Origin of the sequence: Pantoea sp. RG18 (assembly GCF_025910075.1) — a bacterium.
In the GTDB taxonomy this organism is placed as follows: Bacteria; Pseudomonadota; Gammaproteobacteria; order Enterobacterales; family Enterobacteriaceae; genus Pantoea; species Pantoea agglomerans.
Map to the genome: position 1 here is coordinate 1,089,460 of NZ_JAPCIL010000002.1, position 57,068 is coordinate 1,146,527.

Consider the following 57,068-nt stretch of genomic DNA (forward strand, 5'->3'; position numbering starts at 1 on the left):
GACCAGCCTGTCTCAGCCGCAATCGGATTCGCCATCACCGCCATCAGGTAGAACGACCCGCCCCATGACAGGATCTGCACCCAGCCCAGGGTAATAATGGCGGCGATGCCGGGTTTATTGTTCTGATTCACAGGCAATCTCCTGGTTAGCAGGCGAACCGTTTTTATAACATGTTCTGTGATAAGCCAAAATGCGTGATGCCATTTTGACTGGATAGCTATGCAGGCCGCACGATTGTGAGTACAAGCCTTTCAGTATGTTGTAACTATATGGCGCTTGCATCCTCGTCAGGCTTCTGCCACATTGTGGACGTTGTAACTATGGAGGCACAACATGACGCGCTACGACTTAGTGGCTGATATGCATCAATGTGTAAATGACCTGGAACTGGCGCTGGGTGAATTGCGTCAGCAGATTGAAGCGCAGCCTCTGCTGATCGCCCGCGTCTTCAGCCTGCCGCCGGTGGTTAAAGGTCGCGAACATGAAGCGATCACCCGGATTGCCGTCGAGCAGCATCTCGGGGAGAGCGCGTTAAAGATGGCGCTTGACCACTACTGCCGCCTGTTTATGCAGCATCAGTCAGAACAGCTGAGCACCAAGGCTGCCGTGCGCTTGCCTGGCGCGCTCTGTATCGAATGCGACGCGCAGCAGGAGGCGGAGATCGGCGCACTGGTCGACGTCATCAATCAGCTGAAAGCACGGCTGGAGCAGCTGATTACGGTGGACTCTGGCCTGCCGAGTGAAGCGCGTTTTGAGTTCGTCCACCAGCATTTGCGCGGGCTGATCACCCTGAATGCCTATCGCACTATCACCCTGCTGAGCGCACCGGACAGCCTGCGTTTCGGCTGGGCCAACAAGCACATTATCAAGAATCTCAAGCGTGAAGAGGTGATCGCCCAGCTGGAAAAAAGCCTGAAGTCGGGACGTGCAAAAGCGCCGTGGTCACGTGAACAGTGGGCGGAAAAAGTGCAGGAGGAGCTGGCAAGCGTGCGCGCCCTGCCCGCCTCAGCACGGCTGAAAATCAAGCGCCCGGTGAAAGTCCAGCCGGTTGCCCGCGTCTGGCGCGCGGATGAACAAAAACAGACTCAGCTGGCCTGTCCTTCTCCGATTCTGGTTATCTGTCGCGATCGCAGCCAGGTTCCGGTTCTGGGTGAATTGCTTAACTACGATGCCGATAACATTAACCATCGTAATAAACCTGCTGCAGAACCGCTGAATCTTTTAATCCCCAGACTGCATCTGTGGGTCGATTGTCCGATATAAATAATAAAGGCCAGCATTCGCTGGCCTCTGACTCACTCAAACCTTACGAATTCATGCTGCCGACCATCTCTTCCGGACGAACCCAGGCATCAAACTCCTCTTCGGTAAGATAACCCAGCTTCAGCGCCGAGCCTTTCAGCGTCAGCCCCTCTTTGTGCGCCTTCTTGGCAATTTCTGCCGCTTTGTCATAACCAATATGGGTATTCAGCGCCGTCACCAGCATCAGCGATTCGTTAAGCAGTTGATCGATGCGCTCACGCACCGGCTCAATGCCGACCGCGCAGTGATGATTAAAGCTGTCCATGCCATCCGCCAGCAGACGAATCGATTGCAGGAAGTTATGGATTACCATCGGACGGAACACGTTAAGCTCAAAGTTACCGGATGCGCCGCCCATGTTGATCGCCACATCGTTACCCATCACCTGACAGCAGAGCATGGTCATCGCTTCGCACTGGGTCGGGTTAACTTTACCCGGCATGATGGAGCTGCCTGGCTCATTTTCCGGGATGGCGATTTCGCCGATGCCGCAGCGCGGGCCGGAAGAGAGCCAGCGCACGTCGTTCGCGATTTTCATCAGAGAGGCGGCCAGCCCTTTCAGCGCGCCATGCGCATGCACCAGCGCATCACAGGTTGCCAGCGCCTCAAATTTGTTTGGCGCAGTAACAAACGGCTGCTGCGTGAGATCGGCCAGCGCCTTCGCCACGCGCACCGCATATTCCGGATGGGTATTCAGGCCCGTACCTACTGCCGTGCCGCCCAGCGCCAGTTCCGCCACGTGCGGAATGCTCTGCTCAATATGCTTCAGGTTATGCTCCAGCATCGCCACCCAGCCGGAAATCTCCTGGCCCAGAGTCAGCGGCGTGGCATCCTGCAGGTGAGTACGGCCAATCTTGACGATATCTTTGAAGGCGTCGGACTTCTGGCTTAAGGTCTTCTTCAGTACCTGAATCTGAGGGATCAGCTGTTCGCGCAAGGCTATAACGGCGGCAACGTGCATCGCCGTCGGGAAGACATCGTTGGAACTCTGGCTCTTGTTCACATCGTCGTTGGGATGAACCAACCGCGCCATTCCGCGCTCGCCGCCAAGGATTTCACTGGCGCGGTTCGCCAGCACTTCATTCATGTTCATATTGGTCTGGGTGCCGGAACCGGTCTGCCAGATCGCCAGCGGGAATTCATCCGCATGCTTGTCAGCCAGCACCTCATCGGCCGCGCTGACAATCGCCTCGGCGCGGTCAGCGGGCAGCAGTCCCAGATCGCGGTTAACGCTGGCCGCGGCGCGCTTGGTCAATGCCAGTGCATGCACCAGCGCGGTCGGCATTTTTTCGGTTGAGATGCGGAAGTGCTCCAGTGAGCGCTGTGTCTGCGCGCCCCACAGTTTGTCTGCCGGTACGTCGATGGGGCCCATTGAATCTTTCTCAATGCGATTGGCTGCCATGAATACGTCTCCTTCATCTGGTTTTTAAAAGAATGACCGCCCGGTACGTCATTACGATCGACTGCCGGGCGGTCAGGATAGTAATACACAATAATTTAACATTATCAGAGCTTAGCGTCCTTTTGCGCTGGAGATGTATTTTTACCGGCAGTTTCTGCTTTAATACTGGCAATAATTTCCCGTGATAAAGGGTTATACAATGCAAAAAATGAACAATACGCTGCAAAACTACGCATGGGGCAGCAAAACTGCGTTGACTGAGCTTTACGGAATCGCCAATCCACAGGGACTGCCGATGGCGGAACTCTGGATGGGCGCACATCCGAAAAGCCCCTCCACCGTGATTGACCAGGGCAGCGAGCGTTCGCTGCGTGACGTGATTGATGCCGCGCCTGCCGCCATGCTGGGCGAAGCGGTGGCGCAGCGTTTTGGTGAACTGCCCTTCCTGTTCAAAGTGTTGTCTGCCGATCAGCCGCTGTCGATTCAGGTCCATCCCAGCAAACGCGCGGCCGAAGTGGGCTTTGCCCGTGAGAATGCGGCGGGTATTCCGCTGACAGCTGCTGAGCGTAATTATAAAGATGCCAACCACAAGCCGGAGCTGGTCTACGCGCTGACGCCCTTCCAGGCGATGAATGGCTTTCGCACCCTGACGGAGATGGTCTCACTGCTGGAGCCGGTTGCGGGCGCACATCCACAGATAGCCCATTTTCTGCAGCATCCCGATCAGGATACGCTGGCCGCGCTCTTCTCTACCCTGCTGTCACTGGAGGGTGAGGCGAAATCGCTGGCGCTGGGCATCCTGAAATCCGCGGTTGATGCACAACAGGGTGAGCCGTGGCAGACCATTCGCATGATTGCGGCAGAGTATCCTGACGACAGCGGCCTGTTTTCGCCGCTGCTGCTGAACGTAATCACGCTGCAACCGGGCGAGGCGATGTTCCTCTACGCGGAGACCCCGCACGCTTATCTGAAAGGCGTGGCGCTGGAGGTGATGGCAAACTCTGATAACGTGTTGCGGGCCGGTTTAACCCCGAAATATATCGATATCGCGGAGCTGATGGCGAACCTGAAGTTTGAAGAGAAGCCAGCCAGCACCCTGCTGACCGAACCAGAGCAACAGGGCAACGCGCTGCGCTTCCCGATTCCGGTGGAGGATTTTGCCTTTGCCATTCATACCCTGAACGCAGAGCCACAGCCGCTGGCGCAGCAGAGCGCCGCACTGCTTTTCTGCATCGAAGGCCAGACGGTGATCGCCAAAGGCGAGCAGCAGGTGACGCTGAAACCAGGTGAATCCTGCTTCATTGCCGCCAGCGAATCCCCCGTAACGGTCGCAGGCACGGGCCGACTGGCGCGGGTATTTAACGACTTAGGGTGAAGCGGCTGACGGAGTGCCTGTTAACTGCTATTATTTCAACCTATTAGCTTTTAAACGCCTGCGGGCGTTTTTCTTCAGTCGCTGGGGTAAACCTGCGGCATAAGCGGACTCAAGGATAAGGACGAATCAGCAATGAAAAAGACCAATGTTGCCGTAGGTGTCATCATCGCACTGGGCGTAGTCTGGACTGGCGCGGCATGGTTCACCGGCAAGCAGATTGAAAGCCACAGGGATGAGCTGGTGCAGAACGCCAATGCCCAGCTGAATGCTTATGCCCCGAACAGCCGACTGAAGATCAGCTATCAGGACTATCAGCGCGGCGTGTTCAGCAGCAAAGTGAATCTGGTAATTCAGGCCAACTCGCAGACGGAAGATAATCCTCTGCTTAAACCAGGCCAGAGTATCATCCTGAACGAAACCATCGATCATGGCCCTTTCCCGTTTGCTCAGCTGAAGCATTTCAATCTGATCCCGAGCATGGCGTCGGTTCATACCGAACTGGCTAACACCGATGCGGTGAAAAAGCTGTTTGAGCTGACCGGCAACAAGTCACTGATTAATGCCGATACCCGTATCGGCTACAGCGGTGCCACCGATACGGCGCTGCGCGTTCTGCCGGTTGATTATCAGAATGCGCAAAGCGGCGAGCGTCTTGCTACCAATGGTGGCACCTTCAACGTCAGCGCGGATAACAAAGGCGACAAAGTGTCGCTGGACAGTGACGTTGATAGCCTCGCGCTGACCAGTAAAAATGAGATGGGCCAGCCGGTGCTGTTCACCATTAATGGTCTGAAGCTGAGCGGTAACACCCATCTCAGCCCGGAAGGTGTGCGCATTGGCGACCAGTCAGTGGATATTGAGAAGGTCAATGCCAGCATCAATGGTCAGGACGCCCTGACGCTGCACAAAATGAAAGGCACCTCCTCTTTCGATAACAGCGCCGGTAAGATTGGCGGCAATATCGACTACAAAGTTGAAGGCATTCAGCTGCAGAAGCAGGATTTTGGTCAGGCAGCGCTGAAGATGAAACTGTCACAATTTGATGCGCAGGCGGTAAAAGCCTTCTCCGATCGTTACAACGCGCAGATGCAGGAACTGCTGAGCCAGCCTGGCGTCGCGGAAGATCCTATCCGCTACCAGGCGGGTGTGCATCAGATTCTGATGAGCAACCTGCCGATGCTGCTGAAGGGCTCACCTGCGATCAGTATCGCCCCGCTGAGCTGGAAAAATGATAAAGGTGAAAGTACCTTTAACCTGAACGCTAATTTCAACGATCCCTCTGCGGTGACCGGCGAAGCCCAGACACTCAGCGCCATGGTTGATCGGGTACTGAAGAGTCTGGACAGCAAGCTGGTCATCAATATGCCAATGGCGACCGAAACCATGCATAAAGTGGGACTGGCTGAAGGATATCAGGCCGATGACGCACAGAAGCTGGCAGATCAACAGGTGAAAGGACTGGCGGCGATGGGTCAGATGTTCCGCCTGACCCAGCAGCAGGATAACAATATCGTCACCAGCCTGCAGTATACCAACGGTCAGGTGAACATGAACGGCGACAAAATGACGCTGGAGCAGTTCCTCTCCCGCTATATGCTGGGTATGCCGACCAGCGAGGGGATGCCGCAGTAATTCTCTACTCTTCCTTTAAAGGCGACCTCTCCGGGTCGCCTTTTTTATGCCGAGCCGCGAATAACCAGCTGCGGCGGCATAATCACGTTCTGCCGGGCGGCATCGGGTTGCGCTATCCGTTGCAGGATACGCTCAGCTGCCACACGGCCAATCTCCCGGGCTGAACTGGTGACAAACGTCAGCGGCGGATCGGTCAGTTCCGCCTGCGGTTCATCGCCAAAGCCCATCAGAGCCAGCTGCTGATCGTAATAGCTGTCGACTGCACCCCGCGCGAATGTTCGCCCGGTGCGCAACAGCCCAAAATAGCATCCCAGCGCGGTAGTGGCGTTATAGGCCAGCACGGCAGTCAGCCGCGGATGGTGCTGAAACAGCTGTACCGCCGCGTCAGCCGCCTCTTTTTGCGTGTTACCGCATTCAATAATCCACTCAGGCCGGAACGGCAGCCCATATTGCAGCAGGGTGGCGCAGTAGCCGCCAAGACGTTCTGCCCGGGTCAGTGATGCGCTATGGCCGCCCAGCCAGGCAATGCGCTGATGCCCCTGACGAATCAGGTATTCTGTGGCCAGACGCGCAGCCTGAGCATTATCGGGGCGGATAGCGTCCACCTCCTCCAGGCTACTGGCGCGCGCGGCACAGACTAAGGCCATATTCACCTCTCTGGCCCGCGTCACGATCTGGCTGGCCTTATCGGCACCGCCTCCCAGCACTACGCCATCCACTCCCTGAGCGACCAGTGACTCAAAGCAGTGATGCAGATGCTGTCCCTGGGCGCCGCTCTGCGTCAGGAACAGCAATTTGCCCTGCTTCTCCAGCGCTTCACTCAGACCTGCCGTCATTTCGGCATAAAATGGCTGGCTGAGATCGCGGACGATCAAGCCAATCACGCCACTCTCACCCCCGCGCAGCATGGTTGCCGAACGGTTGCGCACGAAACCGAGTTGCTCAATGGCCTCGTTCACGCGCGCCATGGTGGCCGCAGAGATCCGTCCTTTGCCGGATAACACCAGCGATACCGTGGTCACCGACACGCCCGCCGCCGCCGCAACATCATTGATGGTGATTTTACTCATCAGATTACTCAACTGAACTACAGCATTAGAAAACAAGGTAAAACGTTACACCTTATGACGTCAGAATTATATCGTCCATGACCTGAAGAGTGTGATTCAGCGCGCATAAGATTCAGGTAAAACGTTTTATCATCCCGCCACTTCACTCAGTGGTCCGTTTATCCAGGAGCGTTCATGTCACCCTCTCACCAAAAAATGTCCGTCTGGGAATTTTTCCAGAGTCTGGGCAAAACCTTTATGCTGCCGGTTGCCCTGCTTTCCTTCTGCGGCATCATGCTCGGGATTGGCAGTTCGCTGAGCAGTCGTGATGTCCTGACCCTGTTACCTGTGCTGGATCACCCCTGGCTGCAATATCTGTTTCTCTGGATGGCCAAACTGGGATCGTTCGCCTTTAGCTATCTGCCGGTGATGTTCGCCATTGCGATTCCGCTGGGTATGGCGCGCGAGAACAAGGGCGTGGCAGCGTTTGCCGGCTTTGTGGGGTATGCCGTGCTAAACCTCAGCATCAACTTCTGGCTCAACATCCACGGCATTCTGCCAACCACCGATGCCGCCGTGCTGAAAGCTAACAACGTTCAGCCGATCCTGGGGATCCCGTCGATCGATACCGGCATTCTTGGCGCGGTCATTGTGGGTATTGTGGTGTTCTGGCTGCATGAGCGCTTTCATAACATCCGACTGCCCGATGCGCTGGCTTTCTTTGGCGGCACCCGGTTTGTGCCGATTATCACCACGCTGGTGATTGGTTTACTGGGACTGGTCGTCCCGCTGATCTGGCCTTTTTTCGCGCGGGGTATCACCGGATTAGGCTGGATGATTAACAGCGCGGGTGATTTTGGCCCGATGATCTTTGGTACCGGCGAACGTCTGCTGCTGCCGTTTGGCCTGCAGCATATTCTGGTCGCCATCATGCGCTTTACCGATGCAGGCGGCACACTGGATGTGTGTGGCAAGAGCGTGAGTGGTGCCTTAACCATTTTCCAGGCGCAGCTCGCCTGCCCGGAAACCCACGGTTTTGCTGAAAGCGCGACCCGCTTCCTGTCACAGGGTAAAATGCCTGCCTTCCTGGGTGGTCTGCCAGGTGCTGCCCTGGCCATCTATCACTGCGCTCGCCCGGAGAATCGTCATAAGATCAAAGGCCTGTTGATCTCCGGTGTGGTGGCCTGCGTGGTCGGCGGCACCACCGAACCTATCGAATTCCTGTTTCTGTTTGTCGCCCCGTTCCTCTATCTGATCCACGCCCTGCTGACCGGCGTTGGCTTCAGCATCATGGCGATACTGGGCGTCACTATCGGCAATACAGACGGCAATATCATCGACTTTGTGGTGTTTGGTGTGCTGCACGGGCTGTCGACCAAATGGTACTGGGTACCCGTTGTCGCAGCGATATGGTTTGTCGGTTACTACCTGATTTTCCGTTTCGCCATTCTGCACTTCAATATCAAAACACCGGGCCGCGAAGTGGAAAGTGCCAGTGCGGTTGCGCAGCAGGTCAGCAATGCCGGTAAAGGCAAATCTGTCTATAACTCACCGGCTATTCTGGCGGCACTTGGCGGCGTGGAGAATATTACCTCGCTGGATAATTGTCTGACGCGTCTGCGTCTGACCCTGGCGGATATGAGTAAAGTAGATGATGCGGCGCTGAAAGCCAACGGCGCGATAGGTGTGGTCCATCTTAATCAGACCAGTCTGCAGGTGGTTATCGGTCCACAGGTGCAGTCGGTGAAAGATGAACTGTCACACCTGATGAATGTCACTGCCTGATGTGCCGGAGCCGATAATGTTTAACTTTGACGAAGTCATCGATCGCCGCGGCAGCTGGTCGACCCAGTGGGATTTCGTGGCTGACCGCTTTGGCGTCCCCGATCTGCTGCCATTTACCATTTCGGATATGGACTTCAGAACTGCGCCAGCGGTTCAGCAGGCGCTGGCGCAGCGCGTAGCACACGGCGTGTTGGGTTACAGTCGCTGGCAGCATGACGATTTTCTTTCCGCCTGCTGCCACTGGATGTCCAGCCGTTTCGGCTACCAGCCCGATGCTGACACGCTGGTTTATGGACCCTCGGTGATCTATATGGTGCCGCAGATGCTGCGCCGCTGGAGCTACCCGGATGATGAAGTGGTACTCCACACCCCCGCCTACGATGCTTTTTATAAAACGGTACGCGGCAATCAGCGACAGGTGCTGGAGATGCCGCTGCAGCGGGATAACGGTAGCTGGCGATGTGATATGGCCGCGCTGGAGACGCGCCTGGCGCGCCCGCGCTGCAAAATCCTGTTGCTCTGCAGCCCGCACAATCCCACCGGCAAAGTGTGGACAGCAGCTGAGCTGCAACAGATGGCGGCGCTCTGCGATCGTCACGGCGTGCGGGTGATCAGCGATGAAATCCATATGGATATGATAGTGGGTAATCAGCCCCATACTCCGTGGGCCAGCGTGGCGCGCAGTGACTGGGCGCTGTTTACCTCGGCGTCGAAAAGCTTCAACGTGCCGGGCCTGACCGGTGCGTGGGGAATCATCCCGGATGTGGCAGACAGAGCCGCCTGGTTTCAGGCGCTGAAAAATGCTGACGGCCTTTCGTCGCCGGCCGTGCTGGCCGTCACGGCACACGTTGCCGCCTACCGTCAGGGCGCACCCTGGCTGGATGCGTTACGCAGCTATCTTTATAATAATTTCACACTGGTTGCCGATCGCCTTAACGCTGAGTTTCCCGCACTGAACTGGCACATTCCCGAGGCGACCTATCTCGCCTGGCTCGATATCAATCCGCTGGGCATTCCTGAAGAGGCCCTGCAACAGGCGCTGATCCAGCAACGGGTCGCAATTATGCCCGGATCGACCTACGGTGATGCAGGCAAAGGGTTTTTGCGTCTTAACGTTGGCTGTCCGCGCAGCAAAGTTGATGAGGGCGTTTCACGCCTGATTGCGGCGATCCATCAGTTGCAGGGCTGACATTAACCGGCGAGGCAACCATTGCTCGCCGGTTATGCGTAATTAAGCAGCATCCGGCGCAGCTGTTGCGCAAATAGCTGGCGCTGTTGCGCAAGATATTTTTATAATGCTCTGCACTTCACCGACAACTGAGCGAGTGCGCCATGATCGATTCTAAAATTCCTCTGACTGATATTCACCGCCACCTTGATGGCAACATCCGTGCACAAACCATTCTCGATTTAGGTCGCCAGTTTAACCTCGCCCTGCCTGCTTCCACGCTGGAGACGCTGCGTCCGCATGTGCAGGTCGGCCAGAATGAGCCTGACCTGGTGAGCTTCCTGCAGAAGCTCGACTGGGGTGTAAAAGTGCTGGGTGATCTGGATGCCTGCCGCCGGATCGCGCAGGAGAATGTCGAAGATGCCGCCCGCGCGGGCATTCACTATGCTGAACTGCGTTTTTCCCCTGGTTATATGGCGATGACCCACAACCTGCCGATTGCCGGTGTGGTTGAAGCGGTAATCGAGGGCGTGCGCGCAGGCCGTCAGCAGCACGATATCGACGTGCGTCTGATCGGTATTATGAGCCGTACCTTTGGCGAAGATGCCTGCCTCAGCGAACTGGAAGGTTTGCTTGCCCATCGCGATCACATCACCGCGGTCGATCTGGCGGGTGATGAGCTGGGCTTCCCGGGCAGCGAGTTCCTGAGCCACTTTACCCAGGCGCGCGATGCCGGTTTCCGCGTGACCGTCCATGCGGGCGAAGCGGCCGGACCCGAGAGCATCTGGCAGGCGATTCGGGAGCTGGGTGCAGAACGTATCGGTCACGGCGTGAAAGCGATTGAAGATCGCGCGCTGATGGATTTCCTGGCGGAGCACCGTATTGGTATTGAATCCTGCCTGACCTCCAATATCCAGACCAGCACCGTGCCATCACTGGCGCAGCATCCGCTGAAGACCTTCCTGGAGCATGGCATTCTGGCGACAATCAACACGGATGATCCGGCGGTTCAGGGCATTGAACTGGCGCATGAGTATCATCACGCCGCTCCGGCTGCCGGTCTGAGCGCGGCGCAGATCCGTCAGGCGCAGGAAAATGGTCTGACGATTGCGTTCCTTAGCGAAGCAGAGAAAGCGGCTCTTCGCGCACGGGTGCAGTAATCCTGAAGCGTAGCGACAAAAACGGGCCCGGATATCCGGCCCGTTTTTATGGTAACGAGGTATAGATCTTTTCGCTGTGGGACCGAGCCTGCGCAGAGACTACGGTCAGATCGGAAAGACGCAAAAGCCGTCATCCGTGACACGCTCGTCCCACGCAATTACGCACCTCATCCCTGAGGTGCGCCCGTACCGGGCCAACGCGTTGCGTTGTTCAAAAACGCTCCCGGCGTTTTTGTCCATGGCGTGGGACGCTTTCCTCTTCTGACCCTGTTCCCTGCACGTTAAGTTAGTTAGTTGCGGCCAGAATCGTTCTGAGTGGGTTGTGGCAGCAGAGTGACGGGCCGGATATCCGGCCCGTTTCGCTTTTTTACTTATTGCGTTTTAAGCACCGACCGATTAAACGCGCTTTAGCGACATCGTCTGGCGTTTCTCGGCGGATTGCAGACCTAACTCGATCAGCTCCATCACATGAATCGCCTCTTCCGCTGTCACCGGATTGTTACCACGTCCGGCAATCGCATCGCGGATGCCCGCATAGTAAGCGGGATAGTTGCCTGGCTGGGTCAGCTGGGTCGTTTCGGTCAGGGAATCTCCGTCAACCAGCGTCAGAGTGCCATCACGCATGTCATAGCCCCAGTCTTCCTGCGGCGGGAAGTCACCTGACTTCAGGCGATCTTCCTGCGGATCAAGACCATATTTGACGTAACTGCCGCGCGTGCCGTGGACGGTATAACGGGCAGATTCTGCCGCTACCAGCATGCTGGCGTGCAGCACAACACGGCGCTGCGGATAAGTCAGCGTCGCGTGGAAGTAGTCGGTGGTCTGCGCGCCCGGACGCATCTCGGCCAGATCAACCGTGATAGCGACCGGCGGGCCAAACAGCTGCAGCGCCTGGTCCAGCAGATGCGGCCCCAGGTCATACCAGATTCCGCTGCCTGCGCCTTTCATTTCACGCCAGCGATTACGCACTTCCAGACGGAAGCGGTCAAAGTGCGATTCGAAGTAGCGCACTTCACCCAGCGTACCGGCCTCAATCAGCGATTTCAGCGTCAGGAAGTCACTGTCCCAGCGGCGGTTGTGGAACACCGACAGCAGCAGCCCTTTGGCTTTCGCCAGCGCATCCAGTTCACGTGCCTGTGACAACGTCACGGTGAACGGCTTATCGACTACCACATGTTTACCGGCGTTCAGCGCTGCTTTTGCCAGCGGGAAGTGCGTGTCGTTGGGGGTAGGAATAACGATCAGTTGCAGCGTCGGGTCGTCCAGCAGCGCCTGAGGGTCGGCCACTACCTTAACGGCGGGCCAGTCGGCGTGGACTTTGCTGGCGTCGCTACTGGAAATGGCTGCCAGCTCGACGTCCGGCGTCCCCGCAATCAGCGGGGCGTGAAACGTTTTACTGGCAAAACCGTAGCCGATCAGACCAACACGTAATTTATCGCTCATTTGGATTCCTCTCAGAGCCTGATTGACCAGACTCTTAGTTGATAACCTGATTGATTTAAGACTATTAACCAAATGACGACAAGCCGGAATTCCCCGAAAAAACTAAGAGATAGCACTTCGCGCCAGCGGCCAGGCGGTCTGAGCGGCCAGGCTGTCGTGCGCATCCTGATTACGGCGGCGGAAGTCGCTGGGACTGACGCCGACCCGCTTGCGGAACACCCGCGAGAAGTAGAGCTGATCGTCATAGCCCACTTCACGTCCTACCGAGGCGATCGGCTCCTGGGTGGTCTGCAGCAGCAGTTTCGCGCGGATTACGCGCTGATCTTCACGCCAGCGCAGCAGGTTCACGCCCATCTGCTCGCGGAACAGATGCGCCAGCCGCGACGGCGACAGACAGACGTGGCGCGCCACCTCTTCAATCTTAACCTCGCTGGCGAGATGGTTGGTGACGTACTGGCAGGCTTCAATCACGCGCGGATCGCGAATTAACTGATGGCTACGAGGATCTTCTTCAACGGCGCGCAGCAGCAGCCGTTCCAGCAGGTTCATCGCCAGCTCTTCCGCAAAGCGACGGCCCGAATTGTGGGTCTGTTCGATACTGGCAAACAGGCGGTCAAATTCGCCGCGCAGCGATTCAGGCAGCAGCAGACGTCCCACGCCCTCCTGCTCATCCTGCCAGCGCAGCCAGTCGTGCCAGTAGGCGCGCGGACGGAAATAGACCCAGCGGTGAAACCACTGCGGGCTGTCCGGCGCGCGACCATAATAGTGAGCCGTTTTCGGCTGAAACAGCAGCATTTCGCCAGGTTCGCAGTCAAATGCCCGCTCGCCGTCAAATACCCGCCCTTTACCTTTGATAGTGAGATTCAGAATGTAACCTTTCATGCCGTGCGGGCGATCGATAAAGAAATCGAGCGGGCCATCTGCGGTAATGGGCGTCAGCCCCGCCACCAGCCAGGCATTGAATGAATAGCCCGGCAACAAGGGGTTTTGCTGCTCGGCCGGTAATTCACGGTGATACATAGCGTCCTCACTCAGTCTGTTATTGTTCGGATAGCCCGCAGAGGCTTCTGCCTCTGCGGACCAACGGCTCGCTCAATCAGGCTTTTTTCTGTTTGTAACGGTCAAAAATCACCGCAGCTAACAGTATCAGACCGCGTACCACATACTGTGAGAATGGCGAGATATTCAATAAATTCATCGCATTCTCTACCGTGCCGAGGATCAGCACCCCTGCCACCACATAGGAGATTTTACCGATGCCGCCCTTCAGCGAAACGCCACCCAGCACGCAGGCAGAAATCACCACCAGCTCATAGCCGATGGAGGTCATTGGCTGGCCGCTGGTCATACGTGACGCCAGGATGATGCCCGCCGCCGCTGAAACCAGACCGGAGAGGATAAAGATGATGATGCGGGTGCGCACCACCGGCACACCGGCCAGACGTGCTGCTTCTTCATTGCCGCCAATTGCCAGGGTGTTACGGCCAAAGGTGGTTTTGTTGAGCAGGAAGCCGAAGATCAGCATCGTAGCCAGGGTCAGCCAGATGGGCGCAGGCACGCCAAGCCAGTTGGCAAAGCCCAGTTCGAAGAAGCGCTCATCTTCGATACCGACCGCTTTACCGTCAGAGAAGATATAGGCCAGGCCGCGCACAATCTGCATGGTCGCCAGCGTGGTAATCAGCGCATTGATCTTGAGGCGGGCAATCACAAAGCCGTTGATAAAGCCGGTGATCATACCGAGTACCAGGCCGGCACCCACGCCAATCCACAGGCTTTCGGTCATGTTAATCACCACGGCGGTAACCACACCCGCACAGGCGATGACGGAAGCGACCGACAGGTCAAAATCACCGGAGGCCAGACAGAACAGCATGCCGCAGGCGACCATGCCGGACATCGACATCGCCAGCCCTAAGCCTTTCATATTGATAAACGAGCCGAAGTTCGGCACAAAGATCGCACAGACAATAAACAGCAATGCAAATACCACCAGCATGCCGAAGTTGTCCCAGATGCGACCTAACTGCAGGCCGCCGCGTGAAGCGGGCTGCGGCGTATTTGAGGTCGTGGATGAAGCCATGATGATCTCCTGTCAGGCCACGGCGGCCGCTTGAGTGGTTTTGGGCATCGCCAGGCTCAGCGTCTGCTGCTCCGTGGCGTCGTCGTGTAGCAGTTCACCGGCAATGGCACCTTCGCGCATCACCACGATGCGATCGGCCAGGCCCATCACTTCCGGTAAATCGCTGGAGGCGAACAGCACCGCAATGCCCCGGTTCGCCAGCTGATAAATCAGGTTATAGATTTCATGTTTGGCACCGACATCGATACCGCGCGTGGGCTCATCCAGCAGGATCACCTTCATATCCTCTGACAGCCAGCGTCCCAGAATCGCCTTCTGCTGGTTGCCGCCGGAAAGGTTCATGATCAGCTGATCGGCGCTGGGCGTTTTGATGTTCAGCGAGCGGATATGGCTGTCGGCATTTTTATTTTCCCAGCCGTTTTTAATCAGGCAGCCCGCAGTAAGGTTATGACGACGGGCGCTGATGTTGATGTTGTCGCGCACCGAATGCACCGGAATAATGCCCTCGGCTTTGCGATCTTCCGGGCAGAGCATGATGCCCGCACGGATGGCATCGATCGGCTCCCGCAGCGGCAGCGGTTTGCCGTCCAGAATCACCTGACCGCCGCGCAGACGCGTGCCGCCAAACAGCCCTTTCAGCAGTTCACTGCGACCGGCACCGACCAGGCCAAACAGGCCGACGATTTCACCGGCATGGACTTTCAGCGAAATCGGCGTCCGCACGCCCTTCGCTTCGACCTTGTCCAGCTCCAGCCGCACCGCGCCTTTGGCACGCGGTGAATAGCCATAGATATCACCAAGGTTTCGTCCCACCATCGCCTGCACCAGATCGTCGTGATGGGTGTTAGCCATATCGGTAAACGTCCGCACGTAGCGGCCATCTTTAAAGACGGTGATGGCATCGCTGAGGGCGAAGATCTCCTCCATGCGGTGTGAAACGTAGAGCACCACCCGGCCCTCCTCACGGAGCTGACGGATGACGCGGAACAGGTTGTCGATTTCACGCGCCGACAGGGAGCTGGTTGGCTCATCAAAGGCGATAATACGCGCGTTACGCGCCAGCGCTTTGGCAATCTCCACCATCTGCCACTGCCCCAGCGACAGATATTTCAGCGGCATATCGGGATCGATATCCATGCCGAGATTTTTCAGTTGCAGGCCCGCCTCAAAACGCATCAGCTTACGGTTGACCAGCCCATGTTTGTGCGGGATCTGACCGAGATAGATGTTCTCTGCCACGCTCATTTCCGGCACCAGATGCAGTTCCTGGTAAATAATGGCGACGCCCGCGTCCAGCGCATCGGTGGTGCGCTGAAAGCTCATCGGCTGGCCTTTAATACGAATCTCACCGCCGCTCGGCTGATAACTGCCGCTGAGTATTTTTAACAGCGTCGATTTGCCTGCGCCGTTCTCGCCCATCAGAGCATGGACTTCACCGCCACGGCAGTCGAAGGAGATATCCTGCAACGCTTTGACGCCAGGGAAGGTTTTACTGATGCCATGAAACGACAGAAATGCTGAATCAGTGTTCATGTTTTTCCTCACTCTTTCGCGCCACCGGCCGGTTATGGCGGGCGGCGCGAAATTGGCTATTAAGGATGCCAGGCGACAAACTGCCTGGCAGGCTCAGGGTTACATCAGTCCTTTTTTCGCCAGTTCAGTTTTGAAGTTGTCACGGGTGATCAGCACCACATCGGTAACTTCGGTGAATTTCGGTGGCTCTTCACCTTTGCTGACCCAGTTGTAGAGCATCTGGCTGCTTTTGTAGCCGTGGATATCCGGGCTTGGCAGCAGCGATCCGTAGAAGCCGGTTGCCTTCTCTTTCGACAGTTCACTGATGGCATCCACGCCGTTGATGCCGATACCGATGACGTCAGCGGCTTTAAAGCCCTGACCTTCGGTCGCACGCACGCCGCCCAGCACGGTGTTGTCGTTCATGCCGACAATCAGCCAGTGTTTGACTTCAGGATGCTGAACCAGCAGAGAGTTACCGGCGTCAAACGCGCCAGGGATGTCGTTAGATTTGGTGGGGACTTGGTAGATCTGCGCTGCCGGGAAGCCAGCGGCTTTGATGGCGTCCATGGAGCCGCCGGTACGACGACGAGCGGTGTCGAGTTCGTTGGCGGTAATCGCCATCACGCCGGTGGTTTTCACATCCCAGCCGCGTTTCTGCATCTCTTTATAGAGTTCCTGACCCTGACGCTCACCAATTTTGGTCGCGGCCATCATCACCAGCGGCACGGTATCCATTGGTTTGCCTTTGGCGGTGACGAACTGGTCATCGACCGCGATGACTTTCAGACCGTAGCCACGCGCTTTTGCCATGATGGCAGAGCCGAGTTTCGGATCGGGCGTACAGATAACAAAACCTTTCGCGCCGTTAGCCGCCAGGCTGTCGATGGCATTCAGGGTTTTTTCACCATCCGGCACGGCAATTTTAATGACATCAAAGCCAAGATCTTTGCCCGCTTTGTCGGCGAATTTCCATTCAGTCTGGAACCAGGGTTCTTCTGGTTGCTTGACTAAGAATCCCAGCTTCATGGTCTCGGCGATAGCGGATTGTGACATAACCGCTGCCAGGCCGATGGCCGCGAACGCTTTAGTGAATTTATGCATGATGCTCTCCGGTACCAGGTTATTTTTCGCTGCTAATAACGAATCGGTGTAAACGCTACCAGTTTGTTTTGTTTTGTGGGTACAGCCATAAATCAGTGCGTTAGGCTGGCATGTGCTGACAGACTGTCCAGACGCTGGGCTAGTTTTAGCGGTATTAGCGAAGAAAAATGTAGAGCGGTATCACATCTTAAAATCACGACAAAATGATCCATATATTCAGCAAATTTAACCGGACCTTAACTTTTGCAATGGATCACAAAATCACTGCCGATGACAGAAAAGTGCATATTGTCAGCCAGCGATGACTAACTGATTTGGCGCGCCGAACCCAGGATACAGGAGTTAACTAACTACAGGAGATTCCGATGCGTGCTGGAGCCATCACCCTTGGGCTGGACTTTGGTAGTGATTCGGTGCGTGCGCTGGCCGTGGATTGTCATAGCGGCAAAGAGCTGCAGAGTGCGGTGTTCAGCTATCCGCGCTGGCAACAGGGCTTATACAGCGATCCGCACACTAACCGTTTTCGTCACCATCCACAGGATTACATCGACGCCATGGAGCAGGCGCTGCTCGGCGTGCTGAATGCACTGAGTGAAGATCAGCGCAACGCCGTGGTCGGCATTGGTGTTGACAGCACCGGTTCGACCCCTGCCCCTATTGACCGCGACGGCAACGTGCTGGCGCTGCGTCCGGAGTTCGCCGACAACCCCAACGCGATGTTTGTGTTGTGGAAAGATCACACCGCTATAGAAGAAGCAGAAGAGATTAATCAGCTGTGCCACAGCGGCCGCTTCCAGGATTACAGCCGCTATATTGGCGGAATTTACTCCTCTGAGTGGTTCTGGGCGAAGATTCTGCACGTGTCGCGTGAAGATGCGGCCGTGCGTGACGCCGCTGTCTCCTGGGTCGAGCTGTGCGACTGGGTGCCAGCCCTGTTAAGCGGCACCACCGCACCTGACAAATTGCGTCGGGGGCGCTGTGCGGCCGGGCACAAGGCGCTGTGGCACGGCGACTGGAACGGCCTGCCCGATGTGGATTTTCTCAATGCGCTGGACCCGCTGTTAACGCAACAGCTCGACTCTCCCCTGTTTACCGATACCTGGACCGCTGATCTGCCTGTCGGCACGCTTAGCCCTGAATGGGCGCAGCGTCTTGGCCTGACGCAAACCGTGACGCTTTCGGGTGGCGCATTTGACTGCCATATGGGCGCGGTCGGTGGCGGTGCCAAACCCTATACCCTGGTGAAAGTGATCGGCACCTCGACCTGCGACATCCTGATTGCGGATAGTGAAAAGGTCGGCGATCGCGACATCAAAGGCATCTGTGGTCAGGTCGATGGCAGCGTAATGCCAGGCGCTATCGGGCTGGAGGCGGGTCAGTCTGCCTTTGGTGATATCTACGCCTGGTTCAGCCGTTTACTGGGCTGGCCGCTGCAGCTGGCGGCGCAGCAGCATCCGGAGCTGAAGCCTCAGCTGGCTGAGATGCAAAAGAGTCTGATTAAAGATCTGACCGAGGCCTGGGCCGCAAACCCGCAGCTCGACCATCTGCCGGTGGTGCTGGACTGGTTTAACGGTCGCCGCACGCCAAATGCTAATCAGCGGCTGAAAGGGGTGATTACCGACCTCAATCTGGGCACCGATGCCCCCGCCCTGTTTGGTGGTCTGGTCGCCGCCACCGCATTTGGTGCACGCGCAATTATGGAGTGCTTCGAGCAACAGCAGATCCCGGTCGAGAGCATTCTGACCCTGGGCGGCATCGCGCGGAAATCCCCGGCGATTATGCAGGCCTGCTGCGATGTGATGAACCGCCCACTGGATATCGTCGCTTCTGACGAGTGCTGTGCGCTGGGTGCGGCTATTTTCGCCGCCGTCGCCGCCGGTGTGCATGCCAGCGTTCCCGACGCCCAGCAGGTGATGGCCAGCCCGATTGCCGTGACGCTGCAGCCCGATCCGGCGCGCGTCGCACGCTATCAACAACTTTATCAACGCTATCAACAATGGTGCGTGGCGGCTGAACCGCAATACGCCGCACGCCCCGCTTCCGCTAAGAGCCTATCTCAGCAGGCGTAATGTTGCAGGCAGTCTGGACACGGACAGCGCGGAACAATCCGTAGTACACGGAGTACGTGAGGATGACTCGCTACGCTCGCCCTTTCAGGGCCGCCCTGACGGGCGTTCAGGTTGCTAAAGCAGCCTGTGTGAGCACTGCCCAGGTTCAGACTAACAAATAAAATAGCCTATTGAGGTAGGCTCAAAGTAAAGGAGTGATTTTATGGAACAGTCAAACAGCTACAGCGTGTGGTTTGTCATCGGCACGCAGCACCTCTACGGGGCGGAGACGTTACGCCAGGTTGAACAGAATGCACGTCAGGTGGTAGAGGGTTTAAATCAGGCCGGTTTACCGCTGCGTCTGGAGCTGAAACCGCTGGTTAAGTCACCGGATGAAGCGCTGGCTCTGTGTCGCGACGCCAATTATGACAAGGAGTGCGTCGGTATCATTACCTGGCTGCACACCTTCTCCCCGGCCAAAATGTGGATCGGTGGTCTGAGCGTGCTGAATAAGCCGCTGCTGCAATTCCATACCCAGTTCAATGCGGAGATTCCGTGGGACAGCATGGACATGGACTTTATGAACCTGAACCAGACCGCACACGGCGGCCGCGAGTTCGGTTTCATCGGCGCCCGTATGGGCCTGCAGCACAGCGTGGTGACCGGTCACTGGCAGGATAGCGCCAGCCAGCAGCGCCTCGGCAACTGGATGCGTGCAGCACTGACAAAACAGGCCAGTCAGCAGCTGAAAGTTGCGCGTTTTGGCGACAACATGCGTGAAGTGGCCGTGACCGAAGGCGATAAAGTCGCCGCGCAGATTCAGTTCGGTTATTCGGTGAATGGCTGGGGCGTCGGCGATCTGGTTGAGGTGATCAATGGCGTCAGCGATGGCGACGTGAATGCGCTGGTCGAAGAATATGAAAGCCTTTATCGCTTTACCGATGTTGCCGCTTCCGGCGGCGAAAAGCGTCAGAACGTGCTGGATGCCGCGCGCATCGAGCTGGGTCTGAAGCGTTTCCTGGAAGCAGAAGGCTGCCACGCTTTCACCACCAACTTCCAGACGCTGCATGGCATGACGCAGTTGCCAGGTCTGGCGGTTCAGCGTCTGATGGGTCAGGGCTATGGCTTCGCAGGTGAAGGTGACTGGAAGACCGCTGCGCTGCTGCGCATTTTCAAAGTGCTGGCAGGCGATCGCAAAGGTGGCACCTCCTTTATGGAGGATTACACCTATCACTTCTCACCCGGTAACGATCTGGTTCTCGGCTCGCATATGCTGGAGGTCTGCCCGTCGATTGCCATTGAAGAGAAGCCATTGATCGATGTGCAGTTCCTGGGCATTGGTGATAAAGCCGATCCGGCGCGCATGATTTTCTCAACGCCAGCGGGTCGCGCGATTAACGCCAGCGTAATTGATATGGGTGATCGTTTCCGTCTGCTGGTTAACGTGGTGGATGCTATCGAACAGCCGAAACCGCTGCCGAAGTTGCCGGTTGCGCGCGCACTGTGGAAAGCCCAGCCGTCACTGGCAACGGCATCCGAAGCGTGGATTCTGGGCGGCGGCGCGCACCATACGGTGTTCAGCCAGGCGCTGACGCTGGATGATATGTATCTGTACGGTGAGATGAACGATATCGAAGTGCTGGTGATTGATGAGCACACGCGTTTACCTGCGTTTAAAGACGCACTGCGCTGGAACGAAGCGTATTACCGTTTGAAACGTTAATAACTAAAGGGCGCTGTTCAATTTTTTAATTAACAGCGCTCTTAAGTAAGTTAATGAAACGGCCGACGCAGGATTATGCGGCATCAGTTTTTGATAAATACTGTGCTATTCAGTCGGGAATGACGGGCGTTCCGTAATTTTGATAGTTCAGCGCATGTTTTTAAAGCCATGATCAAGCCCAACCGGGAAGGAAAGGTATGCCTGAAAAGCAAAGCGTCCGCGCCAGGGATGGCGCGGCCGATCCGCATGGATGCGGGAATCCTTTGCGATCAGGCATATCTTTCCTGACCTTTCTCATCAGCCAACAGCAATTTGTATTAATCCACCATCAATAGAAATATCCACTGTCCTGCTTCTTAAAGCGATGCATTAGCCCAACCGGGAAGGAATGGTATGCCTGAAGAGCAAAGCGTCCGCGCCAGGGATGGCGCGGCCGATCCGCATGGATGCGGGAATCCTTTGCGATCAGGCATACCTTTCCTGACCTTTCTCATCAGCCAACAGCAATTTGTATTAATCCACCATCAATAGAAATATCCACTGTCCTGCTTCTTGAAGCGATGCATTAGCCCAACCGGGAAGGAATGGTATGCCTGAAGAGCAAAGCGTCCGCGCCAGGGATGGCGCGTCCGATCCGCATGGATGCGGGAATCCTTTGCGATCAGGCATACCTTTCCTGACCTCTCTCATCAGCCAACAGCAATTTGTATTAATCCGCCATCAATAGAAATATCCACTGTCCTGCTTCTTAAAGCGATGCATCAGCCCAACCGGGAAGGAATGGTATGCCTGAAGAGCAAAGCGTCCGCGCCAGGGATGGCGCGGCCGATCCGCATGGATGCGGGAATCCTTTGCGATCAGGCATACCTTTCCTGACCTTGCACCTAAATCCAATAGCGATTGTTTTTACTGTCATACAAAAGAGAACCTAAGTCTTTGCTATAACTTAACCCTTTCATGAACTTGCACTTTCCCCCACCAGCCTGTATTGCTTGTAGCCTGACAAAACAAAGGTCGCCAGCGCCATGCACATTGCCGAGCTAAACCAACATCCCGGCTTCGCCGGACAAACCGCACAACTGTTGCACACTGAATGGTCACATCTTCCTGCATGGTCTCACCCGCCTGCCATCCTTGAGCGTTTAAAACAGCGCAATCAGAAACCTTCGGCAGAATTTACTCTTATTGCCACACCGGATGGCGAAACGGTGGTCGCGACCTGTAGCGTCATTCGCTATGAACTGGATGACATTCCGGCACGAGAATTCTGGATTGGTGAGGTGGTGACGGACAAGGCATTCCGGGGTCAGGGCGTGGCAAAAGCGTTAATACAGCAGGCGATTGCGCGAGCCAGACAACAGCAGATGGGTGAACTGTGGCTCTATACACCCGATCAACAGGCGTACTATCAGCGTTCAGGATGGCAGGCAGTGGAACAGCGGCAAATAGCGGGTGAAGAAGTCACGGTAATGGTGCTGCCTCTGGCGCAGTAAAAGGCGGCTCCTGCGAGCCGCCATTGACCGGAGTACTGAAGAACTCAGGAAGGTAATCGCTTAACGGGCGCGTTCTGCTGACGATCCCAGATGACCGTCAGTAACCGCTGCAGGGCGATAAACGCAAACAGCAGAATTCCGATGGCGATCTTGGTCCACCAGGAACTCAGCGTACCGTCGAAGTTAATCCAGGTCTGAATCAGCCCCTGAATCAACACACCGAACAGCGTGCCCAAAACTGTACCGACACCACCCGACAGCAGCGTGCCGCCAATCACCACCGACGCGATCGCATCCAGCTCCACACCCAGCCCTGCCAGCGCATAACCTGCCGAGGTATAAATCGAGAACACGATCCCGGCCAGCGTCGCCAGCGTGGTGGAAAGCATATAAATCTTAATGGTGGTCGCACGGGTCGAAACGCCCATCAGCTGGGCGGATGTCATATTGCCACCGATGGCGTAAACCCGGTTACCAAAACGCGTGCGGTGCGCCAGAATAATCCCGCCAGACACCACCACCAGCATAATCACCGCCAGCAGGCTGAGACGCCCACCGCCCGGCACTTTCCACGCCAGACTGGAAAGCATGCTGTAGAACGGATGATCGATAGGAATTGAGTTCTCCGACACCAGATAACTGCATCCGCGCAGGAAAAACATCCCCGCCAGCGTAATGATAAATGCCGGAATCTTCAGCGCATCGATCAGCCAGCCCATCATGGCGCCGAACAGCGCGCCCAGCGACAGAATCAGCGCAAAGGCCAGCAAGGGATCGATATGAAAATCACCGATCGCCCGGGCAAGAAACACGCCGGTAAAGGCGATCACGGCACCCACAGACAGATCGATACCGCCCGATAAAATCACGAAGGTCATGCCGACGGCGATAATCCCAAGGAAAGCATTATCGGTCAGAATATTGCAGATTACCCGGGTGGAGGCAAAGCCCGGAAACTGACTCAGACAAAACAGGTAACCCGCCACAAACACCAGCAAGGTGATCATCAGCGGAAGATGACGTTTAATCATGTCGGGCGTCTCCGTTTCAACATCGCAATAAACCGTGGTGACTGCAGCAACAGCACGCACATCACCACCACCGCTTTCACCACCTGATTCAGCTCAGGCGGGAAGCCGGAGAGCAAAATCCCGGTATTCATCGACTGAATAATCAGCGCGCCGATCAGCGACAACACCAGATTAAAACGGCCACCCATCAGCGACGCACCGCCAATCACCACGGCGAGAATCGCATCCAGCTCCAGCCATAATCCGGCGTTATTGGCATCCGCACCGCGTATATCCGCCGCGACGATCAGCCCCGCAACAGCGGCACAAACGCCACTTATGGCGTAGGTTGACATCACCACCAGCCAGCCTGTCACACCCGCGTTACGGGCCGCGCGCAGATTAATCCCAACAGCTTCGATAAACAGACCCAGCGCGGTTTTGCGCGTCAGCAACCAGACCGCCAGCGCTACCACCAGTGTGATCCAGACCGGGACCGGCAACATCCACAGCGAGCCGTTACCAAACCAGCCAAGACTGTCACTGTCGAACGTCACAATCTGCCCCTGCGTAATCAGCTGAGCGATTCCGCGCCCGGCGACCATCAGAATCAGCGTGGCAACAAATGGCTGAATACGCAGCAGCGCCACCAGCACGCCATTCCATACGCCACAGGCTAAACCGGTTCCCAGCGTGCAGAGAATAATAAACGGCACACCGTGTCCGGCTACGGTCAATGTCGCAGCCGTCGCGCCTGCTATCGCCATCACCGCACCCACGGAAAGATCGATGCCGCCGGTGGCGATCACCAGCGTCATCCCGATCGCCAGCAGGGCAACCGGTGCCGCACGGTTAAGAATATCGATCGGACTGCCGAACAGACGCCCATCCTGCAGATGCACGGCAAAAAAGTTATTGGCCACCAGACTGTCAATCAACAGCACCAACAGCAGCGCGGCGATTTGCGGCATCCCTGGCGGGAGTTTCAGCTTACGACGTGGCGTTTTTTCAGATGTCATAGGGGACTCAAGCATGTTTTACCCCTCCGTCCGCGATAGCATTGACGATCGACGCTACCGAAAGCTGCTCCAGCGGAATTTCTGCCACCTGCTTCAGATCGCGCATAATCAACACCCGATCGGCATAACCGACCAGCTCTTCGAGTTCAGAGGAGATCACCAGCAGCGCCAGACCATCGGCGCACAGGGATTCAATTAAACGGATAATCTCGGCGTGCGCGCCCACATCAATGCCGCGCGTCGGTTCGTCGAGGATTAAAAACTGCGGTTTGGTCACCAGCCAGCGCGACAGCAGCACCTTCTGCTGGTTGCCGCCCGATAACAGCTCCACAGGCTGCTCTGCATGCGGCGTACGAATACCCAGACTCTTGATAAAACGATCGGCAATCGCCTGCTGCTCACGCTTCTTAATTGGCCGTAGCCAGCCGCGCTGCGCCTGCAACGCCAGAATAATATTTTCACGAACCGAGGCCGCGCCGATAATCCCGTCAGTCTTACGATCTTCCGGGCAAAAACCCATGCCCAGCTGCGAGGCTTTCGCCGGATTAGTAATGCGCTGCACCTTGCCTTTGATCTTCGCTGTTCCTCGGTCGGCACGACGAATACCAAACAACACCTCGGCGGTTTCGGTGCGGCCCGAACCCAGCAGCCCCGCCAGTCCCACTACTTCGCCTGGACGAACTTCCAGGTTAAAGGGCTCGATGGTGCCTTTCCTGCCGTAATCCTCAAACGACACCACCGGCTGATTGCTGCGCAGCGTGCTGCCCTGCCGCTGCAGCGCCGTCTCCAGCAGTTCGCGACCCAGCATCAGCTTAATCAGCTCAATCTGCGGCAGCGTGGCGGTATCGCGGGTGGCGATAAACTGCCCGTTACGCAGCACGGTAATCCGGTCAGTAATGCGGTACACCTGGTCGAGAAAGTGCGTCACAAAAATCAGGCTCATCCCTTTGGCTTTTAACTGCGCCATCAGGGTAAACAGCATCTCAACCTCGCTGGCATCCAGACTGGCTGTCGGCTCATCCAGGATCAAAACCTGGGCGGAAAGATCGACCGCGCGGCAGATGGCGATAATCTGCTGCATCGCCACCGAGTAGTGGCCCAGCGGACGTGTCACATCGAGGGAAAAACCATAATTCCGCATCAGCGCATCGGCCTCCCGCACCATCCGGCGACGGTCGATCATGCCAAAGCGGCGCGGTTCGCGGCCAATATAGAGGTTATCTGCCACCGACATGTTCGGCAGCATATTTACTTCCTGATAAACGGTGCCGATGCCCATCTCCTGCGCCTGCGCCGTATTATGCGGCGTAATCGGCTCACCATTCAGGGTGATAGTCCCTGCATCACGGCTGTAAACACCGGTCAGCACTTTAATCAGGGTGGATTTGCCGGCACCGTTCTCCCCCAGCAGCGCCATGATCTCCCCTTTACGGATATCAAAGGAAACATTATTCAGCGCTTTGACGCCGGGAAAACCTTTGCTGACGCCGCTGATGGATAACAGCGGTGTTTCATTTTGCGTGGTCATTCTGCTCACTCCGCCTCACGTCATGAAAAACCGCCCCGTAGGGCGGTCTGCGGCTGGTCTGCGGCTGATCGGTGAATCAGTAACCCATGCCTTTTTTGGTATCCAGCTCCTTCTGCGCGTCGGCAGGCAGGAACAGCTTAGATTCGGTCTTGATCACTTTTGGCGGCAGCGTGCCATCTTTCTTGAATTTTTCCAGCGCATCAAACGCCGGGCCAGCCATGTTTGGCGTCAGCTCCACGTTGGCGTTAGCCTCACCCGCCAGCATCGCTTTATAGATATCCGGTACACCATCAATCGAGCCGGTCAGAATATCTTTGCCCGGTTTCAGGCCAGCTTCTTTAATCGCCTGAATGGCACCGATCGCCATATCATCGTTATGCGCGTAAACCATGCAGATGTTTTTGCCGTTGTTCTCCGCCTTGATAAAGCTCTCCATCACCTCTTTACCCTTACTGCGGGTAAAGTCACCCGACTGCGAGCGGATCACTTTAATGTTTGGATGGTTGCTGATCGCTTCAGCAAAGCCTTTCTTACGATCGATTGCCACGCTGGCACCCACCGTGCCCTGCAGTTCCACCACGTTACACTGCTTGTCGCCCACGGTTTTCACCAGCCAGTCGCCAATCAGCTTGCCTTCCAGCACGTTGTCAGCCGTCACCACCGCCTGATAGAGCGATTTGTCTTTTACCACAATGGCGCGGTCCAGCAGGTAAACCGGGATTTTGGCATCTTTGGCTTCTTCCAGTACCGGCTCCCAGCCGGTCTGCACCACCGGTGCGATGAAGATGGCATCAACGCCCTGAGCGATGAACGAACGTACCGCCTTGATCTGATTCTCTTGTTTCTGCTGTCCGTCGGCGATTTTCAGGGTGATTCCGCGTTTTTTGGCTTCGCTTTTCGCTACGTTGGTTTCCGCCGAACGCCAGCCAGATTCCGAACCTACCTGCGAGAAGCCGACCGTCATATCTGCAGCGAGTACCGGGCCGGTTAACGCGGCGCTGACCAGCGTGGTCAGAAGTAAACGTTTCCACATAGTTTTTAATCCTCTGAAAGGCGTTTGCTGTTTAGGGTAGAGAGCCTGCTTAGACTGGACTAAAAAAGCGTGCATAATGGCGACATACTTCACAAAACAGAGCAATTTAAAGGGGTTACGTGTAGTCACACGGTTTGACTGACGAGGGAGTTATGGATAAAACGGCTGAGTAGAAAAAATCTGCTCGTTAAATAATTGTAATAAACAGAATCGCTTATGCTTACTGCCACTGGAAACGATTACAGCCAGGCGTACAAAACGGGTTATCCGGCCTGCGATGAACAAAAAATGGGATTTGTGATAGTCCGCACAGTAGATCGCTGCCCTGAGTCAGGCGCGAAACGTTTCTCTGGCACTAAGTGCAGAATGGTTAATTTTTTTGGGCTAAAAGGGTGAGAAAGAAGCCACTAATGCATTGTCAGCGTTGAATAAGAAAAAAAATAATATTTAACCTCTGCTTTTAAACGCTTTATGCCGGCTCTGTCCGTAATTAGTTAGTGAGGTGTTTAAGTTAGAGACGCTGAGTTGCTGGCTCAGACAATAGTAAAAAAGCCAGATATGGAGTTTTAGTGACTAATAAGGTGCTTTTATCTGATTTTCGCCTTTTTTAAGCCGCATGATCTGGACAGCATAAGCTTGCCCCCTATACTGAGCACTCCTTTGTTACTTCTATCTGTTATGGCAATGATGACTGCGCACGATTACCTGCTTAAATTCCGCAAAGTAAATAATTCAGACAGTCTGGAAAAGCTTTTCGATCATCTTAATTACTCCCTGACGAATGATCTGGAAATCATCAATATGTACCGGGCTGCCGATCACCGACGTGCTGAACTGGTCTCTGGCGGACGGTTATATGATCTCGGCTGTGTCCCTAAAACGGTGTGGCGCTACGTGGTCTGATTTCCGGCTGATTTATCGCGGTTTATCCCGCTGATCTTGTCCGGATGGGCGTGCCCCTCTGGACATGTTATTCTGCTGCGCTTCGACTCCCCGAGACAGGAATAACCACGATGAATGAACAGGTTGCTGCGCCGCGTATTGGTGGCTGGCTTTTGCTGCCGCTGGCCTGGCTGATAATGACCCTGTTAACCACCGTTCTGGTGCTGGCGATGTATCTGACACCACTGTTTAATCCGGAATGGCGTGTGGCGCTATTTTCTCACGGCAGCACACTCTTCTCTTACTGGGCTATTTCCCTGCTCACCGCCGTGGCGGTCTGGGCTTATAGTCTCTGGATCAGCTGGCTGTTCTTTAAGCGCTCCCGCCGCCTGCCGCGTCACTACCTGCTCTGGCTGCTGATTACTGTGCTGCTGGCGCTGAAAACCTTTGCCTTTACGCCGGTTACCGATAGCCGTGCCCTCCAGACATTACTGCTGTCACTGCTGGCCGCTGCGGTGTTTGCGCCCTACTTCAAACGCTCAAAACGGGTAAAAACGACCTTTATCGCGCCATAACGCTGTGAGTTATGTCAGGAATTTAATTCTGAGTGCGGTCTGCCGCTCAGCGGATGGCGCAGGTGTTGAGATACGCCGCGCTATCAATGATAATAAGCCGCTTTCTGGCTCCCAGGCGAAAAAATGACCGATTATCTGCTTCTCTTTGTTGGCACCGTGCTGGTGAATAACTTCGTATTAGTGAAGTTTCTCGGCCTGTGTCCTTTTATGGGCGTTTCCAAAAAACTGGAAACGGCGATTGGCATGGGCCTCGCCACGACATTCGTCATTACCCTGGCCTCGATCTGCGCCTGGCTGGTCAACCATCTGATCCTGCTGCCGCTGGATCTGGTCTATCTGCGTACCATGGCCTATATCCTGGTGATCGCCGTCGTGGTGCAGTTCACCGAAATGGTGGTGCGTAAAACCAGCCCGTCGCTCTATCGTCTGCTGGGTATCTTTCTGCCGCTGATCACCACCAACTGTGCGGTGCTGGGCGTGCCTCTGCTGAGCGTCAATCTTAACCACACCTTTATGCAGGCCGCGCTGTATGGTTTCAGTGCCTCTATCGGCTTCTCGCTGGTGATGGTGCTGTTCGCCGGTATGCGCGAGCGGCTGGTGCTGGCCAATGTTCCTGCCCCATTTAAAGGCAACTCCATCGCCCTGATTACCGCGGGCCTGATGGCGCTGGCGTTTATGGGCTTCAGCGGTCTGGTGAAATTCTGATGACCGCGATCTGGATTGCTGTTGCCGTATTAAGTGCGCTGAGCCTGGTGTTCGGCGCGCTGCTGGGTTACGCCTCGCGCCGCTTTGAGGTCGAAGAAGATCCTATCGTTGAGCAGATTGATGCCATTCTGCCGCAGAGCCAGTGCGGTCAGTGTGGCTATCCGGGCTGTCGCCCCTATGCGGATGCGGTCGGTAACAATGGTGAAGCGATCAATAAATGCGCGCCAGGTGGTGAGCAGACCATGCTCAAGCTGGCAGCCCTGCTTAACGTTGAACCGCAGCCGATTGATGGCGATGAAACGGCGAAAGAGCCGGTGCGGACCGTGGCGTTTATTGATGAAGCCAACTGCATTGGCTGCACCAAATGTATTCAGGCTTGTCCGGTGGATGCGATTGTCGGGGCAACCCGCGCCATGCACACCGTGCTGAGCGATGTCTGCACCGGCTGCGATCTCTGTGTCGCGCCCTGCCCGACTGACTGTATTGAAATGCGTCCGGTTGCCACCACGCCAGCTAACTGGAAGTGGGATTTAAATACCATTCCTGTACGGGTGATCCCGGTAGAAACTCATGCTTAATCTGTTTAACTTCCTGAAAAAAGAGAAGGTCTGGGATTTTCAGGGTGGTATTCATCCGCCAGAAATGAAAACCCAGTCCAACGGCACGCCGCTCTCCGAACTGCCGTTGCCGCACCGTTTTATTATCCCGCTGAAACAGCATATCGGACATGAAGGTGAGATCTGCGTTGCGCCTGGCGACAAAGTGCTGCGTGGTCAGCCTCTGACATTTGGCACTGGCCGCATGCTGCCAGTCCATGCGCCCACCTCCGGCGTGATTGAAGATATCGGTCAGCATATGACCGCGCACCCTTCAGGTCTCTCTGAGCTTTGCATTTTCCTGACGCCAGATGGCGACGACCGCTGGATGCCGCTGGATCCGCTGCCTGACTACCGGCAGCATCCGCGCGCCGACATTGTTCAGCGTATTCACGACGCTGGCATCGCCGGTCTCGGCGGCGCGGGTTTTCCCACCGCCACCAAACTGAAGGGCGGCCTGCGCGGGGTTAAAACCCTGATTATTAACGCGGCGGAGTGTGAGCCTTATATCACCGCTGACGATCGTCTGATGCAGGACTACGCTGCCGAAGTCCTGGAAGGCAGCCGTATTCTCGCCTGGGTGTTACAGGCTGAACAGGTGCTGATTGGCATTGAAGATAACAAGCCTGAAGCCATTGCCGCACTGAAGCAGGCGCTGGGTAGCGAGCGCGATCTGCACATCCGGGTCATCCCGACCAAATATCCCTCCGGCGGTGCCAAGCAGCTGACCCGCATCCTGACCGGGAAGGAAGTGCCGCACGGCGGGCGTTCCTCCGATATCGGCGTGCTGATGCAGAACGTCGGCACCGCCTGGGCGGTTAAGCGGGCCATTATTAATGGTGAACCGATCACCGAACGCGTTGTGACGCTGACCGGCGAGGCGATCGCCCAGCCGCGTAACGTCTGGAGTCGTCTCGGCACCCCGATCAGCCATCTGTTGCACCATGTCGGGTTCACGCCTGCGCCGCGTCAGATGGTGATCATGGGCGGTCCGCTGATGGGCTTTACTCTGCCATCGCTGGATGTGCCGGTGGTGAAGATCACCAACTGTATTCTGGCTCCATCTGCCAGTGAAATGGGCAACAACGACGAAGAGCAGTCCTGCATTCGCTGTTCAGCCTGTGCCGATGCCTGTCCGGCCAAACTGCTGCCGCAGCAGCTTTACTGGTACAGCCAGGGCGGCGATCACGATAAAGCGCGCGCTCACCATATTGATGACTGCATCGAATGTGGTGCCTGCGCCTATGTCTGCCCGAGCAATATTCCGCTGGTGCAATATTACCGTCAGGAAAAAGCGGAACTGCGCGCCATCGATCTGGAAGCGAAACGCACGCTGGAAGCCAAAGCACGCTTCGAAGCCCGTCAGGCGCGACTGGAGCGTGAAAAGCAGGCTCGTGAAGCGCGTCATGAAGAGGCGAAACAACGCGTTGCCCGCACCGATACCAGCGAACTGGCTGCGGCCAAAGCGCGGGTGAAAGCCCGCCAGACGGCCGAACCGGATGAGGCAACGCTTGAAGCCCAGCGTGAAGCCCGCCATGCGCAGGCGCGTCTGCGTCAGGCCGAGGCGCAGGCTGAAACCCAGCCGGTGACGCGTCAGACCGTCGATCCGCGTAAAGCGGCGGTTGAAGCGGCTATTGCCCGGGCGAAAGCGAAGAAAACAGTGCCGGTTGAGGCGGCGGATAACCAGGCTGAGGCCAGTGTCGATCCGCGTAAATCGGCAGTAGAAGCCGCCATTGCCCGCGCCAAAGCGAAGAAAGCCGCTCAGGCTGAAGGCACCGAGGCACCGCAGGCCGCAACCGACAGCGCTGCAGAAGCCGTGCCAGACGCCGCCGCTGAGACCGATCCGCGTAAAGCCGCGGTTCAGGCTGCCATTGCCCGCGCCAAAGCGAAGAAAGCCGCACAGGCTGAAGGCGCCGAGGCACCGCAGGCCGCAACCGACAAAACTGCAGAAGCCGCGACAGACGCCGCCGCTGAGACCGATCCGCGTAAAGCCGCGGTTCAGGCCGCCATCGCCCGTGCCAAAGCGAAGAAAGCCGCACAGGCTGAAGGCGCCGAGGCACCAAAGGCCGCAGGCGACAAAACTGCAGAAGCCGCGACAGACGCCGCCGCTGAGACCGATCCGCGTAAAGCCGCGGTTCAGGCCGCTATCGCCCGCGCCAAAGCGAAGAAAGCCGCACAGGCTGAAAACGCCGAGGCACCACAGGCCGCAACCGACACCGTTGCAGAAGCCGCGCCGGACGCCGCCGCTGAGACCGATCCGCGTAAAGCCGCGGTTCAGGCCGCTATCGCCCGTGCCAAAGCGAAGAAAGCCGCACAGGCGGAAAGTGAGGCGGATGCCGCTTCACGTGATGCCGCAGCACTGGCCACCGCCGCGCATTTTGCGGTGGATAAAGCGGAGCAGGCCCAGGAGCAGGCAAACAACGCCAATGCAGAACCTGAACAGGCACCTGAACTGAATCAACCCGATGATGCGCGCAAGGCCGCTATTGCTGCCGCCATCGCCCGTGCCAAAGCGCGTAAAGCGCAGTCGTCTACGACGCTTGAGGATTAAATGGCTTTTCGTATCGCAAGTTCTCCTTACACCCATAATCGCCGCAGCACCGGCAATATCATGCTGCTGGTGGTGCTGGCCGCGGTGCCAGGTTTTGCTGCACAGTGTTATTTCTTTGGCTACGGCACCTTTTTACAGGTCTTACTGGCGACGCTGACCGCCTGGCTGACAGAGGCAGCGATTCTGCGACTGCGCAAAGCGCCCGTTGCCAGCACCCTCGCGGATAACTCGGCGCTGCTGACCGCCGTCCTGATCGGTATCAGCCTGCCGCCGCTGGCGCCGTGGTGGCTGGTGGTGATCGGTACCCTGTTTGCTGTCGTCATTGCGAAACAACTCTATGGCGGACTGGGCCAGAACCCGTTTAACCCGGCGATGGTCGGCTATGTGGTCCTGCTCATCTCCTTCCCGGTGCAGATGACCAGCTGGTTGCCGCCCGATACGCTTCAGGCGATCAAACCCGGGCTGATGGACAGCCTGAGCATGGTGTTCCGGGGCCACACGCTGGCGGGTGAAACCATGCAGCAGCTACAGATGGGTGTTGATGGCATCAGCCAGGCGACGCCGCTTGATACGTTTAAAACTGGTTTACGCGCGGGTCACAGTGCTGAACATCTGCTGGCGCAGCCGATTTACAACGGCGTGCTGGCGGGCCTCGGCTGGCAGTGGGTTAACGTGGGTTATCTGGCCGGCGGCCTGTTCCTGTTGTGGAAAAATGCTATCCGCTGGCATGTCCCTGCCGCCATGCTGCTGTCACTGGCCTTCTGCGCGACGCTGGGCTGGTTCTTCTCACCAGAATCGCTGAACAGCCCGCTGATTCATCTTTTCTCCGGTGCCACCATGCTGGGTGCGTTCTTCATTGCCACCGATCCGGTGACCGCTTCAACCACCAACCGTGGCCGCCTGGTGTATGGCGCGCTGATTGGACTGCTGGTCTGGCTGATCCGCAGCTTTGGCGGTTATCCCGATGGCGTAGCGTTTGCTGTGCTGCTGGCGAACATCTGTGTGCCGCTCATCGATTACTACACCCAGCCGCGCGTTTACGGCCATCAGAAGGATTAAGCGATGCTGGAGACGATTCGCAAAAATGGGGTAACGCTGGCGATTTTTGCCGCGATCACCACCGCCGCCACGGCAGTGGTAAATACCGTAACCAGGCCGACGGTGGAACATCAGACCCTGTTGCAGCAGAAAAACCTGCTGGACCAGGTGGTGCCTGTTGAGCTTTATGACAACAACATCCAGCAGGACTGTTACGTTGTCACGGATGCAGCGCTGGGCAACAGTGCGCCGCACCATCTCTTCCTGGCGCGTAAAGGTGGGCAGCCGGTCGCGGCTGCGCTGGAGACGACTGCACCTGACGGCTATTCTGGTGCGATACAGATGCTGGTCGGTGCTGATTTCCAGGGTAAAGTATTGGGCGTGCGGGTGATTGAACACCACGAAACGCCCGGTCTGGGGGATAAGATCGAACTGCGTATCTCTGACTGGATCAACAGCTTTAATGGCAAAGTGGTTCATGGTCCGGCGGATAAAGCTTTTGCGGTTAAGAAAGATGGCGGTGAATTCGATCAGTTCACCGGTGCCACCATTACCCCACGCGCGGTGGTCAATGCAACCAAACGCACCGCGCTGTTAATGAAAACGCTTCCGGAGAGACTCTCTTCGTTACCGGTATGTGGAGACGCAAATGAGTGAAGCTAAAAGCCTGCTGGTCGGTGGATTATGGAAGAACAACTCAGCGCTGGTGCAGCTGCTGGGCCTCTGTCCGCTGCTGGCGGTCACGGCAACCGCCACCAACGCGCTGGGTTTAGGTCTGGCGACCACGCTGGTGCTGACCCTGACCAACAGTTTTATTTCCGCCTCGCGCCGCTGGGTGCCATCGGAAATCCGTATCCCGATTTATGTGATGATCATCGCCTCGGTGGTGAGCTGCGTACAGATGCTGATCAACGCCTATGCCTATGGTCTTTATCAGTCGCTTGGGATTTTTATCCCGCTGATCGTGACCAACTGCATCGTGGTTGGCCGTGCTGAAGCCGTCGCCTCTAAAAGCAGCATCCCGCTTGCCGCGCTGGATGGCTTCGCCATCGGCATGGGCGCGACCTGCGCCATGGTGGTGCTGGGATCGCTGCGCGAAATTATCGGCAGTGGCACGCTGTTTAACGGTGCCGACCAGCTGCTCGGTCCCTGGGCGAAGTCGCTGCGTATCGAAGTGGTCCATTTCGACTCGCCAATGCTGCTGGCGATGCTGCCGCCAGGCGCCTTTATCGGCCTGGGCATGATGCTGGCCGGAAAATATCTGATCGATCAGAAGATGAAACAGCGGGCAGCACTGCGTGCTCAGGCGGCCGAAACCGCGCCGCCTCAGGACGCTGTCGGGAAACCGGTGTGAATCAGACCAAACGCACCGAAATTCTCCGTCGGCTGCAGCAGAATAATCCGCATCCGACCACCGAACTCAACTTCAGCACGCCGTTTGAGTTGCTGATCGCGGTGCTGCTCTCGGCGCAGGCGACCGATGTCAGCGTGAACAAAGCCACCGCAAAGCTCTATCCGGTGGCCAATACGCCTGCCGCGATGCTGGCGCTGGGTGTGGATGGCGTGAAGGAATACATTAAAACCATCGGCCTGTTTAACAGCAAAGCGGAAAATGTGATTAAAACCTGCCGCATTCTGCTTGAGCAGCACAACGGCGAAGTGCCGGAAGATCGTGCGGCACTGGAAGCCCTGCCCGGTGTCGGCCGTAAAACCGCCAATGTGGTGCTCAACACCGCCTTTGGCTGGCCGACGATAGCCGTCGATACCCATATTTTTCGCGTCAGCAACCGGACGAAATTTGCGCCGGGTAAGAATGTGGAAGAGGTGGAGCAGAAGCTGCTGAAGGTGGTTCCGGCGGCGTATAAGGTTGATTGCCATCACTGGCTGATTCTGCACGGTCGCTACACCTGCGTAGCGCGTAAACCCCGCTGTGGCTCCTGCCTGATTGAAGATCTCTGCGAGTATCCCGACAAAGTCGAGTGATTGCACTGATGAAAGACCCGCTGCGGCGGGTTTTTTATTATCCGGCGATCACTTCTGCTAACGCGTCTCCTGCCCGATCCCCCTTTTCGCTGCTCTCCCTGTTCGTACGAATAACAGTACAGTTTGTCGGGTTGTTACATTGATGTTGATGATGGAGAATCGCCGCCCCTGACGATAAGAAAATGTTATGACACAGTGAGTAAAGTAATGAACAAAAGCGCTTCTGCCGGAAGCCATCCTCTGCGCCTGTTTCTGGCGCGCCTCTGGCCACATCCGCTGGCAGTGAGTAAAAAGCATGTGGTGATCGCCGGACTGGGTGCCGGTATCGGCTTGATCCTGACCAGCCTGCTGAGCCACTGGGTGCTGGGCGAACTGAACCTGTGGTTTGTCGCGCCGGTCGGTGCCTCGGCGGTTTTACTCTTTGGTCTGCCCGCCAGTCCGCTGGCTCAGCCGTGGGCAATCGTCGGCGGCAACAGCCTGTCAGCGCTGGCGGGCGTTACCGTCAGCCAGCTGATCCCTGATCCTGCCCTTGCCTGCGGCGTCGCAGCCTGTGTGGCGATCCTGTTAATGTTCCAGCTGCGCTGTCTGCATCCGCCCGGCGGTGCCGTTGCGCTGACCGCTATTCTGGGCGGCCCTTCGGTGCAGCAGCTTGGATATCACTTTGTCCTGACGCCGATCCTGCTCAATTCACTGACCCTCGCCCTGCTGGCTCTGCTGTTTAATAATCTGGCCGGTCGTCGCTATCCGCATCCGCTGGCCCCGGAAGAAGTTAAACCCGATCCGGTAGCCATGCCGGTGCCGCTGACGCGCGCCGATCTGCATCAGGCTTTGCAGGACGGTGAACTGCTGGATATTGACGAGGATGATTTGCAGGCGCTGCTGCTGCGTGCTGAAGAGATTGCCCAGCGCCGTCAGTTCAGTGGCTGAAACCTGTCTGCCCGCACTGGCACATCTTTCACTGTCGGCGCGACTTCTGGCATTCAGGTCTCCCCTGAACCCTGGTCCTGAGAAGTTGATCGCTGCCACAGTTTTACTCTGCCGCTTCGCCCACGCCACTCCGTAACATATTGATAACACAACCGTCCAGGCCGTACGCCCATCGGCTCCTGGGCGGATGCCCATAGAGCTGGCCTTTTCAGCGCCCTACACTTTGCTCTTCTTTACGTTTCTCATGAGGAAGACCGATGGATAGCGCCTTGTCCCCGCAGCACGATGAGCTGATCGCCTCCGCCATCAAAAAGTTCTTCACCCATATCATCCCGATGCTGGTGGTGATGCTGATTATTAACCAGATCGACCGCGCCAATATTGGCTTTATCAAAGCGGAGTTGCGAACCGATGCCGGGATCAGCGCGGCGGCCTTTGGGCTGGGCGCGGGCCTCTTTTTTATCGGCTATGCGCTGTTTGAGGTGCCGAGCAACCTGATGATGAAGCGCTTCGGCGCCCGCGTCTGGCTGACGCGCATCATGATAACCTGGGGACTGGTGGTGGTCCTGACCGGTTTCGTCACCTCACCGATCCAGTTTTACCTGCTGCGTTTTTTACTTGGCGTAGCGGAAGCAGGCTTCTTTCCTGGCGTGCTGTTCTATTTCCGTCAGTGGGTGCCCAATGCCTGGCGCGGCCGTGCCACCGCGATGGTGCTGAGTGCCACCGCTGGCGCCTTTCTCTTCTCCGGCCCCATCACCGGCGCGATCCTGATGATGCACAATTTCCTGGGGATTGCAGGCTGGAAGTGGGTGATGTTTCTCGAAGGCGGTGCGTCGGTGCTGGTCGGCATTCTCGCCGCCTGGGTGCTGGTGTCACGACCTGGCGAGGCGCGCTGGCTGAGTGCCGCGGAGAAACAGGCGCTGGTGCAGCAGCTGCAGAATGAAGAGGCGCAGCGTGACGAGCTTAACCGCGAGCCAGGCAAAATGTCGCTGCTACGTAATCGCAGCCTGCTGTTCTTCTGCGCGATCTTTTTCACTATGACCATGACCGGCTATACGCTGGTGTTCTGGCTGCCGCAGATTATTCAGCGCATTCAGGGCTTCAGCAGTTTTGGCATCGGCATTCTCACCGCCGTGCCCTGGCTGTGCGCCATTATTGCCATTAATCTGCTGAGCCGCTTTTCAGACCGCCACCGCGACAAACTCGATAAAGCGCTGGGTGTCGCCATGCTGGTCGCGGCCTGCGGCACATTTATGGCCACGCTGGGTTCCCCGTGGTTTGGCTTCCTGGCGATGATCGTGGCCTGTATCGGCTCGAAAGTCAGTGCGACCTTTTTCTGGCCGATGCCACAGGGAGAACTGCCCGCCTCGATTGTCGCGCCCGGCATTGCGCTGGTGAATTCCGTTGGCAACCTTGGCGGCTTCTTCGCACCGACGGTGTTTGGCTATCTGGAGATGAAGACCGGCTCCACTACCGGCGGTCTCTATGCCCTGACCAGCGTCTCGTTGCTGACCGGACTGTGGCTGCTGCTGCGCCGCAAGCCATCCCCGCCTTCCCTCGATCCTATGGAGAATCAACATGTCAGACAGTCCAGTCATTAAAACAATGCGGGTAGTGCCGGTCGCCGGATATGACAGCATGCTGCTGAACATTGGCGGCGCACACAACTGCTACTTTACCCGTATCCTGGTGATCCTGACTGACTCGGCTGGCCGTACCGGCGTCGGCGAAAGTCCCTGTCACGCTTCAACGCTGGCGTTGCTTGAGCGCTTTCGTCCGCAGATTGAGGGCAGCGAACTCCTGCGGCTGAATGCCACCATCGCCACGCTGTTTGCCAGCGACGCGCGACACCAGCAGACCGCGCATACCGACGACATTCATATTCCGCAGATGAACCCGGAGAAGTTTTACAACGCCACCGCGGCGATTGAAGCGGCGCTGCTTGATCTGCTGGGTCAGCACCTGAATCTGCCGGTGGCCGAGTTACTTGCCAGCGGCAAGCAGCGCGATCGGGTGCCGGTCCTCGGCTATCTGTTCTATATCGCCGACCGTAACCTGACCAGCATGAACTATCAGGCGGGCCACGCGGGTGGTGATGCCTGGCTGCAACTGCGTCATGAGAAAGCGATGGACGCGGAAGGCGTGGTGCGGCTGGCGGAGGCGGCAGCGGAGCGCTATGGCTTCCGCGATTTCAAACTCAAGGGCGGTGTACATCACGGCGAAGTGGAAGTGGAGACGGTCAATGCCCTGCTGGCGCGCTTCCCGCAGGCGCGGGTAACGGTTGATCCCAACGCCAGCTGGTCGCTGGATGAGGCCATTTATTATGGCAAACAGCTGGCGGGCCGCATTCCCTATCTGGAAGATCCCTGCGGCGCGGAGCATGGCTATTCCGGCCGGGAAACGCTGGCAGAATTCAGGCGGGCCACCGGCGTTCCGGTTGCCACGAATATGATCGCCAATGACTGGCGACAGTTGCAGCATGCGCTGCAGCTGAATGCCATCGACATCCCCCTGGCCGACCCACACTTCTGGACGATGCGTAACGCACACACCGTGGCGCAGCTCTGCCATGAGTGGGGCCTGACCACCGGCTGCCACTCAAACAACCACTTTGACGTGTCGCTGGCGATGGTGGCGCATCTGGGGGCAGCCGCACCCGGTGATCGCCTGACCGCCTTTGATACCCACTGGATCTGGCAGGATGGGCAGCAGCTGACGCAGCATGCGCCGCAGATTCGGGATGGCTATCTGGAACTGCCAGAGGGGCCAGGGCTGGGGATTACCCTGAATATGGAACGGGTTGAAGCGGCACATGCACTCTACAACTCGCTACCGGATAAAAACCGAAACGATGCGCTGGGCATGCAGTTTCTGATCGATAACTGGTCCTTTAACGCAAAACGCCCGGCCATGCTGCGCTGACGAGCATCGCCCTGTGACAGTGTCACAGGGCGATCGCGTTTAGCGTTGCGCCAGCGCCGCCTGCATCCAGGCAATCACCAGCGGAGAATCTTTGTCCTGCAGGGCGGCGCGTTCCGACTGAAACAGCGTGGCGACATAGAATGGGTGATCCGGTAGCTCGACGCCACGCACATCGCCCGCGTTGTCCCAGGCAGTAATGCGCAGCGTATTATCGCCCAGCGCTGCACTGAATTCCGGGTTAACACCAAAGTTACAGTGATAACCTTCATCACTCTCCAGCGCGCCATAGGCTCTGGCAATGCGTGACCCGGGTCCGAACCTCACCGCGCCGCGCTGTTCCACCAGCGAACAGCTCAGCGGGGCAATCACCATCCTCCCCTCGGTGTCCGTCTCGGCATGACTGGCATCCTGCCAGCCCAGTACGTTGCGCGCATACTCGATCAGCGCATACTGGAAGCCACCGCAGGAGCCAAGAAAAGGCTTTCCGGTTTCACGCACCCAGCGGAGTGTATCAAACACGCCGGCATCATTTCGATAGGGGCTACCGGGCACCACCCAGACGGCGTCGCTGAGTTGCAGTTCTGACTCATCCAGTCGGTCAGTGGCGATCCACTCCGCTTCAGCGGTGATATTCAGCCAGCGGGCAGCACGTTCAATAGCAAGGGGGATAGCCTGATGGGCAACCGCATCGGCGCGGTAGTCACCAACCAGGGATAAGCGCAGGGGGGACGACATAAACAGATCCTTTTCGGGGAAATTGAGAGGTTACAGTAATGTTAATTTTCTGTCGAGGGCGAGCTGAAAGCGGATTATCGCGATACGTTTTTTAACACGCACGGGCGGCTTTTCACCGGCAGGCTGAGCTGATTTTTATCTTGCCAGCGCCTGTGAGCACTCTCAGCTGCCGCGTCAGACGAGACGACGCAACCGGTTTCTTTTTTTCCTTTCTGAAATAAATCATCTGTTTGTGCACAGGATCATCATTTGACGGTTTTTGCGGCAATGCCAGGCATGTAATGTCCGATAATTCGGCAGATTGACTGTGAATTAATCAGCAACCTGCCGTTAGTGCTGCCTGATTATCATTCAGCAAACTATTTATCTGGTTAACCGCGCATTAGCAGTTAATGTTAATACTCTCCAGTGCAAGGCGCTTATCCAGCGTTTATGCGCTGCTATTTTCACTACACTCAAAATTAAAAACCAATTAACAGTTTGCTATAAGTTTTTTAACCCAACATTCCAGGGTCGGGCGGGTTGTCAGAAAATTCTTGCCCTGCCGCCCGTAATCAGCCAAATTAGTCGCCGCTTTTCCCTTCTAATAACAATCTTGCGCATGGAAAACTCACATGACGCGGACTTAATTCCTGTCCCGAAACAGGGTATGAAAAAACTGAGGTACATGTGTCAACTGCAAACAAACACACTGATGAGGCTGTCAGTCTCAATGCGTTTAAACAGCCGAAGGCGTTCTACTTAATCTTCTCGATTGAGTTATGGGAACGTTTTGGCTTCTATGGCCTGCAGGCCATTATGGCGGTTTACCTGGTGAAGCAACTGGGGTTGTCTGAATCAGACTCCATTACCCTGTTCTCTTCATTCAGTGCGCTGGTGTATGGTCTGGTCGCGATTGGCGGCTGGCTCGGTGATAAGGTGCTGGGTACCAAACGCGTCATCGTGCTGGGTGTCCTGGTGCTGGCGCTGGGCTATGCGCTGGTGGCGTTCTCCGGTCATAACGTCAGCATTGTCTACATCGGTATGGCGACCATCGCGGTGGGTAGCGGCCTGTTTAAGGCAAACCCCTCTTCGCTGCTCTCTACCTGCTATGACAAAGATGATCCGCGTCTCGACGGTGCTTTCACCATGTTCTATATGTCGATCAACATCGGTTCACTCTTCTCAATGATGCTGACACCGTGGTTAGCGGCGAAATATGGTTATAGCGTAGCCTTCTCACTGTGCGTTATCGGTCTGATCATCACCCTGTTTAACTTCCTGTTCTGCAAACGCATGGTTAAGGATTACGGTTCTAAACCCGATTTCGCTCCGTTGCAGATCGGAAAACTGCTGATGACGCTGGTCGGCATCGTCGTACTGATCGCACTGGCCAACTGGATGCTGCATCACCAGTCTATCGCACGACTGGTGCTGGCGGTGATTGCCCTGGGTATTGTGCTGGTGTTTGCCAAAGAGGCCTTTGCACTGCAGGGTGCGGCACGTCGTAAGATGATTGTTGCCTTCCTGCTGATGGTCGAAGCGATTCTGTTCTTCGTGCTTTATATGCAGATGCCAACGTCACTCAACTTCTTTGCTATCCGCAACGTTGAGCACACCATTCTCGGCATTACTTTTGCCCCCGAGCAGTTCCAGGCGCTGAACCCGTTCTGGATTATGCTGGCCAGTCCGCTGCTGGCGGCGCTCTATAACAAGCTGGGCGATAAACTGCCGATGCCGCACAAGTTTGCCTTTGGTATGGTGCTCTGCTCCGCTGCGTTCCTGGTGCTGCCGGTGGGTGCGAAGTTCGCCAGCGATGCCGGTATCGTTTCCGTTAACTGGCTGATCCTGAGCTATGCGCTGCAGAGTATCGGTGAGCTGATGATCTCTGGCCTCGGCCTGGCGATGGTGGCACAGCTGGTGCCTCAGCGTCTGATGGGCTTTATCATGGGTTCCTGGTTCCTGACTACCGCTGGCGCGGCAGTGATTGCCGGTAAAGTGGCAAATCTGATGGCCGTGCCTGAAAACGTTACCGATCCACTGATTTCGCTGGCGACCTACAGCCGCGTATTCCAGCAGATTGGTATCGTGACGGCGGTGATCGCCCTGCTGATGCTGATTACGGCGCCGATGCTGAACCGCATGGCGCAGGATCCGGACGCGAAAAAAAATAACGTGCAGGCGTAATTCACGCTGCACTTCAGCTAAGCCGGGCTCTGCCCGGCTTTTTTTATGGCTTGCCGCAACGCCCTTCGCAGATCCCTGATCTTTGTCACTGGTAATCCCGCTTTGACTCTTTACTATGCAAGGATTCCATTGCAACAAGGAGTACCTGGTCATGAAACTGTTTTGCAAAGCGGGTGCCTGCTCTCTCTCACCCCATATTGTTATGCGTGAATGCGGACTCGACTTCACTCAGGTGAGTGTTGATCTGGCCACAAAAATCACTGAACGGGGCGATGACTTCCGCCAAATCAATCCTAAAGGCCAGGTGCCCGCGCTGCAGCTCAGCGACGGTTCTGTGCTGACAGAAGGCGTCGCCATTGTTCAGTACCTGGCGGATCTGAAGCCCGATCGCCATCTGCTGGCACCGGTTGGCAGCCTGACGCGTTATCACACCGTGGAGTGGCTCAGCTACATCAGCAGCGAGCTGCATAAAAGCTTTGGGCCACTGTTTCGTCCCGGTTACTCCGATGAGGTAAAAGCGCAGACCCGCAGCCAGCTGGAAGCAAAATTCCGCTATGTCGATGAGTCACTGCGCGACAAACAGTGGCTGATGGGGCTGCATTTCAGCGTGGCGGATGCCTATCTGTTTGTGGTGACGCGCTGGGCAAAAGCGCTGGGACTGGATTTATCCGGCTTTACGGCGCTGGGCGCGTGGTTTGATCGTGTCGCGGAACGTCCTGCGGTGCAGGCGGCGCTTAAGGCGGAAGGCTTAGCCTGAGTCAACAGGGCCGGTTATCCGGCCCTGATGCGTTACAGTTTTTCTGCCGCGAAGTGCTGCGTCGGCGTGGCGATGGCATCCTGTGCCGCCACCAGCTGCAGTTCATATTCGCCCATCTGATGGGTTTTCAGCATCACCTCGTACACCGCTGCGGTGACATGCTCCAGCGCATCCTGCAATGATTTGCCGTGCAGCAGATTCACCAGCAGCAGACCGCTGGTGAGATCGCCCACGCCGACCGGCTGACGGACACCGAAATCGACCAGCGGACGGCTGATGTGCCAGGCATCTTCAGCCGTCACCAGCAGCATTTCAAAGCGATCGCTGCGACGACCCGCACGCGCCAGATGCTTCACCAGCACCACGCGTGGTCCCTGGGCAATCAGTGCCCGCGCAGCGTCTACCGCCGCGTCGACGTCCGTGACGGTGCGCTCGCTCAGCATCTCCAGTTCAAGCAGGTTCGGGGCGATAATGTCGCTGGCAGGCATCGCCATTTTACAGTGAAACTCCGCCACACCCGGCGCCACGATGCAGCCTTTCTCCGGATGGCCCATGACCGGATCGCAGAAGTACCAGGCATTCGGGTTGGCCGCTTTGACCTGACGGACAATCTGCAGAATCTGCTCGCCCTGCTCTGCCGAGCCCAGATAACCGCTCAGCACCGCGTCACAGGTCTTCAGGCGGTCGATGTCAGCAATGCCTTTAACAATGTCGGTTAAATGCGTTGCAGGCATCACCGTGCCGGTCCAGTGGCCATATTGCGTATGGTTGGAAAACTGCACGGTATTCAGCGGCCAGACGTTTGCGCCCATACGGCGCATCGGAAACTCAGCCGCCGCGTTACCAGCGTGACCAAAAACAACGTGCGACTGAATCGCTAAAATATTTTTCACTTGTTTGCCCTGTCCTGCCTTGCCATAAAAAAAGGGCCGGAAACCGGCCCTGAAATCTTACTGCCAGTTAATCAGGCAGTAATGTTTCTTGCCGCGACGCAGCAGCGTATAGCGGTTAAACAGTTTGTCACTGTCGCTGAAGCGGTACTCCGCATCGGACTGCTTTTCACCGTTCAGTGAAACGGCATTGGAGCCGATCATGGTGCGCGCCTGGCCACGGGACGGCACCAGCTCTGCTTTCACCAGCGCCTGCTGCAGATCATCGTCAGCGCCCAGCACGATAGTTGGCATACCATCCTGCGCCAGCTGTTCAAAATCGGCTTCGGTCATTTCGCTCACGGATCCGGAGAAGAGGCTGGCAGTAATGCGTTTCGCCGCAGACAGACCCGCTTCGCCATGCACCAGACGCGTCACCTGCTCAGCCAGCACGTACTGCGCACGTGGCGCGGTGCCGCTGTTTTTATCTTCTTCTTCCAGCGCGTTGATCTCTTCCATGCTCAGGAAGGTGAAGAACTTCAGGAAGCGATAGACGTCAGCATCCGCGGTGTTGATCCAGAACTGATAGAACTTGTACGGGCTGGTTTTCTTCGCATCCAGCCAGACTGCGCCGCCTTCGGTTTTACCGAATTTGGTGCCGTCAGACTTGGTGATCAGCGGAACGGTCAGGCCAAAGACCTGGTTCTGATGCAGACGACGGGTCAGATCGATACCGGAGGTGATGTTGCCCCACTGATCAGAACCGCCAATCTGTAGCGACACACCGTGCAGCTCGTTCAGACAGGCGAAGTCATAGCCCTGCAGCAGATTATAGGAGAACTCGGTAAAGGAGATGCCCTGATCGTCACGGTTCAGACGCTGCTTCACCGCTTCTTTGTTGATCATCTGGTTAACAGAGAAGTGCTTGCCGATATCACGCAGGAAGGTCAGCACGTTCATGCCGCCAAACCAGTCGTAGTTGTTGGCAGCGATGGCGCTGTTGCTGCCGCAATCGAAGTCGAGGAATGGCGCCACCTGCTGGCGGATCTTTTCAACCCATTCGTTGACGGTTTCACTGGTATTAAGTTTACGCTCTGCGGCTTTGAAGCTCGGGTCACCAATCAGGCCGGTTGCACCACCGACCAGCGCCACCGGCTTGTGGCCGGCATCCTGAAAACGCTTCAGGCAGAGCAGCGGTACCAGATGGCCCAAATGCAAGCTGTCAGCAGTGGGGTCAAAGCCGCAATAGAGCGAAATTGGCCCCTGCGCCAGTTTCTCTGTTAACGCGTCTTCATCCGTCACCTGGGCGATTAGGCCCCTCTCCTGCAATTGTTGTATCAGGTTACTGCTGGTCATTACTGACTCCAAATTGATCAGACTGCACCTATGCTGGTACACAGCTTTCCGCTGAGTTGCGGAATCGAAAAAAATCAGGGCTATAGCATAAAGCGCTGACGCTTTCTGTGCCAGCGCTGATAGGGGCGAATCGTGCAGATTCAGGGTGCCAGACGGTCGATTTTCCAGCCGTCGTGATCGCGCTGATAGATGAAACGATCGTGCAGACGATGTTCGCCACCCTGCCAGAACTCCATCGTGTGAAATTTCACCCGGTAGCCACCCCAGAAGCTGGGCAGCGGCACTTCGCCCTGCTGGAACTTCTGTTTAAGCTCCAGGAACTTTCCTTCCAGAATACCGCGTGCCGAAATACGGCTCGATTGCTTCGACACCCAGGCACCAATCTGACTGTCGCGCGGACGACTGTGGAAATATTTCAGCACCTCGAGGGGCGACAGTTTTTCCACTTCACCCAGCACCATCACCTGACGCTCCAGATAGTGCCACGGGAAGTGCAGAGAGATGCGCGGATTGTGCGCCAGCTGCAGCGCCTTACGGCTGCCGAGGTTGGTGTAAAACACCATGCCCTGCGCATCGTAGTGCTTCAGCAGCACGATACGCTGCCATGGCTGGCCCTGCTCATCCACGGTTGCCACGGTCATGGCGGTAGGATCGGGCAGTTTTGCCTCACAGGCCTGGCTTAGCCACTGTTCAAACAGCGCGATCGGATCGTCCGGCAGATCCTTACGACGCAATCCACCGCGGGTATATTCACGCCGCAGATGGGCAATGGTGTGTAGCGTTTCGCTGTCGCTCATAATGCTCGCCTATTCAGATAACAAGTCAGCTGGCAGGTTGCAGCTCACAATCATTCACGACAATTTTATCGTTACGTTCGATAAATGCGCCGTTTCCTTTGGACCAGAACACATAGGTGTTATCGCTGTAGCGTGCGCCGGAAGCGGATACCGTCTGCTTCAGCGTCAGAGGCTGCCCATCCATGATGAAACTGACCTGCTGCTGCGCCTCGTCCAGCGTCACGGTCAGGGGCATGGTTCCGCAGCGATAGTGCAGGGTCTGCGGCGACGGCGGCTGTTTATGCATCAGGCTACAGCCTGACAGCAGTAGCACCGCGGCAACGGTTAATCCTTTCAACATAAGCGGGTCTCCTTCACGAGTGAAGCTGGCATTATAAGAAGGATTGGGCGCGAAGTAAGTGGGAATCCACGCCAATCTGGCAGATGCTGTCAGTCAGGCTGAATTATTGCGCCTTTTCAGACGGTTGTCTGAATGCACAGGCCGCGTTCTCAGGCTACGCTCTATAGATCTTAAGCGAGGAAGACAAACATGAAATTTGATAACGAAGATGCATTTAAGCTGGCAGTGGCGTTTATGAACCACAAAGAGAATGCCACCATCGCCAGCAGCTACTTTAAAACCTTTATCGACACCTACCAGAAATTTGACCGCTGGCTGAGCGCATCAGACCCGGTCAGCGCCATGAAAGCAGAAAAAGCGGCCGCCAAAGCGGGCGAAGACTCCATCCTCTGATCCCCTTCTCCACAGGTCCGATAGCCTTCAGGGTATCGGACCTGTGAATCCCGCCAGACATTCACCCCATTGCTCACTATTTCCGCACCGCTATTCTGGCTTTTACGGAAATATCCGCTCTGGCTGCCGTGCTTATTTCCCGCATCAGCATCGATCTTATTTCGATACAGCGCATCCTCTGCTGAAATGGCACAGAACGGCTGGGTACATTTGCAATAAATGCTATTTCACGCCGTCATCCCCCCTAATCAGCACCACACACTCCGGTTTTGTTTAAAAAACAGGCAGCGAGACGCGACAGGGCCAGCAAACCTGATAAAGCCGACTATGCTGTAAACGTTCGGATATACTTCATGGAGCAGAAAAAATGAAAATGAAATCCCTGTCAGCCATTGCGTTGCTGGCTCTCTCTTTAGGTACGCTGGCAGGTTGTGCCTCAAACCAGTCGATTAAGACCACCGATGGCCGCACGATTGTCACCGATGGCAAACCGCAGATTGATTCAGATACTGGTCTGGTTTCTTACCGCGATGCTCAGACAGGAAAAACTGAGCAGATCAATCGTAATGAGATCAGTAATATGAGTGAACTCGACAACTAATATAAGGTGAATAAGATGAAAAAAGCGCTGATTTTACCTCTCGCCGCATTGATTGGTATGACCGTATTAACCGGCTGCACCCGTACCAGTTATGCGATTCAGACTAACGATGGACGCACCATTATTAGTGATGGCAAGCCTTCTGAATCGGATGCCGGCCTGCTGGCTTATACCGATGCAAATGGCGTGAAGCAGCAGATTAATAAAGCGGACGTTAAAGCGGTCTCTGAAGTACCGAAGAAATAATCCGATCGCTGTTGCCCGATGAATAAAGCCGCCCATGGGCGGCTTTATTTTTGCCTGCGCCTGGCACGAAGTGGTGCACAGTCCTGGTTTTATTCCCCGGTGGTTTATAAATCAGAAATATCCGCTGCGGCGTGGCCATAATATGGCAGGCAACCGTGCGGATAGTGGTGCAGATAATAATCTGATAACGAAATGCGCCGTTCCGCCCTTATCTGAATTTCCGGCAACTCCCAGCTTTTTTAACCAGCATAATAGCTCAGCTTATTTCTCACAAAAAACCTCAGCCTGTTTTTATGCTTTGATATGAGTGGTTTACCGCCTCGATTAAAGGTTCACTTTATTTTCGGTAAATTTTAATCATAGCGCCCTGCTGTTTCCCACCTTTTAGTCCGGAACGCCTTTAACTAGACTCTTTATATCGCTACTTAATCAGGAGGGTGCAGATGGTTTATCACGACAAAACAACGGGTCATATGATTCTTGGTGAAGCTGCAATTAATCTGGCTTTTGACGAACAGGAGATTACGCTGGTAGCACTGATTCGCCAGCTGAGCGAAATGGCCGAACAGGAGCGCAACGATGAGCGGGTCACGCAGATTGCCGATGCGCGCAACTGGCTCAAAGGTTTTATCGAATCCTCAACGCGCGACCGTGCCGAATTAAACTGGCTGGTCGAGACCGGACAGGCACCGGTTAATCTTAAAGATTATCGTTAGTCATGTGCGGGTCATTGCTGTTTTTTTAGGGTGCCGGGCACGCGCCTGGCCTCACAGCCAGAGACGCCGGGCCTGCGTGGCAGTGGAATAGTGCATGTCGGCCAGAACGTGACCAGAACGTGAATTGCAACGCTCTGCACCCGGCTCCTGTGTCGGCCTGAAACGGCTTCCACGCAGATTGATGAGTGCTATTGCTCTGCACTCATCGGCCGGTCATCTGGCCGTTAACCGGTCCTCGTCGGCTTCTCTCCGCCTCTCTTCACGGTCAGCGCGTCAGCGGCTCCCCGTTTTCAGTCACCTGCAGCGTTTTTGGATGTTTCGCTGTAGGGGTTTCAAACCCACCACGGGCAGCAAAAACAGAACAGCCAATGGCTGCCACGAGTGTCAGTAAGATTGAGGTTTTCACGAAACGCGCCTTAATTTTCTTCGCTACAGGATAAAGCGTGAAAGCCTGGCACATAATCAGATGAGGGGAAAGGAGAGTGCAGAATTTCTCTGTCTGGAAGCCCATGTCCGGGAAGTCTGTTTACTGATTGAGCGGCCTTGCCTGGTTACCCCAGTACTTTCAATGCCAGCGCCAGCGTCTTTTCTTCGTTAGTCACATCGCTGACCTTACCTGCCACCCGCAATCCAAAAGCAATACAGAGAATTAAACCGGCTGCCGCCTCGCTGTCCAGCGTGTTATCGATAGATCCATCCTGTTGTCCCAGCTCCAGCAGCGAGACCAGGAAGCGTTGATTACGCTGAACGACCTCATCAATGCGCTGCGCGAGTGGCTGATCCATCGTCTGCAGCGCAATCGCGCTGGCGACGACCAGACAGCCGCAACGCCCTTCTGTGGCACGTGCCGAATCCAGGTAGAATTGCAATAGCTCGGTTATTTTCCCCCGCCCGCTGGCACAGGGTGCCAGACGACGGTGCAACTCACTATTTCTCAGCAACAGATAGCGTTCGAATACCAGCAGGAAGAGCGAGCGCTTATCTTTAAACGCCTTATAGATGCTGCCTGCGGAGAGATGCATCGCCTCACCCAGATCGTTCATTGAGGCCGCATGATACCCTTTTTGCCGGAAAACGATCATGGCGTGATCCAGAGCCTGTTCGATCCCGAACTCTCTGGGGCGTCCCCGCTCTTTGTTTTTATACGTTGTGGCTGTCGTGGTCATTGTTACCGGCCTGGGGAGGTGTGTTGCTGTCAAAATCAATGGCGATTCTATCCCAGGCGCGGGTAACAAGCCAGGCCGTCCGTCGCCCGTCACGCGCAGACGGCCCGTTATTTCCCGGACGCATTAATATGATTCGCCGCTGTCTGACCAGCCGCCGTCTGGTCTGCGGTGCAAGCCGGACGCGATTCATTCAGATAAGGATGTTGTCTCTGTGCGGCCTTTTTCCCGCTGCTGGCTGCGCTTCAGCGCGTTTATTTTTAACAGCCATAACGTAAATTGCTTAATAAGCAGGCTGGCGTGGTTTTCATTGTCAGCAAAACATAGAAAGAGTCGGGTTTTTATATTGCTGTTATCGTCGATCGCATAAATCTCATATTCGTCATGATGGCGGGATTTTATGATTGCTGTGAAATGTATTGCGGGCCAGAGCATCACTCTGGCTTCAAACTGCCTGAAATCCATTATATTTACCTGGTAATTTGCTTAAATTACCCGATGAAAAACTACTCATCGGGTCAGGCAAAGCATAACTTCCTGCCACTTTAATCGCGTGATAAAAAAAGCTTTTAGCAGAGGCCGCGGCTTCAGCAGCAGAGGAACATCGGGTCAGCCTTCACTTAAGCGCAACCACAGGCAGATCGGTTATCCGGGTGGTATAGGCAGGCGACAGCATCTCGCGTTTCATCGACCAGGCTTTGTTGATCCCCTGCCCGGCAAACCACAGCTTCCCGCTGCCGAGCTTGTTGACTGTGTCGATCAGCTTCATCAGCTCTTCGCTATTGCGGCGTGGCTGATGTTCGTCAAACAGATCAAACTGAGCCACGCCCTGGCTGAAAAAATCCCCCAGCACGATGCCGGCCTTCATATAGCGATGTCCCTCAATCCAGATGTTATCCAGGCACGCCATTGCAACTCTGATGATGTCGCGTGTGTCCTGCGTCGGAATCAGCAGTTGCTCCATCGACTGATTGCCATAAAAGGGTTCGTCAGTCGCATGCGGACTGGTGCGCACAAATACCCCTACCTGACGGCAATATTGATTCTCACGGCGCAGCTTCTCCGCCGCGCGCTCGGCATACGCGCAGACAGCCTCGCGCATCTGATCGTAGTCGGAGATACGGCTGCCAAACGAGCGCGAACACATGATTTGCTGTTTTACCGGCGTCACTGACTCCAGCTCCAGGCAGGATTCGCCACGCAGCTCTCTGACGGTGCGCTCCATCACCACACTGAACTGTTTGCGAATAGCCTCAGTGCTTTGATCGGCCAGATCTTTTGCCGTCATGACGCCCATGGCGTTGAGCCGTTTGCCGATCCGATGACCCACGCCCCAGACTTCCGCCACATCAATCAGCGCCAGCAGCTTTTTTTGTCGTTCAGGGTCCGACAGGTCGACAATGCCGCCGGTTTTGCTCCACTTTTTGGCCGCAAAATTCGCCAGCTTGGCCAGCGTTTTAGTCTGTGCAATGCCGACGCCCACCGTCAGATGGGTCTCTTTGCCTATTCGTTCTCTGACCTGACGACCAAAGGTCTCCAGCGCCATACAGTTCTGCACGCCGGTGAGATCCATAAACGCTTCGTCGATCGAGTAGATCTCCACCGATGGCGCCATCTCTTCCAGTATGGTCATCACCCGATGGCTCATGTCGGCGTAGAGCGCATAATTTGAGCTGAAGACCTGCACCGCGTGACGCGTTAGTTCTTCACGCATCTTAAAATAGGGCGCGCCCATTTTGATGCCGACTTTCTTTGCCTCGGCGCTGCGCGCAATCACGCAGCCGTCGTTGTTCGACAGCACTACTACCGGTTTACCTTTAAGATCAGGCCGGAAAACGGTCTCACACGACGCGTAAAAGCTGTTTACGTCGACCAGCGCGAACATGGTCAGTGGGTCGCTTTAATAACAAAGGTCACAACGCCAAACACCTCCAGCGCATCTTCGGTCTGGATAGCGATCGGTTTAAATTTGGTATTCATCGGCATCAGTTGCAGACAGGGATGAAGCTGGAGACGTTTAACGGTGAATTCACCTTCGACCGCGGCGACCACAATATCGCCGTGTGAGGCGGTGAGTGAACTGTCGACCACCAGCATGTCACCATCATTGATGCCCGCCTCAATCATTGACTCGCCGCTGACACGGACAAAATAGGTGGCGCTGGGGTGCTGGACCATCAGCGCATTGAGATCAATGCGTTGTTCGACATAATCCTGCGCCGGGGATGGAAACCCGCACGGCACACGTTCGATATATAGCGGTAAAGGCATAACGGCACGAATGTCCGCAGGTTTAATGAATTCCATAATTTCGCTCCTTTTTCAGATTACTGTATATAAACACAGTAATAGCTAATCCCCCTTTTAATCAAGTGACATGGAACATCTTTAAGCGAAAGGGTTGATGGTAATGCACTTTTTTTTAAACGTTTTTTCGCATTGCCGTCAGAATAAGCAGAAACGGGTTACTTTAGCCGCATCGCCGGAATAGCGTCGATTTCTTCTTACAGTAAAGAATCTTATAAATTCACCGGCTGATTATTTTTACTTAAGGAAAATCTGACAACGCTTCTCTGGCATTCGGAGAGGTTTGAATATTACGGGCGGGCTGGTTATTCTGCTTTTTTAAGCATGGAGGGGTTATGGCAGACGACGATCGAATCAAACATCTTGAAGAGGCAGTTGCGCAGTTAAGGGTTGAGACTACGGTATTAAAAGCGATACTCGGTCAGCAAATTGCGCTGAATAATCTCAATTACAAAGGGAAGTTTGACGATGTACTGGCGGCGCTGGCGAAAGAGTATGCCGAACGCGGTCTGGAAGAGGGCAATAACCAGGCTATCCATGATGCCCTGCGTCAGTATATTAAATATGAGCCACCCGCAATGGAATAAGCGGATTTTCCGGCAGCGTCCGATTGCCGGACTTTATCGGCTCCTGAACGCTGCCACCGCCCTGTCCTGCACCGCCTCCGCAGAAGCCTCAGACGATACCGGTTAGTGTTTACACCTCGCTGTCACTCTCCAGCGCATCCTGAATCGCGTCGGCCAGATTAGCAACTTCATTCGCCACGGCCTGCAGATCCCAGGCGGTTTTTGAGCCGGTTGCTGAGGTGGAGGCGCTGACGGACTCCTTTGCCACTGACAGAGCAGCAGCCACGGCGACCGAACGTTTATGTTGTTCCTGAGTCATGCCCGCAGGCGGAATTGCGAAATAGTCGTGAACCATGATCATTTCCTTGTGATAAATAAGGGGTCAACCTTAGCCTTCTGCATCAGGCGTGGGAAGTGAATTATGCGGCATGGCCTGTCAGACGGCCAGGATTGCAGCAGCACAATCGCACCCGCCACTTTTCCAGCGCTGAAACCTGTACAACTTTGGCTGAAATCGGCGGAAAAAAGCGGTTTTAACACGTTGATGTGTCGTCAGCCCAATTCTCAGCCTGCTGGCCTGAAAATCGTCACCCCTCTGAAAACCTCACCAACGCACTGTATTTATTCAATTAACTATCGAAAACCTCTTTTTTCACTCTAAACATACTTTTAAAATACACCACCGACCAGTTAAATTTTGTCAAATTTCATTGTACAACTTTGCGATTCTTGTATAACTTTGTCTCGTGATGTTAAATCACTTGTAACGAAAGGTGCTTTGCACCGCATCTGAAGGTGTTGTGGATTTCCACCTTCAGATGCATTTTTTTTTGCGTCAGCCGGTAACCGGATCTGAATCGACGCGTTCTTCCCCCAATTTCTTATGAGGCCTGACATGCAAACAACGATGAATACAGAGTCTCAGATTTCTGATTACTTCATGAACTCTGGCACAGCGCTGACCACTGAAAAACAGGTTATCGCCGCAGTCCATGCCGAACTTGCCCATGCGAAAACCCATGTCTCCGATAAAGACATTGTGCTGGGCCTGATTCACCGCCTGGAGAGTGAGCGTGACGTGGTTAAGCAGGATATTTACCGTCAGGCGCTTGAACATGTTCTGCAGCGCGCTTCGGCGACCAGCGACAGCTAAAAATCTGTGTCTGTTATGAGGGAACGCGAATTAGCATGGATGCTTTTCCCGTCCGGAATCAGCCCCTGTTATGGGGCTTTTTTTATTTCTCCTGCACTGAATCACTTGTCCCCTTCACACCGCTAAGATTGCCTGCCCCACCGGACCAGATATAGCTCCGGAAAACACCGTTTTCGCCATTTATTCAACCTGAAATTCCGATTAATTGCTGTCGTTTCGCTTTATTTATCCGATATCTGTGTCCAGGCTTTTTCTGCATCCACTGCAAACACAGACGAGGAAAATAATCATGTTTCATCATTCATCAAAACTTCAATTCCCGGTTCGTGTAGAGAAACCCGATCCAGAATTTGCCATGCTGCTCCAGCAGGCCATCGGCGGCGTCGAAGGTGAGATTCGTGTAGCGATGCAATACTTTTTCCAGGCGATGGGCGCGCGCGGTGATGTGCGGATTCGTGATCTGCTGATCTCGACCGCTACCGAAGAGCTGAGCCATATCGAAATGCTGGGCTACGCCGTGGCGCTTAACCTTGAAGGCGCCCCGCTCTCTTACCAGGAAGCGTCAGCGAAAGATCCGGTGGTTAATGCGATTCTGGGCGGAATGAACCCGCGCCATATCCTCTCTTCCGGTCTGGCAGCAATGCCGGTTAACGCCAACGGCATGCCTTTTGATATGAGTCATATCTATGCGTCCGGCAACGTGGCGGCCGATATGCTGGCTAACGTCACCGCAGAAGCCACCGGCCGCGTACTGGCGACCCGCCTCTACAACATGACGGAAGACAAGGGCATGAAGGACTTCCTCTCCTTCCTGATAGCCCGTGACACCATGCACCAGCAGCAGTGGCTGGCGGTGATCGAAGAGATGGGCGGACTGAACGCGTCGCTGCCGATCCCGAACAGCTTCCCGCAGGAGCATGAGGCGCAGGAGCACTCTTACTACTGTCTGAATACTTCGTTGGATAAACCGCTGCCGGAAGGTCGCTGGAGCAGTGGCCCGGCTTACGATGGCCATGGTCAGTTCAGCGCGAAACAGCAGCCAGAGATTCTGGGTGATGAGCCGCTGCTCGGCAATGCGCGTCCCGGTTCTGGTGCGCAGTCTGAGCAGATCGACGGCATTACGTCACCGAAGCCTTAACTGACACAGGCGTGCCGGTCCGGGCCACACCGCGCGGTGTGACCCGGACCGGTTGTTTTACGCTAACGGATTTTTATGGAGGAATATTCATGTCATCGATTCAACGCCCGCAACCCCCTTTTGCCGAACAGCAACAAACGCCACCGGGTAAAACCGTGGCGATGCAGCCTCAGCCCGATCACGGCGAGCAGAGTTATCAGGGTTCAGGCCGCCTGGCGGGGAAAAAAGCCATTATTACCGGTGGCGATTCCGGCATTGGCCGGGCCGTCGCTATTGCCTTTGCCCGGGAAGGGGCCGATGTCCTGATCTCCTATCTCGATGAGCATGAGGATGCGCAGGATACCGCCCGGCTGGTTGAAGAAGCGGGACAGAAAGCGGTTCTGGTGCCTGGCGATATTAGTGAGGCGTCACACTGCAACGCCCTGGTCGATAAAGCCGTCGAAGCCTTTGGTGAGATTAATATTCTGGTGAACAACGCGGCGTATCAGATGACGCGCGAATCGCTGGATGAGATCAGCGACGAAGAGTTTGACCGAACCATGAAGACCAACCTTTACGCGATGTTTTACATCACTAAAGCGGCAACACGGCATATGCCTGCTGGTGGATCGATCATTAATACGGCCTCGATCAATGCTGACCAGCCGAAACCGAAGCTGCTCGCCTACTCCGCCACCAAAGCCGCCATTATTAATTTCTCTGGCGGCCTGGCAGCCTTACTGGCTGAAAAAGGTATCCGTGCCAATGCAGTCGCGCCCGGCCCTATCTGGACGCCACTGATCCCGTCGACCATGCCGGTTGAACAGGTGAAGAACTTTGGCAGCGAAGTGCCGCTGCAGCGTGCCGGTCAGCCTGCTGAACTGGCACCAACCTATGTGATGCTGGCCAGTGATGAAGCCAGCTACATTTCAGGAGCGACCATCGCCGTGACGGGCGGTGTGGCCATTATTTAACGTTCGCCGATTCCCTGGTCGCTTCGGCCAGGGGATTAGCTATCAGCTTCTGTGTTATCCCCCACTGGTAGAGTTGTTCCCGCGCCAGATTCTTCATTTTCACTTCGCACATGATATCGAAATCCTGAAACGACAGTGCCCATGCATTCAGCGTCGGATTAAAGAAGTAATCAGAGTGCGCCCGCAGTTTGCTTTTGCTCACGCCCAGCTGCTGCTGATCGGGCCAGCCCTCCTGCGGAATCATCCCCTCCTGCGAAATCGAATAGTGCAGCACCGGCCGCACGCCGCGCCAGGATTCGATCACTCTGGCTACACGCGCGTCATCCGGCTGAATAAACTCACTCTCTTTTACCCAGTGATGGTGAATATCCAGCACCACCGGACAGAGCGGCGCTGCCTGCAGCACGTCATCCAGCGAGCAGGAGATCTCATCATTCTCCACCGTCAGCATCCGCCGCGCTTCCGGGCTGAGCTGATTAAACGACCGTTTGAAACCGTTGAATCCCGCCTTGCCGTTCATATGAATGTTGATTTTAAAATCCTGGAAGGTCTTGCCATATCCCATCAGACAGGCGCAGAGCGTGTGATACTCCACATCCTCCAGCGCGCGCACCACCACATCGGGATTATCGGAGGCGAGCACGGTATATTGTCCTGGATGGAATGAGAGCCGGATGTGATGCGCCCGCGCCAGCTCGCCACAGCGGGCAAAGAGCGGATAGAGTTCGGGCAGAAATTCGGTGAACAGTGGCGTGGCCTCGGGGACCGTATAGAGCGGTAACAGATCGCTGCCAATACGCATCATCCTGAGTGGCTCAGGTAAGGTGGCCAGATGCTCAAGCGTCAGGTAGAGATTGTTGAGGTTAGTGACGGTAATCTCATAGATCAGCTGATGACGTTCATCGTGCGATAAACTCAGAAACCGTTTACGGGTGGTGGCGCGAAGCGGGAAAAACTGTTTGCCATCGCTGTTGAGATACTTACATGCAAAGCCTAATTTCATGTCTGCTCCTGATTTATGCTTATCAGAAGTGTAACAGGCCCCTGGCGACCAGCCAGTCGCGGGCCGCAGACTCAGGCTGAATAATTACAGGGAGACCCACTATGCAGGGCCATGAGATCCAGCGCATCGCCATTGAAGCGGCTGAGCGGCTGCCCGCCGCTGAATGCAGCTATCCATTCGGGCCGGAACATCAGGTCTATAAAGTGTGTGGAAAAGTGTTTTTACTGCTGACCGAACTGCGGGGTGTGCCGATTATCACCCTGAAATGCGAACCGCAGCAGGCGGAGCTGCACCGGGTGATCTATCCCTCGATCACCGCCGGTTATCATATGAATAAACGTCACTGGATCACGGCCTATCCCGGTGACGACCTCTCGCCTGGCTTGATTCAGCAGCTGGTTGAGGATTCGTATCAGCGTGTGGTTAAGGGTATACCCGCCTCGCGCCGCCCGGCCTGGGTGGGATAAACCCCGTGGAGGGGATACGTGTGGCTGGATACAAGCTGCGCCTGATAAGCATTAAAAACCCGCCCTGACCAGCGGGTCATCCGATCACGGCTCTCAGTGGTGCAGCATCTCATCCACGACCTGTGAGTTCATCATCTGGTAAGGATAATAGGTCGGCCAGTTATCCATCTCTGCCAGCAGGGCTTGCTGAGAATCGTTGCCCATAAAGATATGGAAATGGGCAGATTTACGCGGCCCGATGGTGTGGTCGCTGAACTGCACATATTTCGGCGCTTTGCTGCCCGCGTCCTGGCATTC

General features: G+C 55.8%; 56 protein-coding genes (2 of these 56 only partly in view). 32 read left to right on the plus strand and 24 right to left on the minus strand.

All coding sequences use genetic code 11. The features are described 5' to 3' along the window. Positions 1 to 131, minus strand: partial view of an MFS transporter gene (locus OK409_RS05525; RefSeq protein ID WP_264366846.1) — the start only. It extends 1,054 nt beyond the left edge of the window; 131 of the gene's 1,185 nt are visible here — the first part of the coding sequence; its start codon is at positions 129 to 131; its stop codon lies beyond the left edge, outside the window. Positions 132 to 333: 202 nt separating this feature from the next. Between OK409_RS05525 and tus the strand changes: the two genes are divergently transcribed. Further along, on the plus strand, positions 334 to 1,263 hold the full coding sequence (tus, locus tag OK409_RS05530) for a DNA replication terminus site-binding protein (RefSeq protein ID WP_264366847.1): 930 nt from the start codon (positions 334 to 336) through the stop codon (positions 1,261 to 1,263). A 43-nt stretch (positions 1,264 to 1,306) separates the two neighbouring features. On the opposite strand, the gene fumC is transcribed toward tus, so the two are convergent. Beyond that, the gene (gene fumC, locus OK409_RS05535; protein WP_264366848.1) at positions 1,307 to 2,704 is read right to left on the minus strand and encodes a class II fumarate hydratase; all 1,398 of its coding nucleotides are present in this window, start codon (positions 2,702 to 2,704) and stop codon (positions 1,307 to 1,309) included. A gap of 199 nt (positions 2,705 to 2,903) precedes the next feature. Between fumC and manA the strand changes: the two genes are divergently transcribed. Beyond that, entirely contained in the window at positions 2,904 to 4,079 is a 1,176-nt protein-coding gene (gene manA, locus OK409_RS05540; RefSeq protein ID WP_022625703.1) for a mannose-6-phosphate isomerase, read from the plus strand. 132 nt (positions 4,080 to 4,211) lie between these two features. After that, positions 4,212 to 5,711 carry a YdgA family protein gene (locus tag OK409_RS05545; protein ID WP_010245343.1) on the plus strand — a complete coding sequence of 500 codons (1,500 nt, stop codon included), beginning with the start codon at positions 4,212 to 4,214 and terminating at the stop codon, positions 5,709 to 5,711. 44 nt (positions 5,712 to 5,755) lie between these two features. Here the strand turns inward: OK409_RS05545 and malI are convergent, their stop codons facing one another. Continuing rightward, the gene (malI, locus tag OK409_RS05550) at positions 5,756 to 6,781 is read right to left on the minus strand and encodes a Mal regulon transcriptional regulator MalI (RefSeq protein ID WP_264366849.1); all 1,026 of its coding nucleotides are present in this window, start codon (positions 6,779 to 6,781) and stop codon (positions 5,756 to 5,758) included. 174 nt (positions 6,782 to 6,955) lie between these two features. Between malI and malX the strand changes: the two genes are divergently transcribed. The 3 genes from malX to add all read left to right on the plus strand — a co-directional run bounded on the left by malX (position 6,956) and on the right by add (position 10,873). Beyond that, positions 6,956 to 8,545, plus strand: coding sequence for a maltose/glucose-specific PTS transporter subunit IIBC (gene malX, locus OK409_RS05555; RefSeq protein ID WP_264366850.1), 1,590 nt, complete (start codon positions 6,956 to 6,958; stop codon positions 8,543 to 8,545). A gap of 16 nt (positions 8,546 to 8,561) precedes the next feature. Further along, entirely contained in the window at positions 8,562 to 9,734 is a 1,173-nt protein-coding gene (locus OK409_RS05560; protein WP_264366851.1) for a MalY/PatB family protein, read from the plus strand. A 143-nt stretch (positions 9,735 to 9,877) separates the two neighbouring features. After that, complete coding sequence (gene add / locus OK409_RS05565; RefSeq protein WP_010245359.1) at positions 9,878 to 10,873, plus strand: adenosine deaminase; 996 nt, start codon at positions 9,878 to 9,880, stop codon at positions 10,871 to 10,873. A gap of 396 nt (positions 10,874 to 11,269) precedes the next feature. Here add and OK409_RS05570 read toward each other — a convergent pair whose 3' ends face one another. The 5 genes from OK409_RS05570 to OK409_RS05590 all read right to left on the minus strand — a co-directional run bounded on the left by OK409_RS05570 (position 11,270) and on the right by OK409_RS05590 (position 17,012). Then, entirely contained in the window at positions 11,270 to 12,316 is a 1,047-nt protein-coding gene (locus tag OK409_RS05570) for an oxidoreductase (protein ID WP_010670085.1), read from the minus strand. A 102-nt stretch (positions 12,317 to 12,418) separates the two neighbouring features. Further along, a complete protein-coding gene (gene araC, locus OK409_RS05575; protein ID WP_003853440.1) occupies positions 12,419 to 13,336 on the minus strand; it encodes an arabinose operon transcriptional regulator AraC in 918 nt (305 codons plus the stop codon). Between the two features lie 76 nt (positions 13,337 to 13,412). Further along, positions 13,413 to 14,396, minus strand: a complete 984-nt coding sequence (gene araH, locus OK409_RS05580; protein ID WP_010245363.1) for an L-arabinose ABC transporter permease AraH — start codon at positions 14,394 to 14,396, stop codon at positions 13,413 to 13,415. A 12-nt stretch (positions 14,397 to 14,408) separates the two neighbouring features. Beyond that, a complete protein-coding gene (araG, locus tag OK409_RS05585; protein ID WP_010245364.1) occupies positions 14,409 to 15,929 on the minus strand; it encodes an L-arabinose ABC transporter ATP-binding protein AraG in 1,521 nt (506 codons plus the stop codon). 99 nt (positions 15,930 to 16,028) lie between these two features. Further along, on the minus strand, positions 16,029 to 17,012 hold the full coding sequence (locus OK409_RS05590) for an arabinose ABC transporter substrate-binding protein (protein ID WP_010245365.1): 984 nt from the start codon (positions 17,010 to 17,012) through the stop codon (positions 16,029 to 16,031). Between the two features lie 365 nt (positions 17,013 to 17,377). On the opposite strand from OK409_RS05590, the gene OK409_RS05595 reads away from it, so the two are divergent. The 3 genes from OK409_RS05595 (at position 17,378) to OK409_RS05605 (ending at position 22,276) form a co-directional block, all read left to right on the plus strand. Then, positions 17,378 to 19,081 (plus strand): ribulokinase, encoded by a 1,704-nt coding sequence (locus OK409_RS05595; RefSeq protein WP_061703991.1) that lies wholly within the window; start codon positions 17,378 to 17,380, stop codon positions 19,079 to 19,081. A 202-nt stretch (positions 19,082 to 19,283) separates the two neighbouring features. Then, positions 19,284 to 20,783 (plus strand): L-arabinose isomerase, encoded by a 1,500-nt coding sequence (gene araA / locus OK409_RS05600; protein WP_264366852.1) that lies wholly within the window; start codon positions 19,284 to 19,286, stop codon positions 20,781 to 20,783. A gap of 1,025 nt (positions 20,784 to 21,808) precedes the next feature. Next, positions 21,809 to 22,276, plus strand: coding sequence for a GNAT family N-acetyltransferase (locus OK409_RS05605; RefSeq protein WP_010670081.1), 468 nt, complete (start codon positions 21,809 to 21,811; stop codon positions 22,274 to 22,276). A gap of 44 nt (positions 22,277 to 22,320) precedes the next feature. On the opposite strand, the gene yjfF is transcribed toward OK409_RS05605, so the two are convergent. The 4 genes from yjfF to ytfQ all read right to left on the minus strand — a co-directional run bounded on the left by yjfF (position 22,321) and on the right by ytfQ (position 26,866). Further along, positions 22,321 to 23,307, minus strand: coding sequence for a galactofuranose ABC transporter, permease protein YjfF (gene yjfF / locus OK409_RS05610; protein WP_010245373.1), 987 nt, complete (start codon positions 23,305 to 23,307; stop codon positions 22,321 to 22,323). Continuing rightward, positions 23,304 to 24,320 (minus strand): galactofuranose ABC transporter, ATP-binding protein YtfT, encoded by a 1,017-nt coding sequence (ytfT, locus tag OK409_RS05615; RefSeq protein ID WP_010245375.1) that lies wholly within the window; start codon positions 24,318 to 24,320, stop codon positions 23,304 to 23,306. The genes yjfF and ytfT overlap by 4 nt, the downstream gene beginning before the upstream one ends. Beyond that, positions 24,313 to 25,833, minus strand: coding sequence for a sugar ABC transporter ATP-binding protein (locus tag OK409_RS05620; RefSeq protein WP_010245377.1), 1,521 nt, complete (start codon positions 25,831 to 25,833; stop codon positions 24,313 to 24,315). The genes ytfT and OK409_RS05620 overlap by 8 nt, the downstream gene beginning before the upstream one ends. 76 nt (positions 25,834 to 25,909) lie before the next feature. Continuing rightward, a complete protein-coding gene (ytfQ, locus tag OK409_RS05625) occupies positions 25,910 to 26,866 on the minus strand; it encodes a galactofuranose ABC transporter, galactofuranose-binding protein YtfQ (RefSeq protein ID WP_010245380.1) in 957 nt (318 codons plus the stop codon). 687 nt (positions 26,867 to 27,553) lie between these two features. Here ytfQ and ydgT point away from each other — a divergent pair. From ydgT to OK409_RS05685, 12 genes are all read left to right on the plus strand, one after another. Further along, on the plus strand, positions 27,554 to 27,769 hold the full coding sequence (gene ydgT, locus OK409_RS05630) for a transcription modulator YdgT (RefSeq protein ID WP_003853427.1): 216 nt from the start codon (positions 27,554 to 27,556) through the stop codon (positions 27,767 to 27,769). 110 nt (positions 27,770 to 27,879) lie between these two features. Further along, positions 27,880 to 28,323: a DUF2569 domain-containing protein gene (locus OK409_RS05635; RefSeq protein ID WP_010245382.1), complete on the plus strand. Its 444-nt coding sequence runs from the start codon at positions 27,880 to 27,882 to the stop codon at positions 28,321 to 28,323. 123 nt (positions 28,324 to 28,446) lie between these two features. Further along, a complete protein-coding gene (gene rsxA / locus OK409_RS05640; RefSeq protein WP_003853423.1) occupies positions 28,447 to 29,028 on the plus strand; it encodes an electron transport complex subunit RsxA in 582 nt (193 codons plus the stop codon). Beyond that, the gene (rsxB, locus tag OK409_RS05645; protein WP_010245386.1) at positions 29,028 to 29,606 is read left to right on the plus strand and encodes an electron transport complex subunit RsxB; all 579 of its coding nucleotides are present in this window, start codon (positions 29,028 to 29,030) and stop codon (positions 29,604 to 29,606) included. The genes rsxA and rsxB overlap by 1 nt, the downstream gene beginning before the upstream one ends. Then, positions 29,599 to 32,175 carry an electron transport complex subunit RsxC gene (rsxC, locus tag OK409_RS05650; RefSeq protein WP_264366853.1) on the plus strand — a complete coding sequence of 859 codons (2,577 nt, stop codon included), beginning with the start codon at positions 29,599 to 29,601 and terminating at the stop codon, positions 32,173 to 32,175. The genes rsxB and rsxC overlap by 8 nt, the downstream gene beginning before the upstream one ends. Next, the gene (rsxD, locus tag OK409_RS05655) at positions 32,176 to 33,234 is read left to right on the plus strand and encodes an electron transport complex subunit RsxD (RefSeq protein ID WP_033786237.1); all 1,059 of its coding nucleotides are present in this window, start codon (positions 32,176 to 32,178) and stop codon (positions 33,232 to 33,234) included. It begins immediately after the preceding gene. Between the two features lie 3 nt (positions 33,235 to 33,237). Next, positions 33,238 to 33,870 (plus strand): electron transport complex subunit RsxG, encoded by a 633-nt coding sequence (gene rsxG, locus OK409_RS05660; protein ID WP_010670075.1) that lies wholly within the window; start codon positions 33,238 to 33,240, stop codon positions 33,868 to 33,870. Then, positions 33,863 to 34,567, plus strand: coding sequence for an electron transport complex subunit E (locus OK409_RS05665; RefSeq protein WP_010245400.1), 705 nt, complete (start codon positions 33,863 to 33,865; stop codon positions 34,565 to 34,567). Before rsxG ends, OK409_RS05665 begins: the two co-directional genes overlap by 8 nt. Further along, a complete protein-coding gene (nth, locus tag OK409_RS05670; RefSeq protein ID WP_010245402.1) occupies positions 34,564 to 35,196 on the plus strand; it encodes an endonuclease III in 633 nt (210 codons plus the stop codon). Before OK409_RS05665 ends, nth begins: the two co-directional genes overlap by 4 nt. A 207-nt stretch (positions 35,197 to 35,403) precedes the next feature. Continuing rightward, positions 35,404 to 36,123, plus strand: coding sequence for an HPP family protein (locus tag OK409_RS05675; RefSeq protein WP_010670074.1), 720 nt, complete (start codon positions 35,404 to 35,406; stop codon positions 36,121 to 36,123). 257 nt (positions 36,124 to 36,380) lie between these two features. Then, complete coding sequence (locus OK409_RS05680) at positions 36,381 to 37,724, plus strand: MFS transporter (RefSeq protein ID WP_022625714.1); 1,344 nt, start codon at positions 36,381 to 36,383, stop codon at positions 37,722 to 37,724. Continuing rightward, entirely contained in the window at positions 37,702 to 39,045 is a 1,344-nt protein-coding gene (locus OK409_RS05685; protein WP_010245413.1) for an enolase C-terminal domain-like protein, read from the plus strand. The genes OK409_RS05680 and OK409_RS05685 overlap by 23 nt, the downstream gene beginning before the upstream one ends. Before the next feature lie 39 nt (positions 39,046 to 39,084). On the opposite strand, the gene OK409_RS05690 is transcribed toward OK409_RS05685, so the two are convergent. Then, positions 39,085 to 39,780 carry a CTP synthase gene (locus OK409_RS05690; RefSeq protein WP_010670071.1) on the minus strand — a complete coding sequence of 232 codons (696 nt, stop codon included), beginning with the start codon at positions 39,778 to 39,780 and terminating at the stop codon, positions 39,085 to 39,087. A gap of 669 nt (positions 39,781 to 40,449) precedes the next feature. Here OK409_RS05690 and dtpA point away from each other — a divergent pair. Next, positions 40,450 to 41,946, plus strand: a complete 1,497-nt coding sequence (dtpA, locus tag OK409_RS05695; RefSeq protein WP_010245419.1) for a dipeptide/tripeptide permease DtpA — start codon at positions 40,450 to 40,452, stop codon at positions 41,944 to 41,946. A gap of 151 nt (positions 41,947 to 42,097) precedes the next feature. Continuing rightward, entirely contained in the window at positions 42,098 to 42,703 is a 606-nt protein-coding gene (gene gstA / locus OK409_RS05700; RefSeq protein WP_031591471.1) for a glutathione transferase GstA, read from the plus strand. 32 nt (positions 42,704 to 42,735) lie between these two features. On the opposite strand, the gene pdxY is transcribed toward gstA, so the two are convergent. From pdxY to OK409_RS05720, 4 genes are all read right to left on the minus strand, one after another. Further along, positions 42,736 to 43,596 (minus strand): pyridoxal kinase PdxY, encoded by an 861-nt coding sequence (gene pdxY, locus OK409_RS05705; protein ID WP_010245428.1) that lies wholly within the window; start codon positions 43,594 to 43,596, stop codon positions 42,736 to 42,738. 57 nt (positions 43,597 to 43,653) lie between these two features. Then, a complete protein-coding gene (gene tyrS / locus OK409_RS05710) occupies positions 43,654 to 44,928 on the minus strand; it encodes a tyrosine--tRNA ligase (RefSeq protein WP_010245429.1) in 1,275 nt (424 codons plus the stop codon). Positions 44,929 to 45,068: 140 nt separating this feature from the next. Then, a complete protein-coding gene (gene pdxH, locus OK409_RS05715) occupies positions 45,069 to 45,725 on the minus strand; it encodes a pyridoxamine 5'-phosphate oxidase (protein ID WP_010245431.1) in 657 nt (218 codons plus the stop codon). A gap of 25 nt (positions 45,726 to 45,750) precedes the next feature. Beyond that, a complete protein-coding gene (locus OK409_RS05720; protein WP_010245432.1) occupies positions 45,751 to 46,065 on the minus strand; it encodes an MliC family protein in 315 nt (104 codons plus the stop codon). Between the two features lie 189 nt (positions 46,066 to 46,254). Here OK409_RS05720 and OK409_RS05725 point away from each other — a divergent pair, with 189 nt between their 5' ends. The 4 genes from OK409_RS05725 to OK409_RS05740 all read left to right on the plus strand — a co-directional run bounded on the left by OK409_RS05725 (position 46,255) and on the right by OK409_RS05740 (position 48,021). Then, positions 46,255 to 46,458, plus strand: coding sequence for a hypothetical protein (locus OK409_RS05725; RefSeq protein ID WP_003848989.1), 204 nt, complete (start codon positions 46,255 to 46,257; stop codon positions 46,456 to 46,458). 367 nt (positions 46,459 to 46,825) lie between these two features. Next, positions 46,826 to 47,059, plus strand: a complete 234-nt coding sequence (locus tag OK409_RS05730) for a YgdI/YgdR family lipoprotein (RefSeq protein WP_010245442.1) — start codon at positions 46,826 to 46,828, stop codon at positions 47,057 to 47,059. Between the two features lie 15 nt (positions 47,060 to 47,074). Continuing rightward, positions 47,075 to 47,305 (plus strand): YgdI/YgdR family lipoprotein, encoded by a 231-nt coding sequence (locus tag OK409_RS05735; RefSeq protein ID WP_010245445.1) that lies wholly within the window; start codon positions 47,075 to 47,077, stop codon positions 47,303 to 47,305. A 443-nt stretch (positions 47,306 to 47,748) separates the two neighbouring features. Further along, positions 47,749 to 48,021 (plus strand): hypothetical protein, encoded by a 273-nt coding sequence (locus OK409_RS05740; RefSeq protein WP_022625718.1) that lies wholly within the window; start codon positions 47,749 to 47,751, stop codon positions 48,019 to 48,021. 551 nt (positions 48,022 to 48,572) lie between these two features. On the opposite strand, the gene OK409_RS05745 is transcribed toward OK409_RS05740, so the two are convergent. From OK409_RS05745 to umuD, 4 genes are all read right to left on the minus strand, one after another. Beyond that, positions 48,573 to 49,187, minus strand: coding sequence for a TetR/AcrR family transcriptional regulator (locus OK409_RS05745; RefSeq protein ID WP_022625720.1), 615 nt, complete (start codon positions 49,185 to 49,187; stop codon positions 48,573 to 48,575). Positions 49,188 to 49,373: 186 nt separating this feature from the next. Further along, entirely contained in the window at positions 49,374 to 49,649 is a 276-nt protein-coding gene (locus OK409_RS05750; protein WP_010245454.1) for a hypothetical protein, read from the minus strand. Positions 49,650 to 49,800: 151 nt separating this feature from the next. Then, positions 49,801 to 51,069, minus strand: coding sequence for a translesion error-prone DNA polymerase V subunit UmuC (gene umuC, locus OK409_RS05755; RefSeq protein ID WP_052271714.1), 1,269 nt, complete (start codon positions 51,067 to 51,069; stop codon positions 49,801 to 49,803). A gap of 2 nt (positions 51,070 to 51,071) precedes the next feature. Further along, the gene (umuD, locus tag OK409_RS05760; protein ID WP_010245460.1) at positions 51,072 to 51,491 is read right to left on the minus strand and encodes a translesion error-prone DNA polymerase V autoproteolytic subunit; all 420 of its coding nucleotides are present in this window, start codon (positions 51,489 to 51,491) and stop codon (positions 51,072 to 51,074) included. Positions 51,492 to 51,826: 335 nt separating this feature from the next. On the opposite strand from umuD, the gene OK409_RS05765 reads away from it, so the two are divergent. Then, positions 51,827 to 52,078, plus strand: a complete 252-nt coding sequence (locus tag OK409_RS05765; RefSeq protein WP_010670062.1) for a hypothetical protein — start codon at positions 51,827 to 51,829, stop codon at positions 52,076 to 52,078. A gap of 109 nt (positions 52,079 to 52,187) precedes the next feature. Here OK409_RS05765 and OK409_RS05770 read toward each other — a convergent pair whose 3' ends face one another. Then, a complete protein-coding gene (locus OK409_RS05770; protein WP_010245468.1) occupies positions 52,188 to 52,412 on the minus strand; it encodes a hypothetical protein in 225 nt (74 codons plus the stop codon). A gap of 540 nt (positions 52,413 to 52,952) precedes the next feature. Between OK409_RS05770 and OK409_RS05775 the strand changes: the two genes are divergently transcribed. From OK409_RS05775 to OK409_RS05785, 3 genes are all read left to right on the plus strand, one after another. Beyond that, a complete protein-coding gene (locus OK409_RS05775; protein ID WP_022625723.1) occupies positions 52,953 to 53,210 on the plus strand; it encodes a biofilm development regulator YmgB/AriR family protein in 258 nt (85 codons plus the stop codon). Between the two features lie 289 nt (positions 53,211 to 53,499). Beyond that, complete coding sequence (locus tag OK409_RS05780) at positions 53,500 to 54,348, plus strand: manganese catalase family protein (RefSeq protein ID WP_010670061.1); 849 nt, start codon at positions 53,500 to 53,502, stop codon at positions 54,346 to 54,348. 89 nt (positions 54,349 to 54,437) lie between these two features. Beyond that, positions 54,438 to 55,301 carry a glucose 1-dehydrogenase gene (locus tag OK409_RS05785; protein WP_033779258.1) on the plus strand — a complete coding sequence of 288 codons (864 nt, stop codon included), beginning with the start codon at positions 54,438 to 54,440 and terminating at the stop codon, positions 55,299 to 55,301. On the opposite strand, the gene OK409_RS05790 is transcribed toward OK409_RS05785, so the two are convergent. Next, entirely contained in the window at positions 55,294 to 56,304 is a 1,011-nt protein-coding gene (locus OK409_RS05790; RefSeq protein ID WP_264366854.1) for a UV damage endonuclease UvsE, read from the minus strand. The genes OK409_RS05785 and OK409_RS05790 overlap by 8 nt on opposite strands. 101 nt (positions 56,305 to 56,405) lie before the next feature. On the opposite strand from OK409_RS05790, the gene OK409_RS05795 reads away from it, so the two are divergent. Further along, positions 56,406 to 56,771, plus strand: coding sequence for an MmcQ/YjbR family DNA-binding protein (locus OK409_RS05795; protein WP_010245482.1), 366 nt, complete (start codon positions 56,406 to 56,408; stop codon positions 56,769 to 56,771). 93 nt (positions 56,772 to 56,864) lie between these two features. Here the strand turns inward: OK409_RS05795 and zinT are convergent, their stop codons facing one another. After that, on the minus strand, positions 56,865 to 57,068 hold the 3' end of the coding sequence (zinT, locus tag OK409_RS05800) for a metal-binding protein ZinT (protein ID WP_187494517.1). 444 nt of this gene lie beyond the right edge of the window; the window shows 204 of its 648 coding nt (coding positions 445-648); its start codon lies beyond the right edge, outside the window; the stop codon is at positions 56,865 to 56,867.

Coding starts and splice junctions, on each gene's coding strand:
- tus (WP_264366847.1), top strand. CDS start 334: ATGACGCGCTACGACTTAGTGGCTGATATGCATCAATGTGTAAATGAC.
- fumC (WP_264366848.1), bottom strand. CDS start 2,704: ATGGCAGCCAATCGCATTGAGAAAGATTCAATGGGCCCCATCGACGTA.
- manA (WP_022625703.1), top strand. CDS start 2,904: ATGCAAAAAATGAACAATACGCTGCAAAACTACGCATGGGGCAGCAAA.
- OK409_RS05545 (WP_010245343.1), top strand. CDS start 4,212: ATGAAAAAGACCAATGTTGCCGTAGGTGTCATCATCGCACTGGGCGTA.
- malI (WP_264366849.1), bottom strand. CDS start 6,781: ATGAGTAAAATCACCATCAATGATGTTGCGGCGGCGGCGGGCGTGTCG.
- malX (WP_264366850.1), top strand. CDS start 6,956: ATGTCACCCTCTCACCAAAAAATGTCCGTCTGGGAATTTTTCCAGAGT.
- OK409_RS05560 (WP_264366851.1), top strand. CDS start 8,562: ATGTTTAACTTTGACGAAGTCATCGATCGCCGCGGCAGCTGGTCGACC.
- add (WP_010245359.1), top strand. CDS start 9,878: ATGATCGATTCTAAAATTCCTCTGACTGATATTCACCGCCACCTTGAT.
- OK409_RS05570 (WP_010670085.1), bottom strand. CDS start 12,316: ATGAGCGATAAATTACGTGTTGGTCTGATCGGCTACGGTTTTGCCAGT.
- araC (WP_003853440.1), bottom strand. CDS start 13,336: ATGTATCACCGTGAATTACCGGCCGAGCAGCAAAACCCCTTGTTGCCG.
- araH (WP_010245363.1), bottom strand. CDS start 14,396: ATGGCTTCATCCACGACCTCAAATACGCCGCAGCCCGCTTCACGCGGC.
- araG (WP_010245364.1), bottom strand. CDS start 15,929: ATGAACACTGATTCAGCATTTCTGTCGTTTCATGGCATCAGTAAAACC.
- OK409_RS05590 (WP_010245365.1), bottom strand. CDS start 17,012: ATGCATAAATTCACTAAAGCGTTCGCGGCCATCGGCCTGGCAGCGGTT.
- OK409_RS05595 (WP_061703991.1), top strand. CDS start 17,378: ATGCGTGCTGGAGCCATCACCCTTGGGCTGGACTTTGGTAGTGATTCG.
- araA (WP_264366852.1), top strand. CDS start 19,284: ATGGAACAGTCAAACAGCTACAGCGTGTGGTTTGTCATCGGCACGCAG.
- OK409_RS05605 (WP_010670081.1), top strand. CDS start 21,809: ATGCACATTGCCGAGCTAAACCAACATCCCGGCTTCGCCGGACAAACC.
- yjfF (WP_010245373.1), bottom strand. CDS start 23,307: ATGATTAAACGTCATCTTCCGCTGATGATCACCTTGCTGGTGTTTGTG.
- ytfT (WP_010245375.1), bottom strand. CDS start 24,320: ATGCTTGAGTCCCCTATGACATCTGAAAAAACGCCACGTCGTAAGCTG.
- OK409_RS05620 (WP_010245377.1), bottom strand. CDS start 25,833: ATGACCACGCAAAATGAAACACCGCTGTTATCCATCAGCGGCGTCAGC.
- ytfQ (WP_010245380.1), bottom strand. CDS start 26,866: ATGTGGAAACGTTTACTTCTGACCACGCTGGTCAGCGCCGCGTTAACC.
- ydgT (WP_003853427.1), top strand. CDS start 27,554: ATGACTGCGCACGATTACCTGCTTAAATTCCGCAAAGTAAATAATTCA.
- OK409_RS05635 (WP_010245382.1), top strand. CDS start 27,880: ATGAATGAACAGGTTGCTGCGCCGCGTATTGGTGGCTGGCTTTTGCTG.
- rsxA (WP_003853423.1), top strand. CDS start 28,447: ATGACCGATTATCTGCTTCTCTTTGTTGGCACCGTGCTGGTGAATAAC.
- rsxB (WP_010245386.1), top strand. CDS start 29,028: ATGACCGCGATCTGGATTGCTGTTGCCGTATTAAGTGCGCTGAGCCTG.
- rsxC (WP_264366853.1), top strand. CDS start 29,599: ATGCTTAATCTGTTTAACTTCCTGAAAAAAGAGAAGGTCTGGGATTTT.
- rsxD (WP_033786237.1), top strand. CDS start 32,176: ATGGCTTTTCGTATCGCAAGTTCTCCTTACACCCATAATCGCCGCAGC.
- rsxG (WP_010670075.1), top strand. CDS start 33,238: ATGCTGGAGACGATTCGCAAAAATGGGGTAACGCTGGCGATTTTTGCC.
- OK409_RS05665 (WP_010245400.1), top strand. CDS start 33,863: ATGAGTGAAGCTAAAAGCCTGCTGGTCGGTGGATTATGGAAGAACAAC.
- OK409_RS05675 (WP_010670074.1), top strand. CDS start 35,404: ATGAACAAAAGCGCTTCTGCCGGAAGCCATCCTCTGCGCCTGTTTCTG.
- OK409_RS05680 (WP_022625714.1), top strand. CDS start 36,381: ATGGATAGCGCCTTGTCCCCGCAGCACGATGAGCTGATCGCCTCCGCC.
- OK409_RS05685 (WP_010245413.1), top strand. CDS start 37,702: ATGTCAGACAGTCCAGTCATTAAAACAATGCGGGTAGTGCCGGTCGCC.
- OK409_RS05690 (WP_010670071.1), bottom strand. CDS start 39,780: ATGTCGTCCCCCCTGCGCTTATCCCTGGTTGGTGACTACCGCGCCGAT.
- gstA (WP_031591471.1), top strand. CDS start 42,098: ATGAAACTGTTTTGCAAAGCGGGTGCCTGCTCTCTCTCACCCCATATT.
- tyrS (WP_010245429.1), bottom strand. CDS start 44,928: ATGACCAGCAGTAACCTGATACAACAATTGCAGGAGAGGGGCCTAATC.
- pdxH (WP_010245431.1), bottom strand. CDS start 45,725: ATGAGCGACAGCGAAACGCTACACACCATTGCCCATCTGCGGCGTGAA.
- OK409_RS05720 (WP_010245432.1), bottom strand. CDS start 46,065: ATGTTGAAAGGATTAACCGTTGCCGCGGTGCTACTGCTGTCAGGCTGT.
- OK409_RS05725 (WP_003848989.1), top strand. CDS start 46,255: ATGAAATTTGATAACGAAGATGCATTTAAGCTGGCAGTGGCGTTTATG.
- OK409_RS05730 (WP_010245442.1), top strand. CDS start 46,826: ATGAAAATGAAATCCCTGTCAGCCATTGCGTTGCTGGCTCTCTCTTTA.
- OK409_RS05735 (WP_010245445.1), top strand. CDS start 47,075: ATGAAAAAAGCGCTGATTTTACCTCTCGCCGCATTGATTGGTATGACC.
- OK409_RS05740 (WP_022625718.1), top strand. CDS start 47,749: ATGGTTTATCACGACAAAACAACGGGTCATATGATTCTTGGTGAAGCT.
- OK409_RS05745 (WP_022625720.1), bottom strand. CDS start 49,187: ATGACCACGACAGCCACAACGTATAAAAACAAAGAGCGGGGACGCCCC.
- OK409_RS05750 (WP_010245454.1), bottom strand. CDS start 49,649: ATGGATTTCAGGCAGTTTGAAGCCAGAGTGATGCTCTGGCCCGCAATA.
- umuC (WP_052271714.1), bottom strand. CDS start 51,069: ATGTTCGCGCTGGTCGACGTAAACAGCTTTTACGCGTCGTGTGAGACC.
- umuD (WP_010245460.1), bottom strand. CDS start 51,491: ATGGAATTCATTAAACCTGCGGACATTCGTGCCGTTATGCCTTTACCG.
- OK409_RS05765 (WP_010670062.1), top strand. CDS start 51,827: ATGGCAGACGACGATCGAATCAAACATCTTGAAGAGGCAGTTGCGCAG.
- OK409_RS05770 (WP_010245468.1), bottom strand. CDS start 52,412: ATGGTTCACGACTATTTCGCAATTCCGCCTGCGGGCATGACTCAGGAA.
- OK409_RS05775 (WP_022625723.1), top strand. CDS start 52,953: ATGCAAACAACGATGAATACAGAGTCTCAGATTTCTGATTACTTCATG.
- OK409_RS05780 (WP_010670061.1), top strand. CDS start 53,500: ATGTTTCATCATTCATCAAAACTTCAATTCCCGGTTCGTGTAGAGAAA.
- OK409_RS05785 (WP_033779258.1), top strand. CDS start 54,438: ATGTCATCGATTCAACGCCCGCAACCCCCTTTTGCCGAACAGCAACAA.
- OK409_RS05790 (WP_264366854.1), bottom strand. CDS start 56,304: ATGAAATTAGGCTTTGCATGTAAGTATCTCAACAGCGATGGCAAACAG.
- OK409_RS05795 (WP_010245482.1), top strand. CDS start 56,406: ATGCAGGGCCATGAGATCCAGCGCATCGCCATTGAAGCGGCTGAGCGG.